Genomic DNA, 48,461 nt, shown 5'->3' with positions numbered 1-48,461 from the left:
CCCCCCGCCCCGGGGCGCGCTCCCCGGCCCCGGGCCCGGGCCTTAGGGCAACGCATGGGGGGGGGCGTGTGTTGAGCGGGGGGGGGCCCCCCCCCGCCCCCCCCCCCGCAGCGGGTTCACCCCACCTTCTTCCGGATCGGGGTGACGTTGCTGGCGGTCTTTGGCGTCTTCTTCGGCTTTGCCGCTGCCTTGGCATTGGCTGCGAAGAAATCGCGCACCTTCGGGTAGACCGTTTCGCGCCAGCGGCGGCCGCTGAAGATGCCGTAATGGCCTGCGCCTTCGACGATGAAATGCTCGCGGCGCTCGGCGGGGATGCCGGTGCACAGTTCCTGCGCTGCTTCGGTCTGGCCCAGCCCGGCGATGTCGTCCAGCTCGCCTTCGATGCTCAGCAGCGCCGTGCCGGTGATCGCACCGGGATCGACGCGTTCGCCGTTCACGTACCACTCGCCGCGCGGCAGCAGGAATTCCTGGAACACCACGCGGATGGTGTCCAGGTAGTAGCGCGCCGGCATGTCCAGCACCGCGTTGTACTCGTCGTAGAAGCGGCGGTGCGCGTCGGCGTCTTCCATGTCGCCCTTCACCAGGTCGGCATAGAAATCCCAGTGCGAACTGAAATGGCGACTGGGATTCATCGACAGGAACCCGGCGTGCTGCAGGAAGCCCGGATACACGCGGCGGCCTGCGCCCGGATAACCCGGCGGCACGGTGTGGATGACGTTGTTCTCGAACCACGACAGCGGGTTCTGCGTGGCCAGGTTGTTCACTGCGGTCGGGCTGCAGCGGGCGTCGATCGGGCCACCCATCATCACCAGCGTGCGCGGCGTCGGTTCGCCACGGCTGGCCATCAGCGAAACCGCGGCCAGCACCGGTACGGTTGGCTGGCACACGCTCACCACGTGCAGGCGCTCGACACCGAGGTGGCGGATGAATTCCTGGATGTAGGCGATGTAGTCGTCCAGGCCGAATTCGCCTTCGCTGGACGGCACCATGCGCGCGTCCACCCAGTCGGTGACGTACACGCGGTGGTCGCGCAGCAGCGTGCGCACGGTATCGCGCAGCAGCGTGGCGTGGTGGCCCGACAGCGGCGCCACCACCAGCACGAACGGCTGGTTGAGCATCGTGTGCAGCTGGTCGGCTTCATTGCTGTGGCGCTTGAAGCGCAGCAGCTTGCAGAACGGCTTGCTCACTTCCTCGTGCACGACGATCGGCACGCGTTCGCCATCGACGTCGATTTCGTTGATGCCCCACTCGGGCTTCTCGTAATCCTTGCCGATGCGGTGGAACAGTTCATTGACCGCCGCCAGGCGATCAGCACCGGGCATCTGCGACCACCAGTGGCCCTGGTTGGCGAAGAACTTGGCGTTGGCCTGGGCCTGGTGCACCCAGGGGGCGAGCAGGTTGCGGGTCAATTCATGCAGCTGATAGAGCATGACGTCCGAATATGTATGGTCTTATGTTGCCGCGCAGCATATAGCAACCGCGGCGGATGCGCCTTAATAGGCGCTAGTCGCAACGAACCCTGAGATGGCAGAGCAACGCCCTGCGTGGCTGGCTTCCGATCAGGGCATCGCGAAGCCACGCAGGGCGTGGCTCTACCTCGGACGCTCCAGCGCCGCCGCGTGACCCGCCAGCGCCGGCGACAGCCAGCAGTGCGAGCCCAGCGCGGTGAATCCCTCGGCCTTCAAATGCCGCCGATACCACGCCGCCGGGCGGGCCTGGAAACCTTCGTGGTCGCCTTCGAACTCATCCTCGGCGGTGAAGGCCTCCAGGAAGGCCACGCCGGCGGTCAGCTCGGCGAAGCCGGCCAGCGCCGGGCGCAGTTCGCGGGACGGCACGTAATGCATCACATCCGAACACACCAGCAGGTCGACCGGCGCGCAGGGCCGCAGCCAGGCGAAATCGCCGACTGTTGCCGGGTGCAGGTTGCGGCTGCGTCCGTAGCGCTGCACCGCATACGCGCTGCTGTCGAAGCCCATGTACTGCACGCGCGGGCGCAGCTTGAGCAGCGGCGCGCGCCAGGCGCCTTCGCCGGCACCGATGTCCAGCACGCTGCGGATCGGCCGCTCCAGGTAGTACTCGGCACTGGCCACGGCCAGCGCGACCTTGCGTGCAAGGCGCGCCGCGCCACCGGTCTGGTCGGGCTGGTACCAGCGCTGGAAATAGGCCTGGTCGTAGGTCTTGGACATGGAAGCAGTGGGCAGGCGGGAAAACGGAGCCCATGGTACCGCGCTGCGTCAAACCGTCGCGCATGCGTGCGCGCACGGAATCGGCCAGAATGAACGACATCCCAAGCCAGCCGACGGAGCAAGCGCATGCAGTCCTACTACTGGGTCAAGACCTTCCACCTGGTGTTCGTGGTGGCGTGGATGGCGTCGGTGTTCTACCTGCCGCGGATCCTGGTCAACCTGAGCGAGACCGCTGGCCAGCTGCCGGTGATCGAGCGGCTGCAGTTGATGGGCCTGCGTCTGTACCGCTTCGGCCACATGATGTTCGGCTTCGCGCTGATCCTGGGGCTGGTGCTGTGGCTGGGTTACAAGGTGATTCCGGACTTCCCGACCATGGTCGCGCCGGGCGCGGCGGGGTGGCTGCATGCCAAGCTGGGACTGGTGGTGCTGCTGCTGGTGTATTTCAGCTGGACCGGGCGGCTGTTGAAGGGCGCGGTGAAGGGAAAGGTGCTGCCGTCCTCGCGCGCGCTGCGCTGGTTCAATGAATTGCCTCTGGTGTTGTTTGTCGGGGTGGTGTGGTTGGTGTTGGCTAAACCGTTCTAAGGTGCCGGACATCCACGCAAAAAAAAACCGGGCGAAAGCCCGGTTTTTTATTGCACGAAACAACGGCGCATCACGCCGCTTCGTACGCCCCGTAACTCCGCAGGCGCTCATAGCGCTTCTGCAGCAGGTCTTCCGTGGTCAGCCCTTCCAGCGCATCCAGCTCATTGAGCAGCACGGCCTTCAAACGCTTGGCCATCTGCGCCGGATTACGGTGTGCACCCCCGGTCGGCTCGCGCACGACCTTGTCGACCAGGCCCAAGCTCTTCAAGCGCGGGGCGGTCAAACCCAGCTGCTCTGCAGCGTCCTTGGCCTTGCCCGCATCCTTCCAAAGGATCGAGGCGCAACCTTCCGGGCTGATCGTCGAATACACGCTGTATTCCAGCATCAGGGTGCGGTCGCCCACGCCCAGCGCCAGTGCGCCGCCGGAGCCGCCTTCACCGATCACGGTGCAGATCACCGGCACCTTCAGCTCGGCCATCTCCATCAGGTTGCGCGCGATCGCCTCGGACTGGTTGCGCGACTCGGCGTCGATGCCGGGCCAGGCACCGGCGGTGTCGATCAGGGTCAGCACCGGCAGGCCGAAACGCTCGGCCATCTTCATCAGGCGCAGGGCCTTGCGGTAGCCCTCCGGCTTGGGCATGCCGAAGTTGCGCTTGATCTTTTCCTTGGTATCGCGGCCCTTCTGGTGGCCGATCAGCATCACCGAACGGCCACCAATGCGGGCCAGGCCGCCGATGATCGCCTTGTCGTCGGCGAAGGCGCGGTCGCCGGCCAGCTCCTGGAACTCGTCGCAGATGATCCGGATGTAGTCGGCGGTGTACGGGCGCGACGGATGCCGGGCCAGCTGCAGCACCTGCCACGAGGTCAGGTTGCGGAAGATCTGGGCGGTGCGCAGGCGCAGCTTGTCCTGCAGGGTGCGCACTTCGGCCTCGACATTGACCGCCGGGCCGGCGCTTGCGCTGCGCAGCTCCTGGATCTTTGCCTCCAGATCAGCGATGGGTTGCTCGAAGTCGAGGTAGTTCGGATTCATCGGAAGCCGTCGTGAAGTAAAGAGGGAAAGTGTAGCCGAATGCGTCGAAATGCCCCGTACGGGGTCGTCTGGTACTGGCCTAGTTGGCCCACGGCGGACTGTAGCGCACCTTCAGTGTGCGTACCGCCGGATCGGCGCGCAGGGCGTCCACCAGCTGGCTGTCCACGCGCACGGCGACGTCGCCGGCCACGTCCAGCATGCCGGCCACCGGGCCCTGTTCGGAGCCGAGCAGCAGGTCCAGGCGCAGGGGCGTACGGCCGGGGCGGTGACGGTCGAGAAGGGCGTTGACCCGGCTCCAGACCGGCTCGCCCTGGCGCAGGTCGAGGCGGAGCGACAGGCGGGTGGCGTAATTGGCGCAGATTTCCTCGAAGTCCCAGCACTGGCGGATGCGCAGGGCGTAACCGCCGTTGAACTCGTCTTCGCGCAGGCCGCCCTTGACCACCAGAATGCGGTCCTTGGTCATCAGGTGGCCGAACTCGGCCAGGCCGTCGGTGAAGGCGCTGCACTCGACCCGGCCCTTGCCGTCCTCGAGCTGCATGAAGATCTGGCTTTCGCCCTTGCGGCGCACGCCGACCACCAGGCCGGCCAGGATCACCGGGGTCTCCTGGCGCCAGGCGCGCTTCTCGCCGTCCTTGCTCGGCCGGGCAGGGGGGATGAGCTTTTCCAGCATGCCCAGGTCGGTGCCGACCAGTTCCTTGACGTCGTCGGCATGCGGGTCGAACGGATGCCCGCTGAGATAGAAGCCCAGGGTTTCGCGTTCGCCGTCCAGCAACTGGCCCAGCGCCCACTCTTTGGCTTCGGGCAGGTCCAGCTGCAGCGCGGTGCTGACCGGATCCGGCGCGCCGAACAGCGAGTTCTGCCCGGAGGCCTTCTCGCGCGACATCTGGTCGGTGGCCTTGAGCACTTCGGGAAGCTGCAGCATCAGCGAGGCGCGGTTCCTGCCGAGGCCGTCGAGCGCGCCGCAGTTGATCATCGCTTCGAGGGTGCGCCGGTTGAGCTTGCCCGACTCGATGCGCATGCAGAAATCGAGCAGCGATTCGTAACGGCCCTTGGCCACGCGTTCGTCGACCACCGCTTCGCACGCACCCTGGCCGACGCCCTTGATCGCGCCGAGGCCGTACTGGATGGTGTCCGGGCTGGAGGCCTCGAACATGTACGCCGACTCGTTCACGCGCGGCGGCAGCACGGTCAGGCCGAGGTTGCGCACTTCGGCGAGGAAGCCCACCACCTTGTCGGTGTTGTCCATGTCCGAGGACAGCGTGGCGGCCATGAATTCGGCTGGATAGTGCTTCTTGAGCCAGGCGGTCTGGTAGCTGACCAGCGCGTAGGCGGCAGCGTGCGACTTGTTGAAGCCGTAGCCGGCGAACTTCTCCATCAGGTCGAAGATTTCATCGGCCTTGGGGCCTTCCACGCCGCCCTTGGCCGCGCCTTCGCGGAAGATCTCGCGGTGCTTGGCCATTTCCGCCGGCACCTTCTTGCCCATCGCGCGGCGCAGCAGGTCGGCGCCGCCGAGCGAGTAGTCGCCCACGATCTGCGCCATCTGCATCACCTGCTCCTGGTACACCATGATGCCGTAGGTGTCCTTCAGGATCGCTTCGGTGCGCGGATCGGGATAGATGATTTCTTCCTGGCCGTGCTTGCGCGCGTTGAACGAAGGAATCAGGTCCATCGGGCCAGGGCGGTACAGCGACACCAGCGCGATCAGGTCTTCGAAACGGTCGGGGCGCGCGTCCTTCAGCAGGCGGCGCATGCCCGAGGATTCGAACTGGAATACCGCGCCGGTGTTGCCGTTGGCGAAGATGTCCTTGTAGGTGGGCGTGTCGTCGAGCGGAATCGCGGCGATGTCCACCGGCGGGATGCCGGCGCGCTCGTGGCGCTTGTTGATCGCCTTCACCGCCCAGTCGATGATGGTCAGCGTGCGCAGGCCGAGGAAGTCGAACTTCACCAGGCCCACTTCTTCCACGTCGTTCTTGTCGAACTGGGTGACCGGGTTCTTGCCCAGCCCGTTCTCGTCGTGTTCGGCGTACAGCGGGCAGAACTCACTCAGCGGCTCGGGCCCGATCACCACGCCACCGGCATGCTTGCCGGCGTTGCGGGTCAGGTCTTCCAGCTGCAGCGCCAGGTCGATCAGGTCGCGGACATCGTCCTCGGTCTCGTAGCGCTGGATCAGTTCGGCCGAGGCCATTTCCGAGCTGGGGCCTTCCTTGCCCTTGCCCAGTGCATCCTTCAGGTGGATGCCGAGGATGTTCGGGATCAGCTTGGAAACACCATCGACCAGGCCGTACGGGAAGCCCAGCACGCGGCCGGAGTCGCGCACCACCGCCTTGGCGGCCATGGTGCCGTAAGTGATGATCTGGCTGACGCGCTCGCGCCCGTACTTGCGCGCGACGTAGTCGATCACCTCGTCGCGGCGGTCCATGCAGAAGTCGATGTCGAAGTCGGGCATCGACACGCGTTCGGGGTTGAGGAACCGCTCGAACAGCAGGTTGTACGGGATCGGGTCGAGGTCGGTGATCTGCAGCGCCCAGGCCACCAGCGAGCCGGCGCCGGAGCCACGGCCGGGGCCGATCGGAATGCCCTGGTTCTTGCCCCACTGGATGAAGTCGGCCACGATCAGGAAGTAGCCGGGGAAGCCCATCTTGATGATGGTGGCGAGCTCGAACTCGAGACGCTCGAAATAGTCTTCGCGGGTCTTGCCGGCGGCCAATGGATTCTTTTCCAGGCGCGCGTCCAGGCCCTTGCGCGATTCGCTGCAGATCCAGCTGTCCAGCGTTTCGTTGTCGGGCACCGGGTAGTCGGGCAGGAAGTAGGTGCCCAGGCGCATTTCCATGTTGCAGCGCTGCGCCAGCGCCAGCGTGTTGTCGATCGCGTCGGGAATGTCGGCGAACAGCGCGCACATCTCTTCGGGCGACTTCAGGTACTGCTGTTCGCTGTAGTCGCGCGGGCGCTTGGGATCGTCCAGCACGCGGCCGGAGGAAATGCAGACGCGCGCTTCGTGGGCGCTGAAGTCGTCCGGACGCAGGAAGCGCACGTCGTTGCTCGCGACCACCGGCAGGCCGCGCTGGCCGGCGGCCATCAGTGCGAACTGGTTGAAGGCCTCTTCGCCATCGCGCCCGGTGCGGGTCAGTTCCAGGTGCAGGCCGTCGCCGAACACGCGCTGCCAGTCGGCCAGCTGCTGTTCGGCCAGGTCGTGACGGCCGTCGCCGGCCAGGCGTCCGGCCAGGCTGTCGCGGCCGGCCAGGGCAAACAGGTTGTGGCAACCGGCCTTCAGCCAGTCCGGATGCACGGCGACGCCGCCTTCAGGGCGGTGGCCTTCCATCCAGGCGCGGGTCAGCAGGCGCGAGAGGCTCAGGTAGCCTTCGCGGTCGCGGCACAGCAGGGTCATGCGCCAGGGCGTCATGCCCTCTTCGGCGATCATGATGTCGGCGCCGGCGATCGGCTTGATGCCGACGGTTTCGGCGGCCTTGTAGAACTTGACCAGCGCGAACAGGTTGTTCAGGTCGGTCACTGCCAGCGCAGGCAGGTTCAGTTCGACCGCGCGGCTGAGCAGGTTGGCCTGCTTGGCCTTCTTCGGGTCAGCCTGATCCGGTTTCGCCGGGACACGGATGGTCGAATCCGCCAGCGAAAATTCGGTGTGGACGTGCAGATGTACGAAACGGGAAGTGGTCATGCCGGGCCAATGTAATGCCCGGTCAGGGTAGCGGTGCGGACCAAGCCGGACAAGGCTTGACATCCCCGGGCTTCAGGCGGGGATGTCCGGTGGATTCAGCCACGCCCTGCGTGGCTGCGCCATATCAGGCGGTCACGCAGTCCCTGACCGGCGCGAAGCTCTGCCGATGGTGGGCGCACGGCCCATGCGCGCGCAGTGCGGCCAGGTGGGCCGGGGTGCCATAGCCCTTGTGCTGGTCGAAGCCGTATTCGGGATGCTGTTCATGCAGCTGCAGCATGTAGCGGTCGCGGCTGACCTTGGCCAGGATCGAGGCGGCCATGATGGCGCGGTCGAGGGCGTCGCCACCGATCAGCGCCTCGGCCGGGCAGGGCAGGCCCTTGGGCACCTTGTTGCCGTCGATACGGGCGAACTGGGCCACGTGCGACACGGCTTCAACGGCGCGGCGCATGCCCAGCATGGTGGCCTGGAAGATGTTGAGGGTGTCGATCTCGTGGACCTCCACCATCACGACGTGGAAGGCCAGGGCGCGCTGCTGGATCCGGTCGAACAGCTGGTCGCGGCGCAGCGCGGTGAGCTGCTTGGAGTCGTCCAGGCCGTTCAGGCGCGGGCGGTCGGGGCAGAACACCACGGCGGCCACGGCGACCGGGCCGGCCAGCGGGCCGCGACCGGCTTCGTCGACGCCGGCCACGTAGCGTGGGGCAACGGTGGCCAGGGCGGCGCCGTCGAACAGCGCCAGCGAGGCGGCAGCGGCGTGGCGCCGGCTCATGCCGGGGCGCCGGGGGCGGCGCCCCGTGCGAGCAGTTCGGCGACGGCGTCGGCGGCGCGTGCGGAGGCGTCCTGGCGCAGCTGCAGGTGCAGCTGCTCGTAGGTCGGCTGGATGTCGAGACCCCGCTGCGGGTTCTCGAACCACTGCTCGATGGCGTCGGCGAGTTTGTCCGGCACGCAGTCGTGCTGGATCAGTTCGGGCGCCAGGTCCTTGCCCGCCAGGATGTTGGGCAGGGCGAAGCGGTCGACCTTGATCAGGCCCAGCGCCTTGACGATGCGGTAGGTCAGCTCGGCGACGCGGTAGCCCACCACCATCGGGCGCTTGACCAGCATGGCTTCCAGGGTGGCGGTGCCGGAGGCGAGCACGACCACGTCGGCGGCGATCATCGCGGTGCGGGCCTGGCCGTCGAGCACGTGCGAGTAGGCCACCGGCAGCGCGGAGCGCGAGAGCTGTTCGGTGATCAGGCGGCGGCAGGCCGGGTTGGCGGCGGGCACCACCACGTGCAGGCCGGGGATGCGTTCGGAGACCTGCCAGGCGGCTTCGAAGAACGCTTCGCCGAGCTTGCTGATCTCGCCCAGGCGGCTGCCGGGCAGCACGGCCAGGACCTTGGCGTTGGCGGGCAGGCCGAGCGCAACGCGCGCGGCTTCGCGGTCGTTGTGCAGCGGAATATCGTCGGCCATCGGATGCCCGACAAAGCGCGCGTCGATGCCATGGCGGGCGTAGATCGGCGGTTCCATCGGGAACAGGCACAGCACCAGGTCGGCGCTGGCGCCGATCTTCTCGGCGCGCTTTTCGCGCCAGGCCCAGACCGAGGGGCTGACGTAGTGCACGGTGCGCACGCCGCGTTCCTTCAGCCAGCGCTCGACGCCGAGGTTGAAGTCGGGCGCGTCGATGCCGATGAACACATCCGGCTGCCACTCGAGCACGCGGTTGCGGAAGGCCTTGCGCAGCTTGAGCAGGCGCGGCAGGTGGCGCAGCACTTCGGTCAGGCCCATGACGGCCAGTTCGCTGGCGTCGAACCAGGTCTGGCAGCCGGCGTTGCGCATGGCGTCGCCGCCGATGCCGGCGAATTCGGCATCGGGGAAACGCTGTTGCAGTTCACGCACCAGGCCGGCGCCCAACAGGTCGCCGGAGGCTTCGCCGGCGACCAGGGCGATCCGCAGCGGGCGGCCGGTCATCGCAGCAGCGGCCTCTCGGCGTGCTCGATGAAGTCCAGCATGTCCTTGACGTCGGGGCTGTGCGCGGCCTGTTCGGCCAGCTGGACCTTGGCTTCGGCCAGCGGCAGGCCGGCCACGTACAGGGTGCGGTAGGCGCGCTTGATGCTGGCGATGCGCTCGGCGTCGAAGCCACGGCGCTTGAGGCCTTCGCTGTTGATGCCGCGCGGACGGCCGAGCGAGTCGCTGCCGACCATGGTGAACGGTGGGACGTCGCCATTGGTGAGCGCACCCATGCCGAGGAAGGCGTGGGCGCCGATCCGGCAGAACTGGTGGGCACCGGCGAAGCCGCTGATGATGACGTAGTCGCCTACGGTGACGTGGCCGGCCAACGTGGTGTTGTTGGAGAACACGCAGTTGTTGCCCACGTGGCAGTCGTGCGCGACATGGGTGTAGGCGAGCATCCAGTTGCCGTTGCCGATGGTGGTGATGCCACCGCCACCGCCGGTACCGCGGTTGAGGGTGACGAATTCGCGGAACACGTTGTCGTCGCCGATCACCAGTTCGGTGCGTTCGCCGGCGTACTTCTTGTCCTGCGGTTCGCCGCCCACGGCCACATGGCCGATGAAGCGGTTGTTGCGGCCGATCCGGGTCGGGCCGTGGATGGAGCAGTGCGGGCCGACTTCGGTACCTTCACCGATCTCGACGTCGGCACCGATCAGGCAGAACGCACCGACACGCACATCCGCCGCCAGTTTCGCCGACGGGTCGATGACCGCGGTGGGGTGGATGAGCGGCGCGCTCATTCGCGGGTGCCGGCGCAGAGGACTTCGGCGCAGGCGACGACTTCGCCGTCGACCTTGGCCATGCAGTCGTAGACGGCCATGTTGCGGATGACGCGCTTGATCTGGACATGCATTTCGAGCACGTCGCCGGGGACGACCTGCTTGCTGAAACGGGCCTTGTCGACCTTGACCATGTAGAACAGCTTGGACTGGGCATCGCGGCCGAGGGTGAGCTGGGTCAGGACGCCGCCGGCCTGGGCCATGGCTTCGATGATCAGCACGCCGGGCATGATCGGCTGGGTGGGGAAGTGGCCCTGGAAGAACGGTTCGTTGATGCTGACGTTCTTGGTGGCGACGATGGTGCGGTTCTCGTAGTCGATGGAAACGACCTTGTCGACCAGCAGGAAGGGGTAGCGGTGCGGGATCAACGCCTGGATCTGGGTGATGTCCGGCAGCTTCTGTTCGTGGCTCATTCCTTCTCCTTGCTTACAGACAGGATGCGACGGGCCAGGGCATCAAGCTGCTTGAAGCGCGCGGCGTTCTTGCGCCACGTGCGGTTGTCGGTCAACGGGGTACCGGAGGAATATTCGCCCGGTTCGGTAATGGAGTTGCGCACGACGGACTTGCCGGTGATGACCACCTTGTCGCAGATCTCGAGGTGGCCGACGACGCCGACGGCGCCGCCGAGCAGGCAGTAGCGGCCGATCTTGGCGCTGCCGGCGATGCCAGTGCAGCCGGCGATGGCGGAGTGGGCACCGATCTGGACGTTGTGGGCGATCTGGACGAGGTTGTCCAGGCGGACGTCGTTGTCGAGCACGGTATCTTCAAGGGCGCCACGGTCGACGCAGGTGTTGGCGCCGATCTCGCAGTCGTCGCCGATGCGCACGCCGCCAAGCTGGGGCACCTTGATCCAGCTGCCGGCGTCCATGGCGAGGCCGAAGCCGTCTGCACCGAGCACGGCGCCGGGATGGATGCGCACACGCTTGCCGATCCGGACGCGGGTGACGAGGGTGACGCGGGCGATCAGTTCGCAGCCGGTGTCGAGGGTGCAGTCTTCGCCGATGATGCTGCCGGGGCCGATGATGCAGTTTTCGCCGACGACGCTGCGGGCGCCGATGGTGACGAAGGGGCCGATGTGGGCGCTGGCGGCGATCTGGGCGTCGGGGTCGATGACGGCGCTGGGGTGGATGCCAGGCGGCCGGGTCGGGGCGATGTCGAACAGCGCGGCGATCTTGGCGAAGGTGGTGTAGGGGTCCTTGGCGATCAGCGCGGTGGCGGGGGCCGCCTCGGCGTCGTCGGCGCGCAGCACCACGATGCCGGCCTGGCTGTCGGCCAGCTGGGTCCGGTAGCGCGGGTTGGCCAGGAAGGTCAGCTGGCCGGGGCCGGCATGGGCAAGCGTGGCCACGCCACGGATGGCGGTGCTGCCATCACCATGGACCTGCAGGCCAAACTGCTCGGCGAGTTGCTGGGCGGTATAGGTAGGAGTGTTCACGGCGGAAGTTTACCGTGTGGCGTGACTTCGGTCATGTTTGGCCGGTTTTGGTTGGGCCACGCTGGGTCTGGTGGTTGTTTGGGGGGTATGGGGTTGCATGGGCTGCGGTAGAGCCGGGCTCTGCCCGGCTGCTGCTGGATTCAGGCGAACAGCCTTGGGGTGTGCGGTTTCCCTGGCTTGGGCCGCCCGGTGCCGGTTTGCGGGGTCGCCGTAAACCCATCCATGGGGGCTAAGCGGTCGCCATCCATGGCGCCGATTCCCCCGCAAACCGCCCCCGGTCGACCCTTTGACAGTGGGTCGGTGGCCAAGGCAACAGCGGGTGCCGGCCGTTTGCCGGCTGTGCGGTACCGATCATTTTCATGCGTTACCGGGCGCGGAGGATTTCACGGCGGTCGTTTGGGAACCGACCCTACCAAAGCGGGCCGGCGCACCATGTCGAATCCGCGTAGTGACACGCCACGCGTGTCTGCCATTCCCGACCGCACACGACCCTGCCCGGCGGCCGCCCCAGCACGGAGAAATTGAAACGCTGCCGTTGGCTTCAACTGCAAACAAAAAAGCCGGGCAATGCCCGGCGTTTCTGCAATCTGCGGCGGCTGGATTAGAACTGGCCGCCGAACGTGAACTGCAAGCGCTCGATTTCGTCTCCGTCTTCCTTCTTCAACGGGAAGGCATAGCTGATCGAGATCGGGCCGACCGGGGCGCGCCAGAGGAGGGCGACACCGGCCGAGGCACGCAGTTCGTTGGCCTTGAAGTTGTCCACGCCGTTGTACACGTTGCCGACGTCGAAGAACGCCGAGACGCGGGCCGAGGGGCTGTCGAACAGGCGCGGGAAGTAGGCTTCGACCGAACCGACGGTCTTCAGCGAACCACCCAGCGGCTGGCCTTCCGGATAGCCGTTGGTGACTTCGCGCGGGCCGAGGGTGTTGTCTTCGAAGCCACGCACCGAGTTGGTACCGCCGGCGTAGAAGTTCTCGAAGAACGGCAGGCCGCTGGCGGTCACCATACGGGTGGTGCCGTCCGGGTTGGTCAGCGTGCGGGTGTAGTCGTTGCCATAGGCATCGCCGTAGCCCACTTCGGCACGGGTGTTGATCACCAGCGACGGCATGATCGGCCAGTACTTGCTGATCTGGTAGTTCAGCTTGTAGTACTCGATGGTCGAACCCGGCAGCGTGGTTTCCAGGCCGATGCGCTGGTAGGTACCGCGGGTCGGCATGAAGTAGTCGTTGCGCGAGTCACGCGCCCAGCCCAGCTCGGTGCGCCAGGCATGGAACGTGCGCTTACCGACGGCGTTGATGTAGTCGATGATCGACTGCGGGGTCGAGCCCTGGTAGGTGGTGATCTGGTTGCTGTCGATGCCGAACATCAGCGAGACGGTATCGGTCTCGGTGATCGGCACGCCGAACACCACCTGCGCCGAACCATTGGTGCTGTTGTACTGCGCGGTGTTGAAGTCGGAGTAGTCCAGCTCGCGCCAGGACAGGTTGTAGCCCAGCGACACGCCGTCATCGGTGAAGTACGGGTTGGTGTAGCTGAAGCCGTAGCGCTGCAGGTAGCTGCTGCGCGAGGCTTCGACCGACACGCGGTTGCCGCCGCCGAGGAAGTTGTTCTGCGACAGCTGCACCGAGGTGGTCATGCCGTAGGACTGCGAGTAGCCCAGGCCGAACACGAAGCTGCCGGACGTGGTTTCCTTGACGTTGTAGACGACGTCGACCTGGTCGTTGCTGCCGCTGACGGCCGGGGTTTCCACGTCCACCGACTCGAAGTAGCCCAGGCGCTGCAGGCGGATCTTGGAGCGGTCGATCGCGGCCTGCGAGTACCAGCTGTTCTCGAACTGGCGCATTTCGCGACGCATCACTTCGTCGGACGTACGCGTGTTGCCACGGAACAGGATGCGACGCACCGACACGCGCGGGCCGGGCACGACCTGCATGTTGATCGCCACGGTCTGCTCGGGGCGGTTGGTGGTCGGGATCGGGTTCACCTTGGCGAACGCGTAGCCGATGTTCGACAGCGAGTTGGTGATGGTGTCCGAGCTGAATTCCAGCAGCGCACGCGAGAACGTGTCGCCGGACTTCTGGATCACCATGCGCTCGACGTCCTCCTGCGGGAGGATCGTGTCGCCGCTGACCTTGATCTCGGAGATCTTGTACTGCGCACCCTCGGTCACGCCGGCGGTGAGGAACATGTCGCGCTTGTCGGGGCTGATCGACACCTGGGTCGAATCAATGCTGAAGTCGACATAGCCGCGGTCGAGGTACCAGGAATTGAGCTTTTCCAGGTCGCCGGACAGCTTTTCCTTGGAGTACTGGTCGTCACGGCGGTACCACGACGCCCAGTTGTGCTCCTTGGACTCCCAGGTCTCCAGGATGTCCTTGCTCTCGAACTTCTCGGTGCCGACCAGGTTGACGTGACGGATCTTGGCCGCCTTGCCTTCCTTGATGGCGATCGCGATGTCCACGCGGTTGCGGTCCAGCGGGCTCACCGTCGGGGTGATCTCGACGTTGTATTTGCCACGGTCGTTGTACTGGCGGCGAAGCTCCTGGGTCACGCGGTCCAGGCTGAGGCGGTCGAAGGTGCCGCCCTCGCTCAGGCCGATGTCGCTCAGGCCCTTCAACAGCTGGTCGCTCTTGATGTCCTTGTTGCCGGTCACGGTGAGCTTGTTGATCGCCGGGCGTTCCTTGACCGTGACCACCAGGATGTCGCCCTGGCGCTGCAGCTGCACGTCTTCGAAGAAGCCGGTCTTGTACAGGGCGCGGATGGACTCGCCGACCTTGTTGTCGGTCAGGGTCTCACCGCGTTCCACCGGCAGGTAGGTGAACACGGTACCGGAGGTGATGCGCTGCAGGCCGTCGACACGGATGTCGCTGACGGTGAAGGGCTCGGCTGCCTGGGCCAGAGCAGGCGCGCCGAAGACGGCAGCAAGTGCAAGGGCAAGCAGGCGGCGATTGGGGAGTCGCGTCATGTCACGTCCGGTTGGAGTCGAATACGTTGTTTCGGGATGCCGGCGCATAAGACGACGACAAAAGGGTAAAAGTTCATCGCGGGACCAGACCGAGGATGTCGTTGTAGAACGCCAGTCCCATCAGTCCGGCCAGCATGGCAAGGCCGATGTATTGGCCGGTCGCCATGGCACGCTCGCTCAGCGGGCTGCCCTTGACCAACTCAATAAGGTAATACAGCAGGTGCCCGCCGTCCAAGATGGGGATGGGCAACAGATTTATGATGCACAGGCTGAGCGAGAGCACGGCCAGGAACCAGAGGAACCAATCGAGCCCGCGCTGGGCGGTCTGGTTGGCCACGCGGGCAATGGTGACCGGGCCGGAAACGTTCTGCAGCGAGGCATTGCCGGTGACGATGCGGCGCATCATGCCCAGCGAATCGCTGGCTGCACGCGCGGTTTCGCGCAGCGCCGCCGGGATCGCTGCCAGCGGGCCGTACTGCAGGGTGGTGTCGTAGGCCGGTGCGCTGGACTGCGGGAAACCCACCCCGACCTGCCAGGTGGGCTGGCCACGACCGTCCTTGCCCTGGCGCGGGGTGATTTCCAGCGCCAGGCGCTCGCCGCCGCGCAGCACCTCGACCATCCCGGGGCCGCCACGCTTGCCCAGCGCCTGGATGGCCGGGGAGACCTGGTCGGCCGCGTCGATGCGCTCGCCGTCCACGGCCACGATCAGGTCGCCGGGCAGCAGCACGCCCTGCGCCGCCGAATCGGGCACGACCTGCTCGACCATGGCCGGCTGCAGGTGGAACTGCCAGGTGAGTCCGGCCAGCGAAGACACCCAGCGTTCGTCGAAACCGGCCGGCAGCTGCGACAGCGGCAGGGTGCGGGTGCGCACCCGGTCCTGCGCGTCGCGCACTTCCACCTGGGCATCGTGGCGGTCCATCGCGGCGGTGGTCAGTGCCATCGCGGCCTGGCTGGCGGTGACCACGCTGCGCGCGTCGACGCTCAGCACGCGGTCGCCGGCCTGCAGCCCTGCCGCCTGGGCCATGCCGGTGGTGCGGCCGATGGTGGCCGAGTAGTCCTGCTTGCCCAGCACGAACATTGCCCAGAGCAGGGCCACGCACAGGATCAGGTTGGCCAGCGGGCCGGCCGCGACGATGGCGATGCGCTGCCAGACAGTCTTGTGGTTGAAGGCCAGGCCGCGCTCGGCCGGATGCACCTCGACCTCGCGCTCGTCCAGCATCTTCACGTAACCGCCGAGGGGAATGGCGGCGATGGCGAACTCGGTGCCATTGCGGTTGCGACGCATCCACAGCGGGCGGCCGAAGCCGACCGAGAAGCGCAGCACCTTCACTCCGCAGCGGCGCGCCACCCAGTAATGACCGAATTCATGGAAGGTCACCAGCACGCCAAGGCTGACGATCATCCACCAGACGGAGCCGATGAATTCACCCATGGTGGAGGTCGCTGGAAAGGAGCGGGAAGGGCATTCAGGCGTGGTCGATGGCGGCTTGGGTGATCTGTCGGGCGCGCTGGTCGGCGGCCAGCAGGCCCTCCAGTGTATCGGCGGACGCTGCCGGCAGTGTTGAAAGTGCGTTAGCGACCAGCTCTGGAATGGCTAGGAAAGCGATCCGCCCCTGAAGAAACGCTGAAACGGCGATTTCATTGGCCGCATTGAGGATCGCCGGGGCGGTGCCACCGGCGGCCATCGCCTGCCAGGCCAGCGCCAGGCACGGGAACGCCTCGGTGTCGGGCGCTTCGAAATCCAGCCGGCCCTGGGCCAGCAGGTCCAGCCCGCCCACGCCCGATTCGATGCGCTGCGGCCAGCCCAGGCCCACCGCCAGGGTGGTGCGCATGTCCGGCAGGCCCATCTGGGCGAGGGTGGAGCCGTCGACGAATTCCACCAGCGAATGCACCAGGCTCTGCGGGTGGACCAGCACCTCGATGCGCTCGCCGGGGATGTTGAACAGGTGGTGGGCCTCGATGACTTCCAGCCCTTTGTTCATCAACGTCGCCGAATCCACCGAGATCTTCGGGCCCATCGACCACTTCGGGTGGGCAACGGCCTGGGCGGGGGTGACCCTGGCCAGCTCGGCCCTGCTGCGCCCACGGAACGGGCCGCCGGAGGCGGTGAGCAGGATCCGGCGGACACCGGCCTGGTCCAGGCTGGCATCGCGCGAGCGCAGGCACTGGAAGATGGCGCTGTGTTCGCTGTCGATCGGAATGATCTCGGCGCCGGCGGCGCTGGCGCGGCGGGTCAGCAGCTCCCCGGCCAGCACCAGCGATTCCTTGTTGGCCAGCAGGATGCGCTTGCCGGCATCGGCCGCGGCCAGGGTCGAGGATAGTCCGGCCGCGCCGACGATGGCGGCCACCAGGGTGTCGCAGGCATCGCTGGCGGCCAGCTGGTCGAGCGCGGCGGCGCCGGCGTGCGCCTCGGTGTCCAGGCCGGCCGCGCGCAGACCGTCGCGGAGCTCAGCGTAGCGGTCTTCGTCGGCAATCACCGCATGCAGCGGGCGGTGCGCGGCACACAGGGCCAGCAGCGCCTGCACCTGGGTGCCCGCGGCGAGCACGGTGGCACGGTAGCGGTCCGGGTGGCGGGCGATCACGTCCAATGCGGACGCGCCGATCGAGCCGGTGGCACCGAACACGGCAACCCGGCGGGGAGCAGAAGCGCTGTGCATGGTCAGAACCCGAAGATTTCCTTGCCCAGCGCGAACACCGGCAGCGCGGCCAGCACGCCGTCGATGCGGTCCAGCACGCCGCCGTGGCCCGGGATGATGTGGCCCGAGTCCTTGGCGCCGGCATGGCGCTTGATCAGGCTTTCGTACAGGTCGCCCAGCACCGACGCGAACACGCTGACCACGGCGGTGATGACCAGGCCGACCACATGGTCTGGGCTCACACCGGCGATCCAGCCGAACAGCAGCGCCACGGCGAGGCCGGCCAGCATGCCGCCGCCCAGCCCTTCCCAGGTCTTGTTGGGGCTGATCCGCGGCGCCAGCTTGGTCCGGCCCAGGCTGCGCCCGGCGAAGTAGGCGCCGGAATCGGCGGCCCAGACCACAGCCAGGGCGGTCAGCAGCCACAGGTGGCCGTTGTCGCCGCTGGCGTGAATGAGTACCAGCGAGGCCCAGGCCGGCACGATCGCCAGGCTGCCGGCAAGCAGCTTGAGCGCGCGCGCCGGGCTGCCCGGTTCGGCACCGAAGGTGAAGAAGCGCAGCCACAGCAGGGCCAGCAGCCACCAGCCGATGCCGACCAGTGCGGCGATCTGGTAGAGCACCAGCGAGCCGGCGTCGGCCCACACGATGAGCACCATCAGCACCAGGTTCAGTACCAGCAGTACGGTGCGCGCCAGGGTGTCTTCCACGTCGGCCAGCTTCAGCCATTCCCACAGGCCGATCAGGAACACGGCGGCGGCGGCGGCGGCGAGCCACTGGGTGGGCAGCAGCAGGATGGCCGCAATGGCGAGCGGCGCCATGATCAGGGCGGCGATGACGCGGGTCTTGGTCATGGGGTCGAGGTCTCGGTGGCCTGGGCGGCGATCTGGGCGCTGGTCAGGCCGAAGCGGCGTTCACGGACAGCGTAGGCGTCCAGCGCCTGCTGCAGGATGGCGGCGTCGAACTCGGGCCACAGCACCTCGGTGAACCACAGTTCGGTATAGGCCAGCTGCCACAGCAGGAAATTGCTGACGCGGGTATCGCCGCCGGTGCGGATGAACAGGTCCGGCGCGGGCAGGTCGGCCAGTGCGACGCGGCTGCCGAGCAGCGCTTCATCGATCTGGTCGGGCAGCAGGCGACCGGCCGCGACCTCGGCGGCCAGTTCGCGTGCGGCACGGGCGATGTCCTGGCGGCCGCCGTAGCTGGCGGCAATGCTCAGGGTGAGCGTGCTGTTGCCGGCGGTGCGCTGCTCGGCCAGCTGCATGCGGCTGACCAGCCCCGCACCGAAGCGCTCGCGTTCGCCGATGAAGCGCACGCGCACACCGCGGCGGTGGAGTTCATCCACCTCGCGGTCGAGGGCATTGAGGAACAGCTTCATCAGCGCATCCACCTCGTCGCTCGGCCGGCCCCAGTTCTCGCTGGAGAAGGCAAACAACGTGAGCGCGGCGATACCGCGCTCCAGGCAGAAGTCGATGGTGCGGTTGACCGCACGCGCGCCGGCACGGTGGCCGATCACGCGCGGACGGCGCCGCTTCTGCGCCCAGCGACCGTTGCCATCCATGATGATGGCAACGTGGCGGGGCACGGCGGTGCTGGGGCTGCTGGTCGGGGTCTGGCTCATGCTCAGACCGCCATCAGTTCCTTTTCCTTCTCGGCGACCACACTGTCGACGTCCTTGATGGACTTGTCAGTCAGCTTCTGGATGTCGTCTTCGCCGCGCTTCTTGTCGTCTTCGCTGATCGCCTTGTCCTTGATCAGGGCAGCGATCGCCTTGTTGGCGTCCTGGCGGATGTTGCGCACGGCGATCTTGGCGCCTTCGCCTTCCTTCTGCACCTGCTTGGCCAGCTCCTTGCGGCGCTCTTCGGTCGGCGGCGGCATGTTGATGCGGATCGCGGTGCCCAGGGTGTTCGGGGTGAACTCGGCGTTGTAGAGCCCCTTTTCGATCTCCTTGATCATGCTCTTGTCGAACGGCGTGACCAGCAGCGAGTGGGCGTCGGCGTTGGAGATCGATGCGACCTGGTTCAGCGGGGTGCTGGCGTTGCCATAGGCGCTGACCGTGACGCGGTCCAGCAGGGCCGGGGTGGCGCGGCCGGTGCGGATCGAGGTGAGGGTGTGCTTCAGAGCGTCGATGCTCTTGGCCATGCGCGTCTGCGCGTTGTTCTTGATGTCGTTGAGCATCGCCCGGTCCTGGGTGTAACTGGAATCGGGCGATTATAGGCGAATACGGGACGCTGCCGGGCCTGAATCGGCCCGGAGCTCGCCTGGCGCTCAGGCTCAGGCCGGATCGCGGCCCTGGACCAGGGTGCCGATGTTCTCGCCGCTGAGGATCTTCAGCAGCTCGCCCGGCTGGCCCATGTCGAACACGCGCATCGGCAGGTCGCTGTCGCGGGCCAGTGCGAAGGCCGCCGTATCCATCACCTCCAGGCCGCGGCGGATCACTTCGTCGTAGCTCAGGCTGTCGAAGCGGACCGCGTCGCTGTGCTTGTTCGGGTCCTTGTCGTACACGCCATCGACCTTGGTCGCCTTCAGCAGCAGGTCGGCACCGATCTCGATCGCACGCAGCGCGGCGCCGGAGTCGGTGGTGAAGAACGGGCTGCCGACGCCAGCGGCGAAAATCACCAGGCGGCCCTTTTCCAGGTGGCGGATGGCGCGGCGGCGGATGTAGTCCTCGCACACGTCGTTGATCTTGATCGCGCTCATCACGCGGGCCTTGGCGCCCAGCTTCTCCAGCGCGTCCTGCATGGCCAGCGCGTTGATCACCGTGGCCAGCATGCCCATCTGGTCGCCGGTGACGCGGTCCATGCCGCCCGCGGCCAGGCCGGCGCCGCGGAAGATGTTGCCGCCGCCGATGACCAGCGCCACTTCGGCACCGGCCTGCTGGGCTTCGATCACTTCACGCGCCAGGCGGTTGATCACCTTGGGGTCGATGCCATAGTCCTCGTCTCCCATCAGCGCCTCCCCGGAAACTTTCAGCAGGATGCGGCGATAGGTGAGATTGGACATGGTGGCCTCTGGATGCGTGGAAAACGCGGGAATTCTACTGGAAGCGGCGGCGCTCGGCGTGGAAATTTTGTTGCGCTGCGGCGGAGGCCTGCCACAGCGCGCGATGGCCGGTTCCTGAGCCCATTCAGGCCGGCGCGGTACTGGGCGAACGCGCGATCACGCGGTTGCGCCCCAGGTTCTTGGAACGGTAAAGCACGTCGTCGGCGGCCTTCAACAGGTCCTGAACATCGGCAAAACGCTCATAACCGCCCTGGGTGGCCACGCCCGCCGAGAACGTGATGAACAACGGGCCGCTGGCCACCTCGGCCATGGGCGTGTTGACGATGCTGGCCAACACCCGGCGCACGACTTCGAGCGCCACGGTTTCGGTGGTATTGGGCAGCAGCGCAATGAACTCCTCGCCGCCGAAGCGCGCCACGGTATCGCTGTTGCGCAGGTGTTCCTGCAGCTTGCCGGCGAACGCCCGCAGCACCTGGTCACCGAGCAGGTGGCCGTGTGCGGCGTTGATCTTCTTGAAATCGTCCAGGTCGATGAACGCCACCGACAGCGGCCAGCCATGCCGGGTCGCGCGGAGGAATTCCTGCTCCAGCACTGCCTCCAGCTGGCGGCGGTTGAGCACGCCGGTCAACGCGTCGCGGTGGGCCTGTTCGGCCAGCCGGTTGGCGCGCGCCTCGAACTCGTCGGCGCGCTGCCGGGCCAGGGCGGCGTCCTGCATTTCGCGCAGGTTGCGCAGGGTCGCCAGCTCCTGGGCATGGTCGATCAGCTGCTGTACCCGGGCCGGCGAAATCAGGGTGGTTTCGAACAGCGCGCTGATCTCCGGGAGGGCCTCGCCGATCCGGGCCAGCACCTGGTCGAACTGGGCGCTGTCCAGCTGCAGGGTCTCATTGACCCGCTGCAGCGCCTTTTCGCGCGCGGCGTCCGCATCGGCGCTGAGCCAGATGTCCGCAACAGCACCGGAAAGCGCCACGCAGGCCTGGAAGGTGTCCTCCGGGGTGGCCGGCGCCTCGCTGTGCGCGATCGCCTCGACCAGGTAGCGCGGCAGGTCCCACTGTTCGGCCATCCACGCACCGACTTCGGCGTGGTTGCAGTCCAGCTGTTCCCGCTCCAGCGCCAGCAGCTCGTCGTTGTCGCGGGCCTCGCGCAGCAGCGGCAGGTACCGGTCCGGCTCGCTCTGGGCCAGCACCAGCACCCCGATGTCCTGCAGCAGGCCGGCCAGCATCAATTCTTCGGCCTTGCGCAGACCGCGCGCCTGGCCCAGCAGGCTGGCCGCCAGCGCGCTCAGGATGCTGCGCCGCCAGGCCCGTGCCCGCACGTCCTGGCCCTGGCCCGGCGCGGCCAGGTTCTGGGTCACGGTGAAGCCCAGCGCCAGGCTGATGGTGGCGTTCAGCCCCAACATGGTCAGCGCCTGGCCCAGGTTCTCGATCCGGCGGCGGCTGGCATACAGCGGCGAATTGGCGATGCGCAGCATGCGCGCGCTGAGCGCCATGTCGATCGCGATCACGTCGGCGGCCGTGGTGATGTCGGTTTCCGGATCCTGCGCCAGCTCAATGATGCGCAGCGCGATACCGGGCGGCGAGGGCAGGTTGCGGCAGAGCGCCAGGACGGCTGTCAGCTCGGGAGGCATGATGGGAATACTGAAGTGATGTGGCAAGAATACATGGAGTGCGTCACAGTTTTGAGTGCCGGCTCTTGCGCAGGACAATGATGTCTTAGGTACCACATTCGCCACCGAATGGGCGAGTGCCACCCGCTGCGCAGTACCATTCGCCTTCCCAGAAAACGGAAGTGGCCACATGGCAGTGAAAACCCTCAGCGAATTCCTTTCCAGCACCCGCGAAAAAGATATCAGCGCCGATGCTTTCGAACTCGAAAGCCCGCACCTGCTGGAAGTCCGGGTCAACGGCCTGGTCTGGGCCAAGGCCGGGTCCATGGTTGCGCGCAAGGGCGCCGTCAAATTCACCCGCCAGGGCATCCTCGAGCAGGGCCTTGGCACCCTGCTGAAGAAAATGGTCAGCGGTGAAGGCCTGCAGCTGATGAAAATCGAAGGGCAGGGCCGCGCCTACCTGGCCGACGCCGGCAAGCAGGTCACCCTGCTGCGCCTGGCCGGCGAGTCGATCTTCGTCAACGGCAACGACGTGCTCGCCTTCGAAACCGGCATCGAGTCGAAGATCACCATGATGCGCCGCGTCGCCGGCATGCTTTCCGGCGGCCTGTTCAACATGCGCCTGAGCGGCCACGGCATCGTCGCCATCACCTCCCACTACGAACCGCTGACCCTGCCGGTCACCGCCCAGGGCGGCCCGGTATTCACCGACCCCAATGCCACGGTCGCCTGGTCGGGCACGCTTACCCCGGACATCGTCACCGACATGTCGCTTGGCACGCTGGTAGGAAGAGGCTCGGGCGAGACCCTGCAATTGAAGTTCGCAGGGGAGGGCTGGGTAGTGGTACAGCCCTATGAGGAAGTCACCTTCCAGGCCAAGGGCTGATCCAAAAAAAAAAGCCCGGCGCGAGCCGGGCTTTTTTCGTAATCGCTGAGCGGCGATATCAGGCCAGACCGGCCTGCTTCATCACTTCGGCAGCGTAGTCTTCCACCACCTTCTCGATGCCTTCGCCCACGATCAGCAGCTTGAAGCCGACCACGTCGGCCTTGGCCGCAGTGACGACCTGCTCGACGGTCTTGTCGCCGTCCAGCACATAGCTCTGGCCGTACAGGGTCACGTCGCTGACGATCTTGTTCAGCTTGCCGCTGATGATCTTTTCCAGAATGTCGGCCGGCTTCGACTTGTCCTTCTCGGACATCTTCGCCAGTTCGATTTCCTTTTCCTTTTCCACGAACTCGGCCGGCACATCGCCTGCCTTGTTGTGCGGCGGCTTCATCGCAGCCACGTGCATCGCCAGGCCACGGGCCAGTTCCGGCGTACCGCCGGTCAGGTCCACCAGCACGCCGACCTTGCCGTTGGTGTGCACGTACGCACCGATGTTGCCGGTGGTGTCGACCTGCACCATGCGACGGATCTGGATGTTTTCACCCAGGGTCTGCACAGCGATGGCGCGCGCTTCTTCCACGGTCTGGCCGGTCGGCAGCGCGGCGCCCTTCAGGGCTTCCACGTCGGCAGCGCCGGATTCCAGGGCGGCAGTCGCGACCGCGTCCACGAACGACTTGAAGTTCGAGTCGTTGGCAACGAAGTCGGTTTCCGAGTTGACTTCGACCAGCACGGCCTTGCCGTCCTTCTGGGCCAGGCCCAGACGGCCTTCAGCGGCCACGCGGTCAGCCTTCTTGTCGGCCTTGGCAGCGCCGGACTTGCGCATCGCCTCGGCGGCAGCGTTGATGTCGCCGTTGGCTTCGGTAAGCGCGCGCTTGCACTCCATCATGCCGGCGCCAGTGCGCTCACGCAGTTCCTTGACCAGGGAAGCAGTGATTTCCATGGGAATTCCTCACTAAAGAAAGGGGTTGGGCCGGCATGGTGGCCGGCCCGTGTGACAGAACCCTGTCACCGCGCCATCGGCAGCGGACAGGAGCGGTGGGCGCCGGGCGCCCACCGTGGCCTGGATCAGGCCTGGGCTTCGCCCTTGTCGGCAGCAGCCTTCTTGGCCGGAGCGCGGCGGGCCGGCTTGGCTTCTTCGCCAGCAGCGGCGTCGGCGAAGTCTTCTTCACGGACGGTCGCAGCGTGCGGCGCGGCAGCCTTGCCTTCCAGCACGGCGTCGGCAGCAGCGCGGGCGTACAGCTGCACCGCACGGATGGCGTCGTCGTTGCCCGGGATCGCGTAATCGACCAGTTCCGGGTTGTAGTTGGTGTCGACCACCGCGATCACCGGAATGCCGAGCTTCTTGGCTTCCTTGATGGCGATGTCTTCGTGGCCGATGTCGATCACGAAGATCGCGTCCGGCAGACGGTTCATGTCCTTGATGCCGCCCAGCGAAGCTTCCAGCTTGTCGCGCTCACGACGCAGGCCCAGCACTTCGTGCTTGACCAGCTTCTCGAAGGTGCCGTCGGTTTCGCCGGCTTCCAGTTCCTTCAGGCGGGCAACCGACTGCTTCACGGTACGGAAGTTGGTCAGCGTGCCACCCAGCCAACGCTGGTTCATGAACGGCATGCCGCAACGCTCGGCTTCTTCGCGGATCGACTCGCGTGCGCTGCGCTTGGTGCCCAGGAACAGGATGGTGCCGCGCTTCTGCGCGATGCTGGAAATGAAGTTCATCGCGTCATTGAAGAGCGGAACGGTCTTTTCCAGGTTGATGATGTGGATCTTGCCGCGGGCGCCGAAGATGTACGGAGCCATCTTCGGGTTCCAGTAGCGGGTCTGGTGGCCGAAGTGGACGCCGGCTTCCAGCATCTGACGCATGGTGACCTGGGGCATTGCAATACTCCTGATAGGGAACCGGCCGCCACGGGTAATAGATGGGCGGTCCGCCGCAAGGCGGGAGGTTCCGGGGTTTGGCTTCCCTGTCGCTTCCGTGTCCGAACTCCTCGCGGAGCACCCCGGCACGGATATGGGCGGCAGGTGTGGATTCACCGGTGACGTCCGGTGTTGACGGGTCCTGGCGCACAGGGCGCCGAGGAATCCGGACGATTATAGCCCGGCCGGCGTTCCCGTTGCAATTGAAGGGGCCTGGCCCTCCAGGACCTGGGCGGCCTGGTCGCCGATGCGCGCGCTGAAACGCCCGCCCCGGTAGGCCTCGGCGGTCCCCGGCAACACCCAGCGCCGGGTCTGCCCGGCCAGCACGTAACCGGCCAGCCCGGGCAGGATCGGCCGTGTCTGGCCATTGGCCGCGACCCAGGCCAGGTCGGCGAGCCGGGCGTGCCGGGCCCCGCCATTGTAAAGCTCCAGCACGGCCGGTTCGCCCTCATCCAGCAGCCTCACCGCCAGCATCGGCGCCGCGGAGACTGCAGCGCCGGCGACGAACACCGGCAGCGACACCTGCACCGGCGGGTTGTCCGGCCCTGCCCGGAGCAGCAGCCGGTAGCCCTGTTCGGCTGCTGGCGCAGGCCCCAGCCGTACGACCCGCACCCGTTGCCGCCCATGCGCCGGCAGCTGCAGCTCGGCCGGACTGACCGCCAGCTCGGCGGCGGGTCGCAGCAGTTCCTCGTGCGTGGTCTGTTCCCAGGCATACAGCTGCGCCTGGCCGGCCCACGGCTGCGCACTGTCGTTGTACAGCCACAGCTCGGCGTGGGCCTGGCCCGGGGCAAGCTCGACGCGCAGCGGCGACACTTCCAGTGCCTGCGCTGTGCCACCCAGCAGCATCGCCGCCAGCAGTCCGCCCAGCTGAAGGCGGCGCGTGCTCAGAACGTGATGGTCTGCCATGCGCGCGGCAGCTGCCCGCCCTCCGCTGGGGGCGTCAATGCCTGGACCTGTTGCGGCGGTGGCATCCGGGTGTCGCTGCGCTGATGCGCCGTAGCGCAGGTGGACGCGCCGTCCCCTGCCGGCAGCCGGCAGGCGTCGATCACCCGCAGATGCATGCGCAGCCCGGCAGCGCCCGCCGCCGGTGTCCTTCCCGGCGGCGTCCCGTCCTGTGCGGCCGCCGGCAGCGAGACCGCGACAAGCACGGCCAGCTGGAGGGCGGTAACAAGGTGGCGACGGAAAGTCATGCCAGCCTTATCGGCCACGCCGCGTCGGACTTTATCCCTCAGTAGGTGATCGTCACCTTGATCTGGTCGCTGTAGTTGCCCGCCGCCACGGCACCGGTGCTCGGGGGCGCGCGCCCGTACACGGTCAGGGTCTGGGCCGCGCCGGTCCCGGTACCCGAGACCAGGTCGACATTGGCGGTGCTGCCCCAGCGCTGGGTACGCGTGCTTTCCCGGTACAGCTCATACGGGATGAACCACGCCGGATTGGTGTCGTGCCGCATCCGCCGGATCGTGCCGTTGGCATACAGGCCGTTGTCCAGCGCGACGGTGTAGGCGGTGCGGTTGATGCAGGTCAGCCCGATCGTCGAGGTGCGGTCGATGTTGCTGGCAATCGCGCCCGCATTGCTGCCGAAGTCCATGTCGGTGGTGACGTAGGCACTGCACTGCGGCAGCACGTTGGCAGTGACCGTGAACGGAAAACCGCCGGTCGCCACCTTGTTGCCGGTCACCCCGGCCACGGTATTGCAGGCCGGTGGCGCGGTCGCGGTACCCAGCAACACCTCGTTGAAAGCGTACTGGAGGCGCACATCGCCGCCACTGAAGGCACTGCTGTAGGCCCCGGCCGACAGGGTCTGCCCGGCCGGGATGCGGCCGTAGATGGTCACCGACACCGCGCCGCTGCCGCCGGTCAGCAGCCGCACGTTGTAATTCAGGTCCACCACCTGCGGTCCTGGCGTGGTGCCCGGGGTCAGGCCCCAGATCGTGCTGTAGGCCGAGCTGGTGAACAGCTGGTAGTTCATCGGGTCGCCGCTCGGATTCGTCATCCGCCGCAACGGCGAGATCGTGGCCCCCGTAGTGCCCACGCCAATTCCGAGGCAGGCGCGCACCGAGGCGGTCGCCAGCAGGCTCAGCGCGGTGGTAGTGCAGGTGATGGTGAAGGTAGTGGTGGTGAACACCGGGGCTGCGGCGGCATTGGCGACATTGCCGAACGCAGCCGTGACCGGCGTGGTCGTGGTGCAGGTGGTATCGGCGCGCGCTGCGCCACCGGCCACCAGTCCGGCCAGGCCCAGCAGCAGCGCGAGCAGCAGGCGGGTGCTCATGGCGTGCGCGCCGGCTGACAGCGCAGCGGGCCCAGCCTGAGCGGTGCGCTGCCTGGCGCCGCAGTCAGCGGCAGCTCGACCGAGCACGGACCGTCCTCGGTATCCACCTGCAGCGGACCCGCGCCCGGCAGGTCCTCCAGGTAGACCTCGCCGTCGTAGCCCACCGGCGCGCTGCGCTGGCCGGGCAGGCGTACCTGGCTGCCGGCTGCCAATGGCTGGTCCTGCGCGTCGTGCAGCACCAGGGTGATGGCGCGGGTGCGGCGCAGGCCGAAGTCCACGCCCAGGCCGGCACTCTGGCGCGGCGTGACCTGGGTATCCACGCGGTCGGCACGCAGGTCGGCGGGCAGGTCCAGGGTGTCGATCGAGATCCGGTTGCGCTGCCAGGACAGCAAAGGTGTCACCAGCAGCAGGCCGTTCTCGTCGGTGACCCCGATCGGGCGGTTCTCCAGCCGCACCGGCACCCCGCCGAAGCCGTCGGTGGAGACCACCGCAAAGGCGTCCGGCACCTCGCGCGCGGCAAACACGTGGCCGCTCATCCAGACCAGGCTGCCGCTCGCATTGGCGTAGGCAAAGCTGGAATCGCCCTGGCGGGCCGCGCCCAGCGAGTACCGGCCGACCCGGTTCAACCAGCCCACCTCGGCCAGTCCGCCGGTGCCGTCGTCGCCGTGCCGCGCCTGCGCGCGCCAGCCGAAGCCGCCTTCGCTGCCGTCACCGGGTACCGGCTTGGACACGTCCACGGTGTACAGCATGCGGTCGCCGTTGCGTTGCGCGGCCACGCTGCTCTGGCGGTTCTGGCCGAGGCTGGCGGTGATCGAGACGTACACGCTGCGGTCGGCGCGTTTATCCAGGTTCTGGTTGAACGAGACATACGCCGACCAGCGTTCGGAAAACGTGCGGTTCCAGAACACGCTGGCGTAGCGGCGGTCCTCGTCGTCGGGGTAGGACAGGCGCAGGTAGCTGGCGCTCAATGCGCCGCCCCGGCCCAGGCTGGCACCGGCGGTGACCTGGTCGGTGACATCCGGCGGCAGCGCGCCCTGCAGGCTGCCCAGGTCCTGGAACTGCCCGTGGGTACGCAGCGTGGACGCATTGACGTTGAAGACACGGTTGTTCCAGCTGTAGCCCAGCGCCCATTGGCCGCCGTCGCGCCCGTCGCGGCGGCTGCGGGCGTAGGACGCATTGAGCACGCCGGCCATCCCCAGCTGCCACCAGCCACCGGCACCGGCACTGGCCACGCCGCCGCCACCTTCGGCATGCAGCTCGGCGGTGAAACGGTTGCTCACCCCGCGACGCCAGGTGGCGCTGCCCACCGTCGCGTCGTCGTAGGAGAAGGAGCGGATGCCATAGTCGCGGCGCATCCGGCCGACCCCGGCCGACCAGTCCGAAAGGCCCTCGGCCAGGAGCTGCTGGGTGCCGTAAAACGAAAAATCCAGGGTCTGCATGCGCCCGTAGGCGTCGGTGATCACCACCTGCGCATTGCCGGTACCGCTGATCCCCGGCTGTGCGCCGAGCTGGAACGGACCCACTGGGACTTCCCCGTTGTACTGGCGCAGGCCATCGACGTAGAGCTCGACCGTGGAAGGCACCACCGCTTCACCGAGGAAGCTGGGGGTGGGGGTCAGCACGCGGTACGGCTGCAGGCCGTAGTTGCGTCCGATCTGGATGCCGCCCATGCGCACCGGTCGGCTCCAGTCGACGAAGCCGCTGAAGAAGTCGCCCACGGTCAACGTCAATGCGCTGTCGGGGAAATCCAGCTGCCAGGCGCTGTCCAGCCGCACGCTTTCGCCGCGCCAGTCGCGCTCGCTGTCCTGGAAGGTGCGCAGCAACTGGGTGCTGCGCAGGACGCCGCGGCCGAGGCCGAACACGCGCCATTCGGTGGTCAGGGCCAGGTTGCCGGCGTCCTCGTTCTGGCTTGCATAAACGTCGTAATTGACCAGTGCACCCGGCGAGGCGCTCGCGGTGGGCGTAGTGGGCAGGGCCTGGCCCAGCTCGGTGGTCGGAAGCGACAGCTGCTCCAGCGGCACCTCCAAAGCCAGGGTCTGCAGGCCGGCGTCGTAGCGCACCACCACGCCGCTGATCTGCGCCAGCGGCACCGGTGCGTCGCCGCGCGCGCCGAAGCCCAGCTGGCGCAGTACCGCCGGGTCCGCGCGCAACTGGCCGCCCAGTTCGGTGAACGGCAGCAGCCCGCGCGGGCTGCCATTGAGGGTCACCTCCAGGTACAGCGTCTGCGGCGCGGTCAGCGGGGTCGGGGCAGGCAGCATCACGTCATCGGCGGCGAACGCCCCGATGTCTGCGCCACTGTCCAACGGTGCGTCGGCGGCACGGGCCGCGCCGGCCAGCATTCCAGACGAGACCGCGCCGGCAGCCAGGGCGACGCGCATGCAGGCCTCAGCGAGCCGGTGGCGTCGGAGACAGTGGCGTGGCTTGCGAGGCGCCATTGATCTTTGCCGAAAGGGTGGCGCCTGACAGGCGACCGGCGGCGATGTCCAGCGGCCAGCGCATGGTCTGCCCGCCAAGGACGTAGCCGACCAGGCCGGGCTGGAAGATCTGCGGCCTCTCCAGCGTACCGACCGCCAGGTCGGCGAGCTGGGCATAGCCGGTGCCACGGTTGTGCACTTCCAGCACCGGCTTGCCGTCGGGCGGGGTCAGCACCGTGGCCTGCAGGTCGGGCGCGGTGGTGGCGCTGCCCTCCGGCTGCACGAACACCGGCAACGAGTAGCGCAGTACGAACTGCATCCCTTGGCGGTTGGGGTCGAGTTTGGGCACTTCGTCCACGATCACCCGATAGGACAATTGCGTGGAAGGGGGTTGCGGCACCGCGCGCACTACGCGGATCAGCTGCTGCTGCCCGGCCGCCAGTGCCTGCATCGGCGGACTCACCACCAGGTCGGTGGTCGGCTCCAGTTCGTCGCGGCCGTTCTGCTGGACCCAGCGGAACACCCGGGCCTGGACGTCCACAGGCTCGGTGCCGCTGTTGCTGATCCACAGCGCTTCGGCGTTCTGCCGGGCACCGAGCTGCAGCGAGGTCGGCGCGACCTGCAGGCTGGCCGCGTGCGCATGTGGCAGCGCAAGCGCTGCCGCCAGGACGCCGGCGCACAGCTTCGCCGTGGAGCGCTCCGCGCCCCCCCGTATGAGCTGGTACATGGCGACCCTCAGTAGGTGATGGTGGCGGTGACCGTGTCCTGGTAGTTACCCGTCGCAGCGTTGTTCACGCTGGGATTGGCGACCTGGCCGTAGACCGGGTAGGCCTGGGCCAGGCCTGTGCCGACCCCGGCCACGGTATTGGTGCCGGCCGTGGCGCCCCAGACCGTGGTCCGCGTGGGGTTGGAGTACAGCTGGTAGCCGACGAAATTATTGGTGGTCACCGTGGTGTCGGTGTTGCGCATGCGGCGCGTGGTGACGTCATTGGCCGTACCCGCATTGGAGCCGGCATTCAGCGCGATGGTGTACGGGGTCAGCGCCGAACACTGGGCGGTGACCGAGCCCTGCGCGTTGATCGGCGTGGTCGCCGTGGACAGGGCCGAGCCGAAGTCGACATCGGTGGCCGCCGCAGCCGTGATCGTGCATGCCTTGGTGATGATCAGGCGCACGTTGAAGGTGGTGGTATCGGCCGCAAGGGCCGGAGATGCCAGGGCAACGAGGCCAAGGCCGAACAGCAGGGGACGCGGGGCGCGAAGGAATCGCATGGTCTTCTCCTTGGACGGGGGGCCTGGATGAACGGTTCGATGCCGGCGTACTGCAGGGGGAGGGCGCCAGGGGCGGCGCTGGGTTCGTTATAAAAGCAGCGCTGTAGGCGAGATGTGACGGAAATTGGCCAGTTTTCACAGTTTTTACGTTCCGGGCCCGCCAGACCCGAACCTGCGCTGTCAGCGTTCCAGCGGCTTCCGTTCAGAATGGCCCCGGATCGGCGATAATGGCCGCCATGAGCGTGAATCTGAAAACCCCCGAGGAAATCGAACTGATGCGCGTCGCCGGCCGCCTGGCCAGCGAAGTGCTCGACATCGTCACCCCGTACGTCAAGCCGGGCGTGACGACCGAAGAGCTCGACCGCATCTGCCACGACCACATCATCAACGTGCAGAAGGCCACCCCGGCCAACGTCGGCTACCGGGGCTTCCCGAAGACGGTGTGCACGTCGGTCAACAACGTCATCTGCCACGGCATCCCGAGCGAAGCCAAAGTCCTGAAGGACGGCGACATCGTCAATATCGACGTCACCGTGATCAAGGACGGCTGGCACGGCGACACCAGCCGCATGTACTTCGTCGGCACCCCTTCGACGATGGCCAAGCGCCTGGTCGACACCACCTACCAGGCGATGTGGGCCGGCATCCGTGCGGTCAAGCCGGGCGCGACCCTGGGCGACATCGGCCATGCGATCCAGTCGCTGGCCGAAGGCGAGCGCTTCAGCGTGGTGCGCGAGTACTGCGGCCACGGCATCGGCAAGGTCTATCACGACGAGCCGCAGGTGGTGCATTACGGACGTCCGGGCCAGGGCCTGGTGCTGCAGCCGGGCATGACCTTCACGATCGAGCCGATGATCAACGAGGGCACCCGCTACAACAAGGTGCTGCCGGATGGCTGGACCGTGGTGACCAAGGACCGCAAGCTGTCGGCACAGTGGGAGCACATGATCGCGGTCACCGAGACCGGCGTGGACGTGCTGACCCTGTCGCCGGGCGAGTCGCAGGTCTCCTGAAGATGCTGCCGGCGAGTTCGCTGCTGGACACGCCGGCCGCGTCGCTCAACGACCCGGATTGGGCTGCTGCCGCGCGCCAGGCGCTGCAGCAGGCCGACGCGCGCCTGTACCGCCGCTTCGACCAGGGCGACAACATCGAGCGCCTGCTGGCGCTGCGCGCGCGCGCGGCCGACCACCTGATCCGCCTGGCCTGGCAGCGCTGCATTCCGGCCGACGCCGGGTTGGCGCTGTTCGCGGTCGGCGGCTACGGCCGCGGCGAACTGTTCCCGCGCTCGGACATCGACCTGCTGGTGTTTGGCCCGACGCAGGCGCAGCGCGCCCATGAAACCGCGCTGGCGCGCCTGTTCGCGCTGCTCTGGGACTGCGGCCTGCCGGTCAGCCACGCGGTGCGTTCGGCGCACGAGTGCGTGCAGGCCAGTGCCGACCAGACCGTGCTGACCGCCCTGATCGAATCGCGGCCGCTGGTGGCCGATGACGCCGCTCGCCAGGCACTGAAGCAGGCGGTCAACAGCGACGGCCTGTGGCCGCCGCGCGAATTTTTCCTGGCCAAGCGTGACGAGCTGCTGGCACGCCACCAGCGCTTCGGCGATACCGCCGACAACCTGGAGCCGGACATCAAGGACGGCCCAGGCGGCCTGCGCGATCTCAACACGCTGGGCTGGATGGCGCTGCGCGCCTTCGGTGTGCGCGAACTGGAAGCCCTGGTCGGCCTGGGCCACCTGGGGGCCGACGAAGCCGTGGCACTGCGCCGCGAACGCTGCGCGCTGGCGCAGCTGCGCTTTGGCCTGCACCTGGTCGCCAACCGCCCGGAAGAACGCCTGCGCTTCGACTACCAGAAAACCCTGGCTGCCCGGCTGGGCTTCGTCGACGACGTGGAAAGCCTGGCGGTCGAAAAGATGATGCAGGGCTTCTACCGCAGCGCCACCGTGGTGCGGCGGATCAGCGACCGGCTGCTGCAGCGGTTCGAGGAACAGTTCGACGGCGAAGCCGTGCCCGAGCCGGTCAGCGTGGGCTTCTCGCTGCGCCGTGGCTACCTCGCCGCGAATGATCCACAGTGGCCGCAGGGCGACATCGAACAGGTGTTCGCGCTGTTTTCCAGTTGGGCGTACAACCCCGACGTGCGCGGACTGCATTCGTTGACCGCGCGCGCGCTGGCCGAAGCGCTGGGCGAGCTGCCTGCATACACCGACGCCAGCCCCGCCGCGCGTGAGCAGTTCATGGCTTTGCTGCGCAGCCCGCGCGCGGTCGACACGCTGGCGCGCATGGCACGGCTGGGCGTCCTGGGGCAGTGGATTCCCGCGTTCGCGCAGGTGTCCGGGCGCATGCAGTTCGACCTGTTCCATGTGTACACCGTCGATCAGCACACGCTGATGGTCCTGCGCAACATGGGCCTGTTCGCGACCAGCCGCGCCGACGAACGCTTCTCCATCGCGCACGAAGTCTGGCCGCGCCTGCGCAAGCCGGAACTGCTGCTGCTGGCCGGGCTGTTCCATGACATCGCCAAGGGCCGTGGTGGCGACCATTCCGAACTGGGCAAGGTCGACGCGCGTGCGTTCTGCCAGGCGCATGGGCTGGGCAGCTCGGACACCGAGCTGGTGGCCTGGCTGGTCGAGCAGCACCTGCGCATGTCGGTGACCGCGCAGAAGCAGGACATTTCCGACCCGGACGTGATCCACCGCTTCGCCACCCTCGTGGGCAGCCGGGACCGGCTGGATTACCTGTACCTGCTGACCTGCGCCGACATCGCCGGGACCAGTCCCAAGCTGTGGAATACCTGGAAGGACCGGCTGCTGGCTGACCTGTACTTCGCTGCGCGCCGTGCGCTGCGCGACGGACTGGAAAACCAGATGCCGGCCGCCGAACGCGTGCTCGAGGCCCGCGAAACGGTGCGCGCGCTGGTCCGCGAACGCGGCTATGACGACGCCACCATCGACCGCCAGTTCACCGTGATGCCGGACGAAAGCTTCATCCGCCTGCGCCCGGAGCAGCTGGCCTGGCAGGCCGCCGCGCTGGTGCCGGTCAAGCAGGGCCAGACCCTGGTCAAGGTCCGCCGGATCACCGCCGATGACGACGCGTTGGAGGTATTCGTGCATTCGCCCGACCGCGACGGCCTGTTCGCCGCGATCGTGATGACCCTGGACCGCAAGGGCTATGGCATCCACCGCGCGCGCGTGCTCGACGGTCCGGTCGACACCATTTTCGATACCTTCGAAGTGACCCCGGCCGACAGCTTCGCCGACGGCGACGCGCCGCGCCTGGAAGCGGCGCTGCGCGACGCGCTGGCGGGCGACCTGTCCCAGCTGCGTCCCTCGCGCCGGGTGGTGCCGCGCCAGCTTCGCCACTTCCGCTTTGCCCCGCGCATTGAGTTCCGCGACGCCAACGACAACGACACCGGCGGCACCCGCTTCAGCCTGGTCGCGCCCGACCGCCCCGGGCTGCTGGCCGACGTCGCCTTCGTGCTGCGCAACCAGGGCCTGCGCGTGCACGACGCGCGCATTGCCACGTTCGGCGAGCGCGCCGAAGACATGTTCGTGATCAGCGATGAGCACGACCGCCCCCTGACCGAAACCGCCAGGCAGCAGCTGCGCGACGCGATGCTGGCCTGCCTGGACCCTGATCGAAAAGCCGGAGACCCCCACTGATGGCCACCAAGCCTGCCAAGAAGACTGCCGCGAAGACTGCGGCGGCCCAGAAGACTGCTGCCGCACCTTCGCCCGCGAAGAAGACCGCTGCGAAGAAGACCGCGCCGGTCGCGAAGAAGGCCGCCGCGGCAAAGAAGGCGCCGGCGAAGAAGGCGGTCGCCAGCAGCGCCGCTGAAACGGCCGCCAGGCGCGCCGAAACCATCGCCCGCAAGTCGCTGCGCAAGCCGACTACGCCGGGCGTGGAAGAGCTGAAATTCGGCATCGAAAGCGCGTTCGAGCGCCGTGCCACGCTGACCCTGCATGAGATCGAAGGCTCGACCAAGCCGCTGGTCGGGCGCGTCATCGACGGCCTGGAAACCGGCGAATTCCGCGTGGCCGAACCTGACGGCCATGGCGGCTGGAAGGTCAACGAGTGGTTGAAGAAGGCCGTGCTGCTGTACTTCCGCGTCAACGACATGGCGGTGGTCGATGCGCGCCCGGCGCCGTTCTGGGACAAGGTCGAGTCGCGCTTCGCCGGCTTCGACGAGGCGAAGTTCCGCCGTGCCGGCGTGCGCGTGGTGCCCGGTGCGATCGCGCGCCGCGGCAGCTACTTCGGCAAGGACGTGGTGCTGATGCCCAGCTTCACCAACATCGGTGCGTACGTAGGCGAAGGCACGATGGTCGACACCTGGGCCACGGTCGGTTCGTGCGCGCAGATCGGCAAGCACTGCCACCTGTCCGGCGGTGCGGGCATCGGCGGCGTGCTGGAACCACTGCAGGCCAGCCCGACCATCATCGAAGACCACTGCTTCATCGGCGCGCGTTCGGAAGTGGTGGAAGGTTTCGTGGTCGGCCACCACAGCGTGATCGGCATGGGCGTGTTCCTCGGCCAGAGCACGCGCGTGTACAACCGTGCCACCGGCGAGATCAGCTACGGTTCGGTGCCGCCGTACAGCGTGGTGGTGTCCGGCCAGCTTCCCTCCAAGGACGGATCGCACTCGCTGTACTGCGCGGTGATCGTCAAGCAGGTCGACGCCAAGACCCGCAGCAAGACCAGCGTCAACGAGCTGCTGCGCGGCCTGGCCGACTGAGCCGGTGACGCAATCGGGGCATCGTTTCGATGCCCCGTGACGCTTCCGCCACGCGCACTGCGTTGGCTTCGCAAACCGCGTCACAGCTTGAATCGTCCATCGCCCTGGTCGCGCTGGGGCGTGGCTATGCTGCCGTTTTCCCGGCAGAAGAGGCCCTCATGGAGCGACTCGGCAATACCGTATCGGTAATCCACCATGCGTACTCCCCGCAGTTCTCTGCCATGGCCGAACAGGGCAGGGCGGTACCGCAGGAGGTGTTCAACGCATCCGGCTTCCAGGGCATGCCCATCGTGCCGGTGGGCGAGCACTGCGTACGCCTGACCGAGGCGGACTACCTGGTCTCTGCGCTGTACCAGAAAATCGCCAAGGCCGGCGAGCTTTCCACCCTCAATGCCGATCTTCAAACGCTCCGCCGCATCCTGGCCGGGAGCGTCGGCGCAGACGACAGCGACAGCGACGCTCCGCAGCGCGTTTCCAACATCTACCTGGGCAAGGCGTTGAACATCCTGTGCCAGCTGGTGCGCAGGCGCGGCGAGGTGGACTGCGACAGCACGCTGCTGCTGGCGGCGGCGCGCAATGCGATCCTGGCGATCCGCGCCCGGCAGGATTTCACCCTGGAAAATCTCAGCGTGATCATGTTCCACCTCGGGGAGCTGATCAATCATCCGAAGCTGCAGACCCTGTGCGGCCGTGCCATCACCCGGCACCTGCTGCCGATCTTCGAGTCGAAGCTGCACGAGCTTCCAGAGCACGCGGTAACCGGCAGCTGCCTGGCGTTCGGGCTGGTCAGCGCGCTTCGCGCCTCCGAACACCAGATGGTTCGCCCGTTGGACGGGGTGTTGCCGCGCCCGGCTGCCGACACGCTGCTGCTGAAGGTACCCGGACTGCTGCGGACGCAGCCGGACCTGCTGGTCCATTGGGAAAGTCGCACGCTGGCATTGGTCGCCAAGTACGGCGTGCAGTACCTGCGGCGGTTGGGCCAACTCGGGCGCGGCCAGTGCCAGAAGGTGGCGGTGGACACCTTGCAGCTCAATGCGGCGAAGGCGCTCAAGCCGATCATCGACGAGGCACGCCTGCCGTCGCGGGGGGTGTGGGACCAGCGCGATGGCGAGTTCCATGGGTTCGGCCCTGAGAAGCAGCTGAAGGACTACCTGGCATACAGCACCCACTACTACTGCGAATGGCTGGCCCGGCAGCAGGCATGGGTGCAGGACCTGGTGGCCCTCCAGGAAGCGGCGCGAGGACCGCTTCCGGACAACCCGCACAACGGGCGCAACTTCGCCGAGGTGGCGCGCACCGGCGTGATCTTCGCGCCGACCGCGACCGCGACGTCAAGCCCTGCTGCAGGAGCGCCCGCAGCTCAGGTGCTGCGGTTGTCGTCAGCTGAAAACGACGTCTGGATGCCGCCCTCGGAACTGGCCGGCTTCAGCCAGGCGGCCGGCAGGCTGCTGCGCCTCAACGAAGCGGCGGACCGCCATGACCGCGAAGAGGCCGTAGCGGCCACCAATGCCCTGGTCGTGGCGATCGTGTCCGGCAGGATCACGCTGGATCACGCCGCGCGCGTGCAGATGCTGCTGGACATGGATGGCGTATGCATGCGGTTGCACCTGGCCGACCCGTTCGATGCGCCGCAGTACGAGCACCAGCTGGAAGGCATGTGCGCCTTCATGTCCTCGGAACTGAGCCTGCTCGTGGACCGGATGGGGCGTCCGCTGATCGGCAACGCCGTCGCGTTCAAGACCGGGCTGTCGAGCTGGCAGCGCACGCTGCTGAACGAGCTCAACAAGCCCGTGGGCGAGGACTGATGGATGCGGAATGAATGACCGTGGCGCGAGGCTATACTCGCTGGCGTGCACCCTGTCGGCCCCCAGCATGAGTACCTGTCCGCGATGACCACCACCCTTTACGGCCTCAAGAACTGCGACACCTGCAAGAAGGCCACCAAGTGGCTCGACCGTTTCCAGGTGGCATATACCTTCGTCGACTACCGCGAGCACACCCCCAGCCCGGAAACGCTGGTCGACTGGGCGGCGCAGGCCGGTGGGTTCCCGGCGCTGGTCAACCGTTCGTCGACTACGTGGCGGCAGTTGCCTGAGAACCGCAAGGCCGCTGCATCGGACGCGGAATGGAAGCTGCTGCTGCGCGAGCATCCGCAGCTGATCAAGCGGCCGGTGGTGGTCACCGACGATGGCGTGATGAGCCAGGGCTTTTCCGACAACGGTTTCAAGCAGCGTTTTGGAGTGGGCGCGTGAACGACGTCGTTGCGCTCACCTGCGACCTGATCGCACGCGCGTCGGTCACCCCGGATGATGCCGGGTGCCAGGCGCTGCTGGCCGGGCGCCTGCAGCGTGCCGGCTTCCAGTGCGAGCACCTGCGCCTGGGCGAGGTCGACAACCTGTGGGCCACGCACGGGCAGGGCGCGCCGGTGCTGGTGCTGCTGGGTCACACCGACGTGGTGCCGAGCGGTCCGGTCGAGGCGTGGACGAGCGACCCGTTCGACCCGCAGATCCGTGACGGCGTGTTGTACGGGCGCGGCGCGGCCGACATGAAGGGCAGCGTAGCGGCGTTCGTGGTGGCCGCCGAGCAGTTCGTGGCGGCGCATCCCCGGCACGCCGGCACGCTGGCGGTACTGCTGACCAGCGACGAGGAAGGCGACGCGATCGACGGCGTGCGCCGGGTGGCAGACCTGTTCCGCGAGCGCGGCCAGGCCATCGACTGGTGCATTACCGGCGAACCGTCGTCGACGGCGGTGCTGGGCGACCTGTTGCGGGTCGGTCGGCGCGGGAGCCTGTCGGCGACGCTGACAGTGCAGGGCGTGCAGGGCCACGTGGCGTATCCGCACAAGGCGCGCAATCCCATCCATCTGGCCGCAGCGGCGTTGGCGGAGTTGACCGCGCGGGAGTGGGACGACGGCTATGAGAGTTTCCCGCCGACCAGCCTGCAGGTGTCCAACATCCATGCGGGCACGGGGGCCAACAATGTGATCCCGGGCGAGCTGCAGGTGCTGTTCAACCTGCGCTACAACCCGCACTGGAACGCGGAGGCGCTGGAGCAGGAGATCACGGCGCTGCTGGACCGCCATGGGCTGGAATACCGGTTGAAGTGGCACCGCAGCGGCGAGCCGTTCTACACGCCGGAGGGCACGCTGCGCCAGGTGGCGCGCGAGGTGCTGGGCGAGTTCGCGGGCGCGCCGCCGGAAGAGAGCACCGGCGGCGGCACCTCGGACGCGCGCTTCATCGCGCCGCTGGGCGCGCAGTGCATCGAGGTGGGTCCGGTCAATGCCAGCATCCACCAGGTAGATGAGAACGTGTCGGTCGCGGACCTCGAGGCGCTGCCAGCACTTTACCAGCGCCTGATAGAGCGCCTGCTGACCCGGTAGTGCCGGGCTCTGCCCGGCTGCACCCAAACCGTCACGCCACAATCAACCCAAACTCCGCCAACGCAGCGGCAGCCTGCCGCTGCGAAATCACCGCCTTCTTGAAGTGCTTGGCGTCCATCACGTTGAGCCCGGTGATGTCCGCGCCCCGAAGGTCAGCGCCCTCAAACCGGGTCAACCGGGTCTGCGCATTGCGCAGGCTGCCGCCTTCGAACACCGCATCGCGAAAGTCGCAGCCTGACAGTTCGGCATCGGAGAAATCCATCCCGACCAGTTCGGCCTTGCGGAACGAAAGCCCGCGCAGGTCGGCGCTGACCAGCAGGCAGTCGCGGAATTCCAGCGCCCAGCCGGTCACTTCCTGCAGGTGCGCACCGGTCAGTTTGCAGTCCTCGAAGCGCACCGACGACAGCGTCGCGCGGCGCCAATGACTGTTGTTGAGATCGCAGTGCGAGAAGCGCGCATCGCTCAGCAGGGCCGAACTGAAATCGCACTGCCCGCCACGACACTTGGTCCACTGGGTTTCCTCCAGCGACGCGGCCAGCCAGGACGCACCGGCGACCGAGCAGCGCACAAACTGGAACCCATCCATGTCCAGCCGCGAAAAATCGCCGTCGTCGAAGGTGCAGTCCTCGAATACAGCTGCGCGCGGATGTGCCGCAACAATCGCCTGCATGCGCGCACGACCGATCGTTTCGTCGCGGAAAGTAGTGATGTCCATGGCGCGCATTGTCGACCATCACCGAATTGCAATGCAGTCTTGTTGACCGCTGAAATCTGTGTACAACACGGCTGCCTGCGCGCTCACGCGCATAGAGCCGGGCTCTGCCCGGCCGCGCCTGATTGCATGCGATCACCTGGTGCCGGGCTGCGCCCGGCTTCATGCATTGAGGAGAACAGCCCGGGTCTGAGGGGTTTCCCTGGCTTGGGCCGTCGGGGGTGGGTTGGTGGGGGACGCCGTGAATCCGTCCATGGAGGCTAAGTCGCGGCTTGCTCGTGTGCGCTGTCCTGCGCACACGGCAAGACCGGGGTTGGGCTCCTGCCCAACCCGTCGGGCGCATGCGCCCGACCCATGCCGCTCATTCCCCCACCAACCCACCCCCGACGGCCCTTCGATAGTTCGTCGCGGGCCATGGGAAACGCTGGTGTACCGACCGGTGGTCGGCACGATTGCGCTCGGGTTGGCCTACTGCGGACACGCGTGGCGTGTCACCACGCGGATGGTTCGCGTGCGACGCGAGGCTCGGTAGGGTTGGTTCCCAAACAACCGCCGTGAACAAACCAACGTGCGGTGACGCAAGAGAATTGAACGCAATGATTTGTCGGCCAGCGGCCGACGTCGGCGTTTCCCATGCTCACCGACGCACTATCGGAGGGTCGGCGGGGGTAGGTTGGCGGGGGAATGAGCCGCATGGATGCGGCGACTTAGCCTCCATTGACGGATTCACGGCGTCCCCCGCCAACCTACCCCCGCCGGCCCTGACCAGGGAACAGTTGCAGCCCACGGCTATTCGCCTGAATCCAACAGCAGCCGGGCAGAGCCCGGCTCCACGGATCGCGTGCAATCCACAGGATCCCAGACAATCTGCGTGTCCGGGCAGGGCAGGCGGTCAAACCACCCGCGCCGTTCAGTTGCGACAGCAACTGTTGCACTCCCCCGGAAACAGCGCTACGGTCGACCCATGTCCTCGCTCCTGGCCACCGCCGTCAACAACACCAACCGCAATAATCTGCGCGCGAATAATCGTGCGCGGCCGATGCGGGACTGCGACCAGGGCTAGAACAAGCAACACACGCCCGGACCCCAGAAAACCCGCATCGGCCGATGCGGGTTTTTTGTTTTCCGGGTGCAGGTCAGGCCCGGGATCGGTGGCCGGTCGAATGCAGCCGTTACGTGTATTCCCCCAACCTCAAGGAGCTGTTCCCATGTGTTCGATCTTCGGAATGTTCGGCCTGCAGGCCGGCGATGACCTCACCGTCCTGCGCCGCCATGCGCTCGACCTGTCCCAGCGCCAGCGCCATCGCGGTCCCGACTGGAGCGGCGTGTACGTCGACGACGGCGCCATCCTCGTCCACGAACGCCTGGCCATCGTCGACCCCGCCGGCGGCTCCCAGCCGCTGCTCTCCGAAGACGGCAGCCTCGCCCTCGCCGTCAACGGCGAAATCTACAACCACCGCGAACTCAAGGCCGAACTCGAACAGCCCTACGCCTTCCAGACCGGCTCCGACTGCGAAGTGATCAACGCCCTGCACCAGCAGGACAGCCCGGCCTCCTTCCTCAACCGCCTCAACGGCATCTTCGCCTTCGCCCTGTGGGACCGCGCCAAGCAGCGCGTCCTGATCGCGCGCGACCCCATCGGCGTCGTGCCCCTCTACTGGGGCCATGACAAGGACGGCCGCCTGCTGGTCGCCTCCGAACTGAAATCGCTGGTCGACACCTGCGCCGACGCCGCCCAGTTCCCGCCCGGCCACTGGTACGACAGCGCCACCGACACCCTCACCCGCTATTACGAACGCCCCTGGCGCGACTACGCCGCCGTCGAAGGCGTCGAGGCCGACCGTGCTGCCCTCCGCGAAGCCTTCGAGCGCGCCGTCCACCGTCAGCTGATGACCGACGTCCCCTATGGCGTGCTCCTGTCCGGCGGCCTGGATTCTTCGCTCGTCGCCGCCGTCGCCGCCCGCTACGCCCGCCACCGCATCGAAGACGGCGACCAGAGCGAAGCGTGGTGGCCGCGCCTGCACTCCTTCGCCATCGGCCTGAAAGGCTCGCCCGACCTGGCTGCCGCCGCCATCGCCGCCGAAGCGCTCGGCACCGTGCACCACGGCTTCGAATACACCTTCGAAGAAGGCCTCGACGCACTGCCCGACGTCATCCGCCACGTTGAAACCTACGACGTCACCACCATCCGCGCTTCCACCCCCATGTTCCTGCTCGCCCGCCGGATCAAGGCCATGGGCGTCAAGATGGTGCTCTCCGGCGAGGGCAGCGACGAGATCTTCGGCGGCTACCTGTACTTCCACAAAGCGCCCAACGCCCGCGAATTCCATGAAGAACTGGTGCGCAAGCTCGACGCGCTCAACAACTACGACTGCCTGCGCGCCAACAAGTCGATGATGGCCTGGGGCGTCGAGCCGCGCGTCCCGTTCCTCGACCGCGAATTCCTCGACGTGGCCATGCGCATCGACGCCCGCCACAAGATGGTCGGGCAGGGCGGCGACAGTAAGCGCCGGATCGAAAAAGCTGTCCTGCGCGAAGCGTTCGAAGGCTACCTGCCGGACTCCATCCTGTGGCGGCAGAAAGAGCAGTTCAGCGACGGCGTCGGCTACGGCTGGATCGACGGACTCAAGGCGCATGCCGAAGCCCAGATCAGCGACCGGGTGATGGCCGCGGCCGACAAGCGCTTCGTGCACAACCCGCCGCAGACCAAGGAAGCCTATTACTACCGCCACGTGTTCGAGCAGTACTTCCCCAGCCAGGCCGCCGCCGAAACCGTCCCGGGCGGCAAGTCGATCGCCTGCTCGTCGCCGGCCGCCATTGCATGGGATGCCAGCTTCGCCGCCATGGCCGACCCCTCCGGGCGCGCCGTTGCCGGCGTGCATGAGCAGGCCCTGGCGTAACCCCGGCCACTGGCCGGGTCCACCGGTTACCATTCCCCTTTCATGCATTGGGGAATGTTCATGGATGCACAGACCGGAGGCAGCGTGCCGCGGATGAAATGGGGCTGGCAGTACCTCGCCTGGGCCGGTGTCCCGCTGCTGATCGGCCTGGCCCTGGCCCGCTACGCGGGACCGGAGCTGCCGGCCGTTGCGGCCAAGGCCGAACCGGTGGTGGGCAGCGACTGGGCCCACCATCTGGCCTCGCCACTGGGCCTGTTCCTGCTGCAGCTGCTGGTGCTGTTGGTCGTGGCCAAGGGCGCAGGCGCGCTGCTGAAGCGTCTGCGCCAGCCGGCGGTGATCGGTGAAATGGCGGCCGGCCTGATGATGGGCCCGCTGGTGCTTGGCAGCCTGCTGCCGGGCCTGCACGGTGCCCTGTTCCCGGCCAGCTCGCTGGGGCCGCTGGGCATGCTCAGCCAGCTCGGCGTGCTCATGTTCCTTCTGGTCGCCGGCGCAGAACTCGATCTGGGCGGCCTCCGTGGCCGCCGTCGTTTCGCCTTCACCGTCAGCCACGCCGGCATCGCCGTGCCGTTCGTGCTCGGCGTGCTGCTGGCGATCTGGCTGTATCCCGAACACGGTCCGACAGGCGTCGGCTTCACCGCATTCGCGCTCTTCGTCGGCATTTCGCTGAGCATCACCGCGTTCCCCGTGCTGCTGCGCATCCTCGCCGACCGTGGCATCAGCCAGACCCCACTGGGCCAGACCGCCATCGCCTGCGCCGCGCTGGGCGATGCCACTGCGTGGTGCCTGCTGGCATTGATCGTGGCCGCCGCGCAGGCCGCCGGCTGGGTGCCCGCGAGCCTCAGTCTGCTGTGCGTGGTGGTGTTCATCGCGTTGATGCTGGGCGTGGTCAAGCCGTGGTTCTCGCGCCAGCAGATCCGCCCGGGCAGCGAAGGGCGCTGGCTGCTGGGCATGCTGCTGCTCTCGCTGGCCAGCGCGTTGGTGACCGAAGTGCTGGGTATCCACGCCCTGTTCGGCGCGTTCGCCGCCGGCGTAGCGGTGTCGTCCAACGCGCAGCTGCGCCACCTGCTGATGGCGAAGGTGGAGCCGTTCGCGGTGACCCTGCTGCTGCCGCTGTTCTTCGCCATGACCGGCTTGCGCATGCGCGCCGACGCGTTGCAGACCAGCGACCTGCTGCTGTGTGCGGTGGTGATCGCGCTGGCCACGGTAGGCAAGCTGCTGGGCACCTGGAGTGCGGCACGCAGTGCCGGCATGGACAGCCACGAGGCCTGGAAGCTGGGCGCGTTGATGAACACCCGGGGCCTGATGGAACTCATCGTGCTCAACCTGGGCTACGAGCTGGGCTTCCTGGGCGACCGTCTGTTTGCGGTGCTGGTGATCATGGCGCTGGTGACTACGGCGATGACCGGGCCGTTGATGAACCTGCTGGAGCGTCGGCGCTGACGCGCAGCCGGGCAGAGCCCGGCTCTACGGCCATCGGCATCACTCGCGGGGCGTCAACTTCAACGTGTGCTGCGCCGGCCCAGGCAGGAATGGGGTCGGCTTGCCCTGCACCCAGTCGTCATGCCCCGCGCCCCAGAACGGCGACAACGGGTGGCCGCTCTGGCCGCCCGGCATGTGGATGATGCCGTCGGCTTCGTGCCCCGGCGACACCACCATGCGCTGCGACGCGCCGAAGTTGGGGCCCTGCACGCGCGGCAGGTTGCTGTCGCCGGGCAGGGCATCGGCAGGCATGCACAACCACGGTTTGGCGAAGGCGGGCAGGGCGCGGCTGATCGGATGGCAGATGGCCGCGGTGTTGCGTTCGCCCCAGGTGCGCCCGGCCAGGTCCGGGCCCTGTTCGGCCAGGTCCTTCTCCAGCCCCTTGGCGGTGGCGGCGAGCAGGGACTCCCAGCTCTCGTAAGGCGGTGGCAGCAGGTGTGCCGGTCGCTCGGTGACCAACGGCCACAGCACGCCTTCCAGCTGCGCCATGCGCGGTTCCAGATAGTCCCCGCCGAGTGTCGCCTTCGCCGGCGCCAGCAGGGCGATGGACACCTTGTCCAGCAGCATGCCGCGGAATCCGCGCGCGACACGGTAGCTCACCGAATCGACCGAGGCGCGGCCGTCCCACTGGCGGGTAGCTGCTTCCAGCCGCTTCAGCGCGGGGTCGTCGCTGTGGCTCACCACCTCGCGCATCAGGTGGTACCAGCGCTCCATCAGCACGGCGCGGTCGTCGAGCTGGATCGCCAGCAGATCGCGTTCGGTGAAGCGCTCTTTGGCATGGAGGTCGTCGCGGATCTGATGTCCACGCGCACCGAGGTCGTAGCCGGCGTTGCCGGCGATGGCCAGTTCCGCACCGTCCAGCACGCGACCGTTCGCGGTCCAGAGCCGGTGCGAGGGCGGGTCAACCAACGCAGGTGCGCCGTCGCTGCGGATCGACCACGGCGCGCAGCTGGCCGGCGCGGTGGTGGTGAAGCCGTCCGGTGGACAGTCGGCCGCGCGGTCCGGGCGCGTGCCCAGGAGACGCCAGGCGATGCGGCCGTGGGTGTCGGCCAGCAGCAGGTTCTGGGTGGGAATGCCGGCGCGGTCGGCGATCTTCATCGCATCATCCAGGTCGGCCGCACGCGCCATGTCGGCGAAGTCCAGGCGCACCGCGCCGGGCAGCTGCGCGGTCCAGCGCAGCGCTTCGCCGCTGCCGTCGGCACGCCGGTGCAGGATCGGGCCCCAGGCGGTCTCGCGCACGCTGAAGCGCTCCTCCGGCGCGTTGGCCACGCGGATGCGCTCTTCGTAGACGCGCACGTCAGGTTCGTTGGCCGCCACCGGGCGGAAGTCGGCGGTGTCGATGTAACTGTTGGTGAAGCCCCAGGCCACGTGGCCGTTGCTGCCGACCACGACGGCCGGCAGGCCGGGCAGGGAGAAGCCGCTGACGTCCACCTGGCCGCCGGCGGCGAGCGCATCCGGGTAGCGCAGCCGCACGCGGAACCACAGGCTGGGTGCACGCAGCCCAAGGTGCATGTCGTCGGCGACGATGGCGCGGCCATCGGCGGTCAGCGCGCCGGCCACGGCGAAGTTGTTGCTGCCATGCACGTCGGCTTCGGCGGGCGCTGCGCGGGGCGGTGCCTGGGCGAGGGTGCGCAGGTCCAGCATGTCCTTGCCGGGCAACACAGCATTGCCGCGTGCCTCGCCGAACAGCGGGGCGTCCCATTCACTGCCGTCATGGCTGAGCAGGGCGTACAGGGCCGGCGGTGCAACCTCGCGGATGCGCCGCATGGCCAGTTCGTTCTGGTTGGCGGGGTCCTGCAGGTCGGCATACATGGCCAGCCCGGTGAGGATGGAGTCGGTGCGGGTCCAGGCGGCGGGCTGCTGGCGCAGCAGCAGGTAGGGCCACGGGCGAACGCTCAGGGCGCCCACGCCCTGGTTGACGCCGTCGACATAGGCCTGCAGGACGTCGGCCTGGTCGCCCATGGCCTCGGCCAGGTGGGCGTCGGTACGGGCGCGCAGGCGATGCACGCGCATGCGTTTGTCGACGTCGACGGCAGCGGGTCCGAACAGTTCGGCGAGCTCGCCGGCGGCGGCGCGGCGCATCAGGTCCATTTCGAAGTAGCGTTCCTGGGCGTGCACCATGCCCAGGGCGCGCATGGCATCGGCCTGGCTGGCGGCGTCGATGGTGACTACGCCCAGCGCGTCGCGCTGGATGCTCACAGGGGCCTGCAGGCCGGCCAGGGGAACATCTCCGTCCAGGGTCGCCAGGCTGCCGCGCAGCAGGCCCCAGGCCACGCCAATTGCGACAACCGCTACCACGCCCAGTACCGCACAAGCCCATAGCAACCGCTTCAGCCAACGACGCATGCCGTCTCCCCGACGTCCGTGATGCTCCGATTGTAGGGGCAAGTGCAACTGCAACTGATTCCGATTAGATCACTGGATTTTCAGATGGGGCACCATGCCCGCATTGATTCAGCTGGAGACCCCCCATGAAAGGACATCCCGACGTCATTGCCTGCCTGAAGGAGCTGCTGCGCGGCGAGCTTGCGGCGCGTGACCAGTACTTCATCCATTCGCGTCGTTACGAAGACCAGGGTCTGTTCGCGCTGTACGAGCGACTTAACCACGAGATGGAAGAAGAGACCCAGCACGCGGATGCGCTGCTGCGCCGGATCCTGTTCCTGGGCGGCACGCCGGACATGCGTCCGCACGGTTTCGAGCCGGGCGTGACGGTGGAAGAAATGCTGCAGAAGGACCTGGACACCGAGTACAGCGTGCGCAACAACCTGGCCGCCGGCATGAAGCTGTGCGAGCAGCACCAGGACTACGTGAGCCGCGACATGCTGCTGGTGCAGCTGAAGGACACCGAGGAAGACCACGCCTGGTGGCTGGAGCAGCAGCTGAGCCTGATCAAGCGCATTGGTTTGGCGCTGTACCAGACCAGCAAGATGGAAGCGAAGGGCAACGTCGCGCACTGAGCGTGGCCCGGGCCGCGTCACGCACCACGGGTAGCGTCGGCAATCGGCCCGACGTCGGTAGCGTCGGCCATTGGCCGACCCAGGAAGCCTCACCGCCAGCCAGCCAACGCTCGCCAGCCCTCAGACATCGCCAGCCAGCGTTCGCCAGCCAGCGAGATGCAGAAGAACCGGGGATTCCCCGGTTTTTTTGTGGGCGCTCGGTAGAGCCAGGCCCTGCCTGGCTGCTCTGATTGCATGACATCCGTAGAGCCGGGCTCTGCCCGGCTGCTGTTGGATTCAGGCGAACACCCGTGGTGTGCGCGGTCTCCCTGGTCAGGGCCGTCGGGGGTGGGTTTGCGGGGGACGCCGTGAATCCGTCCATGGAGGCTAAGTCGCGGCATCCATGCCGCTCATTCCCCCGCAAACCCACCCCCGCCGACCCTCCGATAGTGCGTCGGTACCCATGGGAAACGCGGGTGCCGGGCTGTGCCCGGCGGGTATGTCGCTTTCGGATGGAAACTGCGGACACGCGTGGCGTGTCGCTACGCGGTTTGCATGTTTTGATCGACGCGAACGTTGCCGGTTTTCATCGCTTCTGTGATGCGCTGCGCACGGCCAGCATGGGATTTGCGACAGGGATAGGCTGCGTCAACTAAAGCCGCGAAAACCGCAGAAATAAACGATTTCTCTTTGTTTGCGGTCGACTGCAATGTTGTCCGCGGAGTCTACAACCTCCGCAATCAGCAAAAATGATGACTTCCTGTGTCGGGAGTGTGGCTAATACAACACCCTCAACGGGGAATACCCACACCGTTTGCTGATCCGCGGTTGTAGCCTCCCGACGCCTCTCGCCATCCCGGCGAGAGGCCATTCTCTGCAGGAGGTCTACCATGCAAACGCATCGGGCTGACACGCCCTCTGATCGTTCCGCTGCAAACGCCCATCCGTCCGACGATGGCTGCAGTCCTGGAACACCCGCAATGACGCAGGCGGAGAAGGATGACGCCGAATGGCCCGGGGCGGTTCCGGTGATCATGCTGCGCGGCAAATGGCTGCACCGATTGGGATTCCCGCCGCGGTGCCTGATCAGGATTCAGGAGCGCAACGGAGCGATCCTGCTGACGCCTGCCGGGCCCCGATCAAAGCCTCGCTTTGTGGCGCCTTATGACTTTGATACGCAGCCCGACTACACGTTTCTGGAAGACCCACATGTCATCAAGGCGTCGCTCGACAGTGAGCTTCGTTGCCGCTTTCGTGCGGCCGCATGGCGGGTGAAGAAGACACCTTCGTTGTTGCTTCGGTTGTTGATGCAGCGCTATGTGGATGTGGACGAAGATCGATTCTCATTGAGTATGGCGTTGTGGGGACATCCAGAGCGTAGGGCGGCCACGATGGTGGCCCGCGAGCTGGTGCCGCCGAATGAAGAATTGAATTCCGGTCCTCGCTGGTGGTGATCGCCCTTCAGGTTTGCAAGGAGCGAGTACGAAAGCAGCTACCCCGTTTGAAGTTCATGCGTCCCAGCGGCGATCACCGTTATCGGCAGTCGTCTGGGGACCGACTCTACCAAAGCGAGTCCAACGGTCGCGGATACGCGTAGGGACACGCCACGCGTGTCTGCCGTTTCCGACCGCAAACGACCATGTATGGGGGCGGCCGGCGGGTAGCCCCCGGAGAGACGCTAGAAAACATGGATGTTTTCTAGCAGCCCCCAT

38 protein-coding genes and 1 pseudogene are annotated in these 48,461 nt (G+C 67.2%); 12 read left to right on the top strand and 27 right to left on the bottom strand.

Annotated features, from left to right (window positions below):
* Positions 1–116: 116 nt before the first annotated feature.
* Positions 117–1,430, bottom strand: coding sequence for a polyhydroxyalkanoate depolymerase (phaZ, locus tag RYM47_RS17550; RefSeq protein ID WP_315389595.1), 1,314 nt, complete (start codon positions 1,428–1,430; stop codon positions 117–119).
* 162 nt (positions 1,431–1,592) lie between these two features.
* Positions 1,593–2,186 carry a class I SAM-dependent methyltransferase gene (locus tag RYM47_RS17545; protein ID WP_315389593.1) on the bottom strand — a complete coding sequence of 198 codons (594 nt, stop codon included), beginning with the start codon at positions 2,184–2,186 and terminating at the stop codon, positions 1,593–1,595.
* 126 nt (positions 2,187–2,312) lie between these two features.
* Between RYM47_RS17545 and RYM47_RS17540 the strand changes: the two genes are divergently transcribed.
* Positions 2,313–2,768 carry a CopD family protein gene (locus RYM47_RS17540; protein WP_102946699.1) on the top strand — a complete coding sequence of 152 codons (456 nt, stop codon included), beginning with the start codon at positions 2,313–2,315 and terminating at the stop codon, positions 2,766–2,768.
* Between the two features lie 70 nt (positions 2,769–2,838).
* Here the strand turns inward: RYM47_RS17540 and RYM47_RS17535 are convergent, their stop codons facing one another.
* From RYM47_RS17535 to RYM47_RS17465, 15 genes and pseudogenes are all read right to left on the bottom strand, one after another.
* Positions 2,839–3,798 carry an acetyl-CoA carboxylase carboxyltransferase subunit alpha gene (locus RYM47_RS17535; protein WP_315389591.1) on the bottom strand — a complete coding sequence of 320 codons (960 nt, stop codon included), beginning with the start codon at positions 3,796–3,798 and terminating at the stop codon, positions 2,839–2,841.
* A gap of 79 nt (positions 3,799–3,877) precedes the next feature.
* Positions 3,878–7,468, bottom strand: coding sequence for a DNA polymerase III subunit alpha (gene dnaE, locus RYM47_RS17530; protein ID WP_315389588.1), 3,591 nt, complete (start codon positions 7,466–7,468; stop codon positions 3,878–3,880).
* Between the two features lie 124 nt (positions 7,469–7,592).
* Positions 7,593–8,234, bottom strand: a complete 642-nt coding sequence (locus RYM47_RS17525) for a ribonuclease HII (RefSeq protein WP_315389586.1) — start codon at positions 8,232–8,234, stop codon at positions 7,593–7,595.
* Positions 8,231–9,412: pseudogene (gene lpxB, locus RYM47_RS17520) on the bottom strand (lipid-A-disaccharide synthase); the annotation flags it as partial. The pseudogene lpxB and the gene RYM47_RS17525, both read right to left, overlap by 4 nt.
* Positions 9,409–10,194: an acyl-ACP--UDP-N-acetylglucosamine O-acyltransferase gene (lpxA, locus tag RYM47_RS17515; protein WP_315389584.1), complete on the bottom strand. Its 786-nt coding sequence runs from the start codon at positions 10,192–10,194 to the stop codon at positions 9,409–9,411. The gene lpxA and the pseudogene lpxB, both read right to left, overlap by 4 nt.
* Positions 10,191–10,646 (bottom strand): 3-hydroxyacyl-ACP dehydratase FabZ, encoded by a 456-nt coding sequence (gene fabZ / locus RYM47_RS17510; RefSeq protein ID WP_315389582.1) that lies wholly within the window; start codon positions 10,644–10,646, stop codon positions 10,191–10,193. Before fabZ ends, lpxA begins: the two co-directional genes overlap by 4 nt.
* Positions 10,643–11,665 (bottom strand): UDP-3-O-(3-hydroxymyristoyl)glucosamine N-acyltransferase, encoded by a 1,023-nt coding sequence (gene lpxD, locus RYM47_RS17505; protein ID WP_315389581.1) that lies wholly within the window; start codon positions 11,663–11,665, stop codon positions 10,643–10,645. Before lpxD ends, fabZ begins: the two co-directional genes overlap by 4 nt.
* A gap of 601 nt (positions 11,666–12,266) precedes the next feature.
* Positions 12,267–14,630 carry an outer membrane protein assembly factor BamA gene (gene bamA / locus RYM47_RS17500; RefSeq protein ID WP_315389579.1) on the bottom strand — a complete coding sequence of 788 codons (2,364 nt, stop codon included), beginning with the start codon at positions 14,628–14,630 and terminating at the stop codon, positions 12,267–12,269.
* Between the two features lie 73 nt (positions 14,631–14,703).
* Positions 14,704–16,062: an RIP metalloprotease RseP gene (rseP, locus tag RYM47_RS17495; protein WP_315389577.1), complete on the bottom strand. Its 1,359-nt coding sequence runs from the start codon at positions 16,060–16,062 to the stop codon at positions 14,704–14,706.
* Positions 16,063–16,096: 34 nt separating this feature from the next.
* Positions 16,097–17,287 (bottom strand): 1-deoxy-D-xylulose-5-phosphate reductoisomerase, encoded by a 1,191-nt coding sequence (locus RYM47_RS17490; RefSeq protein WP_315389575.1) that lies wholly within the window; start codon positions 17,285–17,287, stop codon positions 16,097–16,099.
* Between the two features lie 2 nt (positions 17,288–17,289).
* Positions 17,290–18,114 (bottom strand): phosphatidate cytidylyltransferase, encoded by an 825-nt coding sequence (locus RYM47_RS17485; protein ID WP_315389573.1) that lies wholly within the window; start codon positions 18,112–18,114, stop codon positions 17,290–17,292.
* Positions 18,111–18,881 carry a polyprenyl diphosphate synthase gene (gene uppS, locus RYM47_RS17480; RefSeq protein ID WP_315389571.1) on the bottom strand — a complete coding sequence of 257 codons (771 nt, stop codon included), beginning with the start codon at positions 18,879–18,881 and terminating at the stop codon, positions 18,111–18,113. The genes RYM47_RS17485 and uppS overlap by 4 nt, the downstream gene beginning before the upstream one ends.
* A 2-nt stretch (positions 18,882–18,883) precedes the next feature.
* On the bottom strand, positions 18,884–19,438 hold the full coding sequence (frr, locus tag RYM47_RS17475) for a ribosome recycling factor (protein ID WP_315389569.1): 555 nt from the start codon (positions 19,436–19,438) through the stop codon (positions 18,884–18,886).
* Between the two features lie 96 nt (positions 19,439–19,534).
* Positions 19,535–20,263: a UMP kinase gene (gene pyrH / locus RYM47_RS17470; RefSeq protein WP_315389568.1), complete on the bottom strand. Its 729-nt coding sequence runs from the start codon at positions 20,261–20,263 to the stop codon at positions 19,535–19,537.
* Positions 20,264–20,387: 124 nt separating this feature from the next.
* On the bottom strand, positions 20,388–21,887 hold the full coding sequence (locus RYM47_RS17465; protein WP_315389567.1) for a GGDEF domain-containing protein: 1,500 nt from the start codon (positions 21,885–21,887) through the stop codon (positions 20,388–20,390).
* A gap of 169 nt (positions 21,888–22,056) precedes the next feature.
* Here RYM47_RS17465 and RYM47_RS17460 point away from each other — a divergent pair, with 169 nt between their 5' ends.
* Positions 22,057–22,752, top strand: coding sequence for an AIM24 family protein (locus tag RYM47_RS17460; protein ID WP_315389566.1), 696 nt, complete (start codon positions 22,057–22,059; stop codon positions 22,750–22,752).
* 58 nt (positions 22,753–22,810) lie between these two features.
* On the opposite strand, the gene tsf is transcribed toward RYM47_RS17460, so the two are convergent.
* The 8 genes from tsf to RYM47_RS17420 all read right to left on the bottom strand — a co-directional run bounded on the left by tsf (position 22,811) and on the right by RYM47_RS17420 (position 30,615).
* The gene (gene tsf / locus RYM47_RS17455) at positions 22,811–23,692 is read right to left on the bottom strand and encodes a translation elongation factor Ts (RefSeq protein WP_315389565.1); all 882 of its coding nucleotides are present in this window, start codon (positions 23,690–23,692) and stop codon (positions 22,811–22,813) included.
* 125 nt (positions 23,693–23,817) lie between these two features.
* Entirely contained in the window at positions 23,818–24,624 is an 807-nt protein-coding gene (rpsB, locus tag RYM47_RS17450; protein ID WP_315389563.1) for a 30S ribosomal protein S2, read from the bottom strand.
* 213 nt (positions 24,625–24,837) lie between these two features.
* Positions 24,838–25,569: a fimbria/pilus periplasmic chaperone gene (locus RYM47_RS17445; protein WP_315389562.1), complete on the bottom strand. Its 732-nt coding sequence runs from the start codon at positions 25,567–25,569 to the stop codon at positions 24,838–24,840.
* Positions 25,548–25,853 carry a hypothetical protein gene (locus RYM47_RS17440; RefSeq protein WP_315389561.1) on the bottom strand — a complete coding sequence of 102 codons (306 nt, stop codon included), beginning with the start codon at positions 25,851–25,853 and terminating at the stop codon, positions 25,548–25,550. The genes RYM47_RS17445 and RYM47_RS17440 overlap by 22 nt, the downstream gene beginning before the upstream one ends.
* Before the next feature lie 38 nt (positions 25,854–25,891).
* Entirely contained in the window at positions 25,892–26,932 is a 1,041-nt protein-coding gene (locus RYM47_RS17435; RefSeq protein ID WP_315389559.1) for a spore coat U domain-containing protein, read from the bottom strand.
* The gene (locus RYM47_RS17430) at positions 26,929–29,271 is read right to left on the bottom strand and encodes a fimbria/pilus outer membrane usher protein (protein WP_315389597.1); all 2,343 of its coding nucleotides are present in this window, start codon (positions 29,269–29,271) and stop codon (positions 26,929–26,931) included. The genes RYM47_RS17435 and RYM47_RS17430 overlap by 4 nt, the downstream gene beginning before the upstream one ends.
* 46 nt (positions 29,272–29,317) lie before the next feature.
* Positions 29,318–30,073, bottom strand: coding sequence for a molecular chaperone (locus RYM47_RS17425; RefSeq protein ID WP_315389558.1), 756 nt, complete (start codon positions 30,071–30,073; stop codon positions 29,318–29,320).
* Between the two features lie 8 nt (positions 30,074–30,081).
* A complete protein-coding gene (locus RYM47_RS17420) occupies positions 30,082–30,615 on the bottom strand; it encodes a spore coat protein U domain-containing protein (protein WP_315389557.1) in 534 nt (177 codons plus the stop codon).
* Positions 30,616–30,851: 236 nt separating this feature from the next.
* On the opposite strand from RYM47_RS17420, the gene map reads away from it, so the two are divergent.
* The 6 genes from map (at position 30,852) to dapE (ending at position 38,719) form a co-directional block, all read left to right on the top strand.
* Entirely contained in the window at positions 30,852–31,628 is a 777-nt protein-coding gene (gene map, locus RYM47_RS17415) for a type I methionyl aminopeptidase (protein WP_315389555.1), read from the top strand.
* A 2-nt stretch (positions 31,629–31,630) separates the two neighbouring features.
* Entirely contained in the window at positions 31,631–34,270 is a 2,640-nt protein-coding gene (locus RYM47_RS17410) for a [protein-PII] uridylyltransferase (RefSeq protein WP_315389554.1), read from the top strand.
* A complete protein-coding gene (gene dapD, locus RYM47_RS17405) occupies positions 34,270–35,340 on the top strand; it encodes a 2,3,4,5-tetrahydropyridine-2,6-dicarboxylate N-succinyltransferase (RefSeq protein WP_315389552.1) in 1,071 nt (356 codons plus the stop codon). The genes RYM47_RS17410 and dapD overlap by 1 nt, the downstream gene beginning before the upstream one ends.
* Positions 35,341–35,498: 158 nt before the next feature.
* The gene (locus RYM47_RS17400) at positions 35,499–37,145 is read left to right on the top strand and encodes a hypothetical protein (protein ID WP_315389550.1); all 1,647 of its coding nucleotides are present in this window, start codon (positions 35,499–35,501) and stop codon (positions 37,143–37,145) included.
* 84 nt (positions 37,146–37,229) lie between these two features.
* A complete protein-coding gene (locus tag RYM47_RS17395) occupies positions 37,230–37,592 on the top strand; it encodes an arsenate reductase (RefSeq protein ID WP_315389548.1) in 363 nt (120 codons plus the stop codon).
* Entirely contained in the window at positions 37,589–38,719 is a 1,131-nt protein-coding gene (gene dapE / locus RYM47_RS17390; RefSeq protein WP_315389546.1) for a succinyl-diaminopimelate desuccinylase, read from the top strand. Before RYM47_RS17395 ends, dapE begins: the two co-directional genes overlap by 4 nt.
* 31 nt (positions 38,720–38,750) lie before the next feature.
* Here dapE and RYM47_RS17385 read toward each other — a convergent pair whose 3' ends face one another.
* A complete protein-coding gene (locus tag RYM47_RS17385) occupies positions 38,751–39,434 on the bottom strand; it encodes a pentapeptide repeat-containing protein (protein ID WP_315389544.1) in 684 nt (227 codons plus the stop codon).
* 1,205 nt (positions 39,435–40,639) lie between these two features.
* On the opposite strand from RYM47_RS17385, the gene asnB reads away from it, so the two are divergent.
* Together asnB and RYM47_RS17375 are read left to right on the top strand one after the other, a co-directional pair.
* Positions 40,640–42,331 (top strand): asparagine synthase B, encoded by a 1,692-nt coding sequence (gene asnB / locus RYM47_RS17380; RefSeq protein ID WP_315389542.1) that lies wholly within the window; start codon positions 40,640–40,642, stop codon positions 42,329–42,331.
* Between the two features lie 54 nt (positions 42,332–42,385).
* Entirely contained in the window at positions 42,386–43,771 is a 1,386-nt protein-coding gene (locus RYM47_RS17375) for a cation:proton antiporter (protein ID WP_315389540.1), read from the top strand.
* Positions 43,772–43,810: 39 nt separating this feature from the next.
* Here the strand turns inward: RYM47_RS17375 and RYM47_RS17370 are convergent, their stop codons facing one another.
* Positions 43,811–46,156 (bottom strand): penicillin acylase family protein, encoded by a 2,346-nt coding sequence (locus RYM47_RS17370; RefSeq protein WP_315389538.1) that lies wholly within the window; start codon positions 46,154–46,156, stop codon positions 43,811–43,813.
* 125 nt (positions 46,157–46,281) lie between these two features.
* Here RYM47_RS17370 and bfr point away from each other — a divergent pair, with 125 nt between their 5' ends.
* Both bfr and RYM47_RS17360 read left to right on the top strand, forming a co-directional pair.
* Positions 46,282–46,770, top strand: a complete 489-nt coding sequence (bfr, locus tag RYM47_RS17365; protein ID WP_315389537.1) for a bacterioferritin — start codon at positions 46,282–46,284, stop codon at positions 46,768–46,770.
* A 959-nt stretch (positions 46,771–47,729) separates the two neighbouring features.
* The gene (locus RYM47_RS17360) at positions 47,730–48,203 is read left to right on the top strand and encodes a hypothetical protein (RefSeq protein WP_315389535.1); all 474 of its coding nucleotides are present in this window, start codon (positions 47,730–47,732) and stop codon (positions 48,201–48,203) included.
* The last annotated feature ends 258 nt before the right edge of the window (positions 48,204–48,461 follow it).

Source organism: uncultured Stenotrophomonas sp. (assembly GCF_963519125.1).
Classification (GTDB): domain Bacteria; phylum Pseudomonadota; class Gammaproteobacteria; order Xanthomonadales; family Xanthomonadaceae; genus Stenotrophomonas.
Note: the sequence above shows the minus strand (reverse complement) of the source record. Positions and strands in the feature narration are given on the sequence as shown.

Coding starts and splice junctions, on each gene's coding strand:
- phaZ (WP_315389595.1), bottom strand. CDS start 1,430: ATGCTCTATCAGCTGCATGAATTGACCCGCAACCTGCTCGCCCCCTGG.
- RYM47_RS17545 (WP_315389593.1), bottom strand. CDS start 2,186: ATGTCCAAGACCTACGACCAGGCCTATTTCCAGCGCTGGTACCAGCCC.
- RYM47_RS17540 (WP_102946699.1), top strand. CDS start 2,313: ATGCAGTCCTACTACTGGGTCAAGACCTTCCACCTGGTGTTCGTGGTG.
- RYM47_RS17535 (WP_315389591.1), bottom strand. CDS start 3,798: ATGAATCCGAACTACCTCGACTTCGAGCAACCCATCGCTGATCTGGAG.
- dnaE (WP_315389588.1), bottom strand. CDS start 7,468: ATGACCACTTCCCGTTTCGTACATCTGCACGTCCACACCGAATTTTCG.
- RYM47_RS17525 (WP_315389586.1), bottom strand. CDS start 8,234: ATGAGCCGGCGCCACGCCGCTGCCGCCTCGCTGGCGCTGTTCGACGGC.
- lpxA (WP_315389584.1), bottom strand. CDS start 10,194: ATGAGCGCGCCGCTCATCCACCCCACCGCGGTCATCGACCCGTCGGCG.
- fabZ (WP_315389582.1), bottom strand. CDS start 10,646: ATGAGCCACGAACAGAAGCTGCCGGACATCACCCAGATCCAGGCGTTG.
- bamA (WP_315389579.1), bottom strand. CDS start 14,630: ATGACGCGACTCCCCAATCGCCGCCTGCTTGCCCTTGCACTTGCTGCC.
- rseP (WP_315389577.1), bottom strand. CDS start 16,062: ATGGGTGAATTCATCGGCTCCGTCTGGTGGATGATCGTCAGCCTTGGC.
- RYM47_RS17490 (WP_315389575.1), bottom strand. CDS start 17,287: ATGCACAGCGCTTCTGCTCCCCGCCGGGTTGCCGTGTTCGGTGCCACC.
- RYM47_RS17485 (WP_315389573.1), bottom strand. CDS start 18,114: ATGACCAAGACCCGCGTCATCGCCGCCCTGATCATGGCGCCGCTCGCC.
- uppS (WP_315389571.1), bottom strand. CDS start 18,881: ATGAGCCAGACCCCGACCAGCAGCCCCAGCACCGCCGTGCCCCGCCAC.
- frr (WP_315389569.1), bottom strand. CDS start 19,438: ATGCTCAACGACATCAAGAACAACGCGCAGACGCGCATGGCCAAGAGC.
- pyrH (WP_315389568.1), bottom strand. CDS start 20,263: ATGTCCAATCTCACCTATCGCCGCATCCTGCTGAAAGTTTCCGGGGAG.
- RYM47_RS17465 (WP_315389567.1), bottom strand. CDS start 21,887: ATGCCTCCCGAGCTGACAGCCGTCCTGGCGCTCTGCCGCAACCTGCCC.
- RYM47_RS17460 (WP_315389566.1), top strand. CDS start 22,057: ATGGCAGTGAAAACCCTCAGCGAATTCCTTTCCAGCACCCGCGAAAAA.
- tsf (WP_315389565.1), bottom strand. CDS start 23,692: ATGGAAATCACTGCTTCCCTGGTCAAGGAACTGCGTGAGCGCACTGGC.
- rpsB (WP_315389563.1), bottom strand. CDS start 24,624: ATGCCCCAGGTCACCATGCGTCAGATGCTGGAAGCCGGCGTCCACTTC.
- RYM47_RS17445 (WP_315389562.1), bottom strand. CDS start 25,569: ATGGCAGACCATCACGTTCTGAGCACGCGCCGCCTTCAGCTGGGCGGA.
- RYM47_RS17440 (WP_315389561.1), bottom strand. CDS start 25,853: ATGACTTTCCGTCGCCACCTTGTTACCGCCCTCCAGCTGGCCGTGCTT.
- RYM47_RS17435 (WP_315389559.1), bottom strand. CDS start 26,932: ATGAGCACCCGCCTGCTGCTCGCGCTGCTGCTGGGCCTGGCCGGACTG.
- RYM47_RS17430 (WP_315389597.1), bottom strand. CDS start 29,271: ATGCTGGCCGGCGCGGCCCGTGCCGCCGACGCACCGTTGGACAGTGGC.
- RYM47_RS17425 (WP_315389558.1), bottom strand. CDS start 30,073: ATGTACCAGCTCATACGGGGGGGCGCGGAGCGCTCCACGGCGAAGCTG.
- RYM47_RS17420 (WP_315389557.1), bottom strand. CDS start 30,615: ATGCGATTCCTTCGCGCCCCGCGTCCCCTGCTGTTCGGCCTTGGCCTC.
- map (WP_315389555.1), top strand. CDS start 30,852: ATGAGCGTGAATCTGAAAACCCCCGAGGAAATCGAACTGATGCGCGTC.
- RYM47_RS17410 (WP_315389554.1), top strand. CDS start 31,631: ATGCTGCCGGCGAGTTCGCTGCTGGACACGCCGGCCGCGTCGCTCAAC.
- dapD (WP_315389552.1), top strand. CDS start 34,270: ATGGCCACCAAGCCTGCCAAGAAGACTGCCGCGAAGACTGCGGCGGCC.
- RYM47_RS17400 (WP_315389550.1), top strand. CDS start 35,499: ATGGAGCGACTCGGCAATACCGTATCGGTAATCCACCATGCGTACTCC.
- RYM47_RS17395 (WP_315389548.1), top strand. CDS start 37,230: ATGACCACCACCCTTTACGGCCTCAAGAACTGCGACACCTGCAAGAAG.
- RYM47_RS17385 (WP_315389544.1), bottom strand. CDS start 39,434: ATGGACATCACTACTTTCCGCGACGAAACGATCGGTCGTGCGCGCATG.
- asnB (WP_315389542.1), top strand. CDS start 40,640: ATGTGTTCGATCTTCGGAATGTTCGGCCTGCAGGCCGGCGATGACCTC.
- RYM47_RS17375 (WP_315389540.1), top strand. CDS start 42,386: ATGTTCATGGATGCACAGACCGGAGGCAGCGTGCCGCGGATGAAATGG.
- RYM47_RS17370 (WP_315389538.1), bottom strand. CDS start 46,156: ATGCGTCGTTGGCTGAAGCGGTTGCTATGGGCTTGTGCGGTACTGGGC.
- bfr (WP_315389537.1), top strand. CDS start 46,282: ATGAAAGGACATCCCGACGTCATTGCCTGCCTGAAGGAGCTGCTGCGC.
- RYM47_RS17360 (WP_315389535.1), top strand. CDS start 47,730: ATGACGCAGGCGGAGAAGGATGACGCCGAATGGCCCGGGGCGGTTCCG.